This is a genomic window from Nitratireductor sp. CH_MIT9313-5, from assembly GCF_037029545.1.
Taxonomy (GTDB): Bacteria; Pseudomonadota; Alphaproteobacteria; order Rhizobiales; family Rhizobiaceae; genus Chelativorans.
The window spans coordinates 365881-422095 of sequence record NZ_JAYMER010000010.1; the positions used below are offsets into that span (position 1 = coordinate 365881).

Annotated in this window: 53 protein-coding genes, 1 other RNA gene and 1 riboswitch (1 of these 55 cut by a window edge); of the genes, 29 read left to right on the plus strand and 25 right to left on the minus strand. The window is 60.5% G+C overall.

Features of this window, described 5'->3' with window-relative positions:
* The first annotated feature begins 249 nt into the window (after positions 1-249).
* The 5 genes from WA367_RS03010 to WA367_RS03030 all read left to right on the plus strand — a co-directional run bounded on the left by WA367_RS03010 (position 250) and on the right by WA367_RS03030 (position 6141).
* The gene (locus WA367_RS03010; protein WP_336055308.1) at positions 250-3213 is read left to right on the plus strand and encodes a helicase-related protein; all 2964 of its coding nucleotides are present in this window, start codon (positions 250-252) and stop codon (positions 3211-3213) included.
* Between the two features lie 8 nt (positions 3214-3221).
* Positions 3222-3605: an RNA-binding S4 domain-containing protein gene (locus WA367_RS03015; protein WP_442935521.1), complete on the plus strand. Its 384-nt coding sequence runs from the start codon at positions 3222-3224 to the stop codon at positions 3603-3605.
* Positions 3606-3801: 196 nt separating this feature from the next.
* Positions 3802-4140, plus strand: a complete 339-nt coding sequence (fdxA, locus tag WA367_RS03020; protein ID WP_336055310.1) for a ferredoxin FdxA — start codon at positions 3802-3804, stop codon at positions 4138-4140.
* Positions 4141-4509: 369 nt separating this feature from the next.
* On the plus strand, positions 4510-5082 hold the full coding sequence (locus WA367_RS03025; RefSeq protein WP_336055311.1) for a CarD family transcriptional regulator: 573 nt from the start codon (positions 4510-4512) through the stop codon (positions 5080-5082).
* Positions 5083-5277: 195 nt separating this feature from the next.
* Positions 5278-6141, plus strand: a complete 864-nt coding sequence (locus WA367_RS03030; RefSeq protein WP_336055312.1) for an RNA polymerase factor sigma-32 — start codon at positions 5278-5280, stop codon at positions 6139-6141.
* Between the two features lie 11 nt (positions 6142-6152).
* Here WA367_RS03030 and WA367_RS03035 read toward each other — a convergent pair whose 3' ends face one another.
* The 4 genes from WA367_RS03035 to thiB all read right to left on the minus strand — a co-directional run bounded on the left by WA367_RS03035 (position 6153) and on the right by thiB (position 11138).
* Positions 6153-7616: a M48 family metalloprotease gene (locus WA367_RS03035; RefSeq protein ID WP_442935522.1), complete on the minus strand. Its 1464-nt coding sequence runs from the start codon at positions 7614-7616 to the stop codon at positions 6153-6155.
* Positions 7617-7801: 185 nt separating this feature from the next.
* Positions 7802-8527: a thiamine ABC transporter ATP-binding protein gene (gene thiQ / locus WA367_RS03040; protein WP_336055314.1), complete on the minus strand. Its 726-nt coding sequence runs from the start codon at positions 8525-8527 to the stop codon at positions 7802-7804.
* Positions 8524-10161, minus strand: coding sequence for a thiamine/thiamine pyrophosphate ABC transporter permease (thiP, locus tag WA367_RS03045; RefSeq protein WP_336055315.1), 1638 nt, complete (start codon positions 10159-10161; stop codon positions 8524-8526). Before thiP ends, thiQ begins: the two co-directional genes overlap by 4 nt.
* Entirely contained in the window at positions 10137-11138 is a 1002-nt protein-coding gene (gene thiB, locus WA367_RS03050; RefSeq protein ID WP_336055316.1) for a thiamine ABC transporter substrate binding subunit, read from the minus strand. The genes thiP and thiB overlap by 25 nt, the downstream gene beginning before the upstream one ends.
* A 30-nt stretch (positions 11139-11168) precedes the next feature.
* Positions 11169-11277: riboswitch (TPP riboswitch) on the minus strand.
* Positions 11278-11389: 112 nt separating this feature from the next.
* Between thiB and WA367_RS03055 the strand changes: the two genes are divergently transcribed.
* The 5 genes from WA367_RS03055 to WA367_RS03075 all read left to right on the plus strand — a co-directional run bounded on the left by WA367_RS03055 (position 11390) and on the right by WA367_RS03075 (position 16435).
* Positions 11390-12037 carry a thiamine diphosphokinase gene (locus WA367_RS03055; protein ID WP_336055317.1) on the plus strand — a complete coding sequence of 216 codons (648 nt, stop codon included), beginning with the start codon at positions 11390-11392 and terminating at the stop codon, positions 12035-12037.
* Entirely contained in the window at positions 12037-13854 is a 1818-nt protein-coding gene (locus WA367_RS03060; protein ID WP_336055318.1) for an ABC-F family ATP-binding cassette domain-containing protein, read from the plus strand. The genes WA367_RS03055 and WA367_RS03060 overlap by 1 nt, the downstream gene beginning before the upstream one ends.
* A 55-nt stretch (positions 13855-13909) precedes the next feature.
* Positions 13910-14851 (plus strand): tyrosine recombinase XerC, encoded by a 942-nt coding sequence (locus tag WA367_RS03065; protein ID WP_336055319.1) that lies wholly within the window; start codon positions 13910-13912, stop codon positions 14849-14851.
* 16 nt (positions 14852-14867) lie between these two features.
* On the plus strand, positions 14868-15926 hold the full coding sequence (locus tag WA367_RS03070) for a TraB/GumN family protein (RefSeq protein WP_336055320.1): 1059 nt from the start codon (positions 14868-14870) through the stop codon (positions 15924-15926).
* A gap of 77 nt (positions 15927-16003) precedes the next feature.
* Positions 16004-16435, plus strand: a complete 432-nt coding sequence (locus WA367_RS03075) for a hypothetical protein (RefSeq protein WP_336055321.1) — start codon at positions 16004-16006, stop codon at positions 16433-16435.
* A gap of 75 nt (positions 16436-16510) precedes the next feature.
* Here the strand turns inward: WA367_RS03075 and lpdA are convergent, their stop codons facing one another.
* The 9 genes from lpdA to WA367_RS03120 form a co-directional block, all read right to left on the minus strand.
* Positions 16511-17917: a dihydrolipoyl dehydrogenase gene (lpdA, locus tag WA367_RS03080; RefSeq protein ID WP_336055322.1), complete on the minus strand. Its 1407-nt coding sequence runs from the start codon at positions 17915-17917 to the stop codon at positions 16511-16513.
* A gap of 34 nt (positions 17918-17951) precedes the next feature.
* The gene (locus WA367_RS03085; protein WP_336055323.1) at positions 17952-18401 is read right to left on the minus strand and encodes a hypothetical protein; all 450 of its coding nucleotides are present in this window, start codon (positions 18399-18401) and stop codon (positions 17952-17954) included.
* 19 nt (positions 18402-18420) lie between these two features.
* Positions 18421-19944, minus strand: coding sequence for a 2-oxoglutarate dehydrogenase complex dihydrolipoyllysine-residue succinyltransferase (gene odhB / locus WA367_RS03090; protein WP_336055324.1), 1524 nt, complete (start codon positions 19942-19944; stop codon positions 18421-18423).
* A 29-nt stretch (positions 19945-19973) separates the two neighbouring features.
* A complete protein-coding gene (locus WA367_RS03095) occupies positions 19974-22964 on the minus strand; it encodes a 2-oxoglutarate dehydrogenase E1 component (RefSeq protein ID WP_336055325.1) in 2991 nt (996 codons plus the stop codon).
* 134 nt (positions 22965-23098) lie between these two features.
* Positions 23099-24010, minus strand: a complete 912-nt coding sequence (gene sucD, locus WA367_RS03100) for a succinate--CoA ligase subunit alpha (RefSeq protein ID WP_336055326.1) — start codon at positions 24008-24010, stop codon at positions 23099-23101.
* 6 nt (positions 24011-24016) lie between these two features.
* Positions 24017-25213, minus strand: coding sequence for an ADP-forming succinate--CoA ligase subunit beta (gene sucC, locus WA367_RS03105; protein WP_336055327.1), 1197 nt, complete (start codon positions 25211-25213; stop codon positions 24017-24019).
* A gap of 14 nt (positions 25214-25227) precedes the next feature.
* Positions 25228-26193, minus strand: a complete 966-nt coding sequence (gene mdh, locus WA367_RS03110; RefSeq protein WP_336055328.1) for a malate dehydrogenase — start codon at positions 26191-26193, stop codon at positions 25228-25230.
* Positions 26194-26386: 193 nt separating this feature from the next.
* A complete protein-coding gene (gene zapE / locus WA367_RS03115) occupies positions 26387-27559 on the minus strand; it encodes a cell division protein ZapE (protein ID WP_336055329.1) in 1173 nt (390 codons plus the stop codon).
* A gap of 76 nt (positions 27560-27635) precedes the next feature.
* Positions 27636-28202, minus strand: a complete 567-nt coding sequence (locus WA367_RS03120; protein WP_336055330.1) for a protease inhibitor Inh/omp19 family protein — start codon at positions 28200-28202, stop codon at positions 27636-27638.
* A 210-nt stretch (positions 28203-28412) separates the two neighbouring features.
* Between WA367_RS03120 and WA367_RS03125 the strand changes: the two genes are divergently transcribed.
* The 5 genes from WA367_RS03125 to WA367_RS03145 all read left to right on the plus strand — a co-directional run bounded on the left by WA367_RS03125 (position 28413) and on the right by WA367_RS03145 (position 33097).
* On the plus strand, positions 28413-28574 hold the full coding sequence (locus tag WA367_RS03125) for a DUF1328 family protein (protein WP_036485924.1): 162 nt from the start codon (positions 28413-28415) through the stop codon (positions 28572-28574).
* A gap of 69 nt (positions 28575-28643) precedes the next feature.
* Entirely contained in the window at positions 28644-29525 is an 882-nt protein-coding gene (gene dapF / locus WA367_RS03130) for a diaminopimelate epimerase (RefSeq protein WP_336055331.1), read from the plus strand.
* Positions 29525-30805 (plus strand): tRNA (N(6)-L-threonylcarbamoyladenosine(37)-C(2))-methylthiotransferase MtaB, encoded by a 1281-nt coding sequence (gene mtaB, locus WA367_RS03135; RefSeq protein ID WP_336055332.1) that lies wholly within the window; start codon positions 29525-29527, stop codon positions 30803-30805. Before dapF ends, mtaB begins: the two co-directional genes overlap by 1 nt.
* Before the next feature lie 6 nt (positions 30806-30811).
* Positions 30812-32254 (plus strand): signal recognition particle-docking protein FtsY, encoded by a 1443-nt coding sequence (ftsY, locus tag WA367_RS03140; RefSeq protein WP_336055333.1) that lies wholly within the window; start codon positions 30812-30814, stop codon positions 32252-32254.
* A gap of 198 nt (positions 32255-32452) precedes the next feature.
* On the plus strand, positions 32453-33097 hold the full coding sequence (locus tag WA367_RS03145; RefSeq protein WP_336055334.1) for a septation protein A: 645 nt from the start codon (positions 32453-32455) through the stop codon (positions 33095-33097).
* A 33-nt stretch (positions 33098-33130) separates the two neighbouring features.
* On the opposite strand, the gene WA367_RS03150 is transcribed toward WA367_RS03145, so the two are convergent.
* From WA367_RS03150 to tsaD, 6 genes are read right to left on the minus strand one after another with little or no spacing between them, the layout of a single operon-like run.
* Positions 33131-33538: a DUF1761 domain-containing protein gene (locus WA367_RS03150; protein WP_336055335.1), complete on the minus strand. Its 408-nt coding sequence runs from the start codon at positions 33536-33538 to the stop codon at positions 33131-33133.
* A gap of 54 nt (positions 33539-33592) precedes the next feature.
* Entirely contained in the window at positions 33593-34249 is a 657-nt protein-coding gene (locus WA367_RS03155; RefSeq protein WP_336055336.1) for a class I SAM-dependent methyltransferase, read from the minus strand.
* 4 nt (positions 34250-34253) lie between these two features.
* Positions 34254-34676: an EVE domain-containing protein gene (locus WA367_RS03160; RefSeq protein ID WP_336055337.1), complete on the minus strand. Its 423-nt coding sequence runs from the start codon at positions 34674-34676 to the stop codon at positions 34254-34256.
* On the minus strand, positions 34677-34973 hold the full coding sequence (locus WA367_RS03165; protein ID WP_336055338.1) for a YciI-like protein: 297 nt from the start codon (positions 34971-34973) through the stop codon (positions 34677-34679).
* 18 nt (positions 34974-34991) lie between these two features.
* A complete protein-coding gene (locus WA367_RS03170; RefSeq protein WP_336055339.1) occupies positions 34992-35966 on the minus strand; it encodes an NAD(P)H-dependent glycerol-3-phosphate dehydrogenase in 975 nt (324 codons plus the stop codon).
* Positions 35963-37051, minus strand: a complete 1089-nt coding sequence (tsaD, locus tag WA367_RS03175; RefSeq protein WP_336055514.1) for a tRNA (adenosine(37)-N6)-threonylcarbamoyltransferase complex transferase subunit TsaD — start codon at positions 37049-37051, stop codon at positions 35963-35965. The genes WA367_RS03170 and tsaD overlap by 4 nt, the downstream gene beginning before the upstream one ends.
* A gap of 98 nt (positions 37052-37149) precedes the next feature.
* Between tsaD and hemC the strand changes: the two genes are divergently transcribed.
* The 6 genes from hemC to WA367_RS03205 all read left to right on the plus strand — a co-directional run bounded on the left by hemC (position 37150) and on the right by WA367_RS03205 (position 43583).
* The gene (hemC, locus tag WA367_RS03180) at positions 37150-38079 is read left to right on the plus strand and encodes a hydroxymethylbilane synthase (protein WP_336055340.1); all 930 of its coding nucleotides are present in this window, start codon (positions 37150-37152) and stop codon (positions 38077-38079) included.
* A 2-nt stretch (positions 38080-38081) separates the two neighbouring features.
* Positions 38082-38780, plus strand: coding sequence for a uroporphyrinogen-III synthase (locus WA367_RS03185; RefSeq protein WP_336055341.1), 699 nt, complete (start codon positions 38082-38084; stop codon positions 38778-38780).
* 99 nt (positions 38781-38879) lie between these two features.
* Positions 38880-40475, plus strand: a complete 1596-nt coding sequence (locus tag WA367_RS03190; RefSeq protein WP_336055342.1) for a COG4223 family protein — start codon at positions 38880-38882, stop codon at positions 40473-40475.
* Positions 40476-40485: 10 nt separating this feature from the next.
* Positions 40486-42240, plus strand: a complete 1755-nt coding sequence (locus tag WA367_RS03195) for a heme biosynthesis protein HemY (RefSeq protein WP_336055343.1) — start codon at positions 40486-40488, stop codon at positions 42238-42240.
* 85 nt (positions 42241-42325) lie between these two features.
* Positions 42326-42790 (plus strand): tellurite resistance TerB family protein, encoded by a 465-nt coding sequence (locus tag WA367_RS03200; RefSeq protein WP_336055344.1) that lies wholly within the window; start codon positions 42326-42328, stop codon positions 42788-42790.
* 25 nt (positions 42791-42815) lie between these two features.
* The gene (locus WA367_RS03205; protein ID WP_336055345.1) at positions 42816-43583 is read left to right on the plus strand and encodes a glutamine amidotransferase; all 768 of its coding nucleotides are present in this window, start codon (positions 42816-42818) and stop codon (positions 43581-43583) included.
* A gap of 9 nt (positions 43584-43592) precedes the next feature.
* Here WA367_RS03205 and WA367_RS03210 read toward each other — a convergent pair whose 3' ends face one another.
* From WA367_RS03210 to WA367_RS03220, 3 genes are all read right to left on the minus strand, one after another.
* Positions 43593-44783: a vWA domain-containing protein gene (locus WA367_RS03210; protein ID WP_336055346.1), complete on the minus strand. Its 1191-nt coding sequence runs from the start codon at positions 44781-44783 to the stop codon at positions 43593-43595.
* A gap of 9 nt (positions 44784-44792) precedes the next feature.
* Complete coding sequence (locus WA367_RS03215; protein WP_336055347.1) at positions 44793-45239, minus strand: GNAT family N-acetyltransferase; 447 nt, start codon at positions 45237-45239, stop codon at positions 44793-44795.
* Positions 45240-45323: 84 nt separating this feature from the next.
* Positions 45324-46163, minus strand: a complete 840-nt coding sequence (locus tag WA367_RS03220) for an AAA family ATPase (RefSeq protein WP_336055348.1) — start codon at positions 46161-46163, stop codon at positions 45324-45326.
* A 113-nt stretch (positions 46164-46276) separates the two neighbouring features.
* Here WA367_RS03220 and ssrS point away from each other — a divergent pair.
* From ssrS to WA367_RS03240, 4 genes are all read left to right on the plus strand, one after another.
* A non-coding RNA gene (ssrS, locus tag WA367_RS03225) (6S RNA) lies at positions 46277-46432 on the plus strand.
* A 55-nt stretch (positions 46433-46487) separates the two neighbouring features.
* Positions 46488-47078 carry a 5-formyltetrahydrofolate cyclo-ligase gene (locus tag WA367_RS03230; protein WP_336055349.1) on the plus strand — a complete coding sequence of 197 codons (591 nt, stop codon included), beginning with the start codon at positions 46488-46490 and terminating at the stop codon, positions 47076-47078.
* A 9-nt stretch (positions 47079-47087) separates the two neighbouring features.
* Complete coding sequence (locus WA367_RS03235; protein ID WP_336055350.1) at positions 47088-47912, plus strand: TIGR00282 family metallophosphoesterase; 825 nt, start codon at positions 47088-47090, stop codon at positions 47910-47912.
* 66 nt (positions 47913-47978) lie between these two features.
* Positions 47979-48743: a TerC family protein gene (locus WA367_RS03240; RefSeq protein ID WP_336055351.1), complete on the plus strand. Its 765-nt coding sequence runs from the start codon at positions 47979-47981 to the stop codon at positions 48741-48743.
* A gap of 8 nt (positions 48744-48751) precedes the next feature.
* Here the strand turns inward: WA367_RS03240 and WA367_RS03245 are convergent, their stop codons facing one another.
* Positions 48752-49555 (minus strand): MBL fold metallo-hydrolase, encoded by an 804-nt coding sequence (locus WA367_RS03245; protein ID WP_336055352.1) that lies wholly within the window; start codon positions 49553-49555, stop codon positions 48752-48754.
* Positions 49556-49740: 185 nt separating this feature from the next.
* Here WA367_RS03245 and WA367_RS03250 point away from each other — a divergent pair, with 185 nt between their 5' ends.
* The 3 genes from WA367_RS03250 (at position 49741) to WA367_RS03260 (ending at position 52412) form a co-directional block, all read left to right on the plus strand.
* A complete protein-coding gene (locus WA367_RS03250; RefSeq protein WP_336055353.1) occupies positions 49741-50490 on the plus strand; it encodes a YebC/PmpR family DNA-binding transcriptional regulator in 750 nt (249 codons plus the stop codon).
* Between the two features lie 17 nt (positions 50491-50507).
* Entirely contained in the window at positions 50508-50837 is a 330-nt protein-coding gene (locus WA367_RS03255) for a SelT/SelW/SelH family protein (RefSeq protein WP_336055354.1), read from the plus strand.
* Between the two features lie 150 nt (positions 50838-50987).
* Complete coding sequence (locus WA367_RS03260) at positions 50988-52412, plus strand: alanine/glycine:cation symporter family protein (RefSeq protein ID WP_336055355.1); 1425 nt, start codon at positions 50988-50990, stop codon at positions 52410-52412.
* Positions 52413-52515: 103 nt separating this feature from the next.
* Here the strand turns inward: WA367_RS03260 and rpmE are convergent, their stop codons facing one another.
* A complete protein-coding gene (gene rpmE, locus WA367_RS03265; protein ID WP_336055356.1) occupies positions 52516-52737 on the minus strand; it encodes a 50S ribosomal protein L31 in 222 nt (73 codons plus the stop codon).
* Positions 52738-52936: 199 nt separating this feature from the next.
* Here rpmE and WA367_RS03270 point away from each other — a divergent pair, with 199 nt between their 5' ends.
* Positions 52937-54742 carry an ABC transporter transmembrane domain-containing protein gene (locus WA367_RS03270; protein ID WP_336055357.1) on the plus strand — a complete coding sequence of 602 codons (1806 nt, stop codon included), beginning with the start codon at positions 52937-52939 and terminating at the stop codon, positions 54740-54742.
* A gap of 28 nt (positions 54743-54770) precedes the next feature.
* Here WA367_RS03270 and WA367_RS03275 read toward each other — a convergent pair whose 3' ends face one another.
* A protein-coding gene (locus tag WA367_RS03275; protein ID WP_336055358.1) for a carboxypeptidase M32 crosses the window boundary here: on the minus strand, positions 54771-56215 show its 3' portion. It continues 40 nt past the right edge of the window; the window shows 1445 of its 1485 coding nt (coding positions 41-1485); its start codon lies beyond the right edge, outside the window; the stop codon is at positions 54771-54773.

The following is a 56215-nucleotide window of genomic DNA, read 5'->3' on the forward strand; positions in this document are numbered from 1 at the left end:
TATTAACGATTGGGCGGTGTTCGGGGTGCTCTGCCAGGGCGGCAGAATCAGCATCTGCCCTCAATCTCGCACGACCGACTAGATCTAGCGGTGAACAAAAGGGGAAAGCCGGTCAGAAGCCGATTCGTCGCTGATTCGTTCCAGACTCGTTCCAATTGTTAACGCTGCGGTTTTTTGCCTTTTGCTCTTGTGCTGCCATCCTATATGTCTAGCGCGGGCGCAGCCCATGCTGCAGTGAAAAGGCTTTGGATGAATTTTCAGCCACAACAGACATCTCCGACCGCGCTGACCGGACGCGGCGTCACGGCGGTTTTGGGTCCGACCAACACCGGCAAGACGCATATGGCGATCGAGCGCATGGTGGCGCACAGCACTGGCGTCATCGGCCTGCCGCTGCGGCTGCTCGCCCGCGAGGTCTATCAGCGCGTGGTGCAGCGTGTTGGGCCTGAACATGTCGCGCTGATCACGGGTGAAGAAAAGATCGTTCCGCCCAAGGCGCGCTATTCCGTCTGCACGGTCGAAGCGATGCCGCGCGAGACGACTGCGGCTTTCGTCGCAATCGACGAGGTTCAACTCGCAGCAGATCTCGAACGTGGGCACATCTTCACCGATCGGCTGCTACATCTGCGCGGGCGCGATGAGACGCTGCTTCTGGGTGCGGGTACCATGCGCGGGCTCCTGGAAAGGCTGTTGCCCGGGATTTCGGTCATCACCCGGCCGCGGATGTCGGTGCTTACCTATGCGGGCTCGAAAAAGATCACACGCTTGCCGCGTCGTTCCGCAATCGTCGCCTTCTCCTCGAACGAGGTTTACGCGATCGGCGAACTGATCCGCCGTCAGCGTGGCGGTGCGGCAATTGTTCTGGGTGCGCTCAGCCCGCGCACACGCAATGCGCAGGTTGCGCTCTACCAGTCCGGTGATGTCGATTATCTTGTGGCCACCGATGCGATCGGCATGGGCCTCAATCTCGATGTTGACCATGTTGCCTTCGCGCAGAACCGCAAATTCGACGGCTTTCAGTTCCGCGATCTTTCCGCCGCCGAGCTTGGCCAGATCGCTGGACGGGCCGGACGTCATGTGCGCGACGGCACTTTCGGCGTGACGGGGCATGTCGATCCGTTCGATGACGCGCTGGTCGAGCGCATCGAGACGCATCAGTTCGAGCCGGCAAAGGTCTTGCAGTGGCGCACAGCGGCTTTCGATTTCTCCAGCCTAAGGGCTTTGCGGAACTCGTTGGAGACGCCGCCCAACCGTGAAGGCCTTACCAAGGCGCTTCCCGCTGCCGATCAGCGCGTGCTTGAGCATCTGGCCAATGATGAGGATGTGACAAGCCTCGCCGACAGGCGGGAGCGCGTTGCGCTGCTGTGGGAAGCCTGTGCCTTGCCCGATTACCGCAAGATTGCACCTGCACAACACGCTGAAATTGTGGCTGCCGTCTATCAAGACCTTGCCCGGCAGGGGCATGTTGATGAAGATTACATGGCCGATCAGGTGCGGCGTGCGTCATCCACCGAGGGTGAGATCGACACGCTTTCGCACAGGATTGCGCAAATTCGCACCTGGACCTTTGTTTCCCACCGGCCAGGGTGGTTGTCGGATCCGACACACTGGCAGGAAAAAACGCGGGAGATCGAGGACAGCCTGTCCGATGCGCTGCATGAGCGATTGACGAAACGCTTCGTGGACCGCAGGACTTCCGTGCTCATGAAGCGCCTGAGAGAGAACAGAATGCCGGAAGCTGAAGTTAGTAACGCTGGTGAAGTCCTTGTGGAGGGACACCACGTGGGTGAAATGCAGGGGTTCCGTTTTACCGCGGACAAGACTGCCGAGGGTGAGGACGCGCGCGCGGTGAAGACTGCTGCGCAAAAGGCGCTTGCCGCAGAGTTCGATACCCGCGCAGAGCGTTTCGCGGCTGCGGCCAATGGCGACCTGGCCCTTTCGTCGGAAGGTGTCGTGCGCTGGCTTGGAGCGCCCGTGGCCACTCTCGTTGCCGGTGATGACCCGCTGCGTCCGCGCGCGGTGCTTCTTGCAGACGAGCAGCTTACCGGTCCCGCGCGTGACAAGGTTGCCGCGCGCGTTGATCGCTATGTCAATTTCCAGATCGAAAGCCAGCTCAAGCCGCTGGTTGATCTGAAGCAGGCGGACAACCTGACCGGCATTGCCCGCGGCCTCGCCTTCCAGCTTGTCGAGAATTTCGGCCTTCTGAACCGCCGCGATGTGGCGGAAGAGGTGCGTTCGCTCGACCAGGATGCCCGCGCGGCCCTGCGTCGTCTTGGTGTGCGTTTCGGTGCTTATCACATCTTTGTTCCGGCACTGATCAAGCCTGGTCCTGCAGGACTTTCCACGCTTCTCTGGGCGCTTTCGAACGACGGGAAGGACAAGCCTGGCTATGGAGACGTGGTGGCCGCCCTTGCTTCGGGCCGGACCTCGCTCGTCACCGAGCCGGAATTCGAACGCGCCTTTTATCGTCTCGCAGGCTTCCGCAATCTTGGTCGCCGTGCGGTGCGTGTCGACATACTCGAGCGCCTTGCCGATCTCATCCGTCCCGCACTTTCATGGAAGATCGGTCAGGCGGAGCGTCCTGAAGGTGCATATGACGGCTCGGCGTTTCTTGTCACACCGGCGATGATGTCCATTCTCGGTGCGACGCCTGATGACATGGAAGCCATTCTCAAAGGCCTTGGATATCGCGCGGAAGCGAAGACTGCCGAAGAGGTTGAGAAGCGTCTGGTAGAGCTTGCTCCGAAGGCTGATGCTGATGCTGCCGCGACAGCTTCCGAAACGGCTGCAGCTTCAGGAGAAGGCGAGGTTGCGCCCGCTTCGAGCGAAGCGCCCGTTGCCGAAGGTGCTGCGACGGCAGTTGCCGAGGCGCCAGCCGAGACCGACTCTGAAGCCAAGGCTGAAAGCGATGCGCCTGAAAAGGCGGAAGGTGAGGGTGAGGCAGAAGAGCCGAAGCCGGTTCTGCTCTGGCGTCCGGCACGTTTCGAGCGACGTCGCCCGCAGCGTGGCAGTGAGCGCCAGGGCGAGGGCAAGGGCAAGGGTGCGAAGGGACGCGGCCCGCGCCAGCGCCATGAGGGCGGTCCACGCAAGGGCGGAAAGGCCGGCGAGGGTCGCGCAGGACCGCGTCAGCCGCGGCCCGAGCGGCCAGCGCGCATTGATCCGGACTCACCCTTCGCCAAGCTTGCAGCATTGAAGGACCAACTCAAGAAGTAGGATGCAACTTGGTGGCCAGTGACCGGCAGCGCGTTGACAAGTGGCTGTTCTTCGCACGAGTGGTGAAGTCGCGGTCACTCGCTGCCAAGCTGGCGCAGGCGGGCAAGGTGCGGGTAAACGGCAACCGGATCGAGCAGGCGGCCTATCAGCTCAAGATCGGCGATGTGCTCACCATAACGCTGGAGCGACGCATTCTTGTCTACCGGCTGCTTGATCCAGGCACACGTCGCGGTCCGGCGGAGGAGGCGCGTCAGCTTTACGAGGATCTGACGCCTCCCGAACCCCGACGCGAGGCTGCACCGGCGGATGTGGCGGTTCGTGACCGCGGGGCAGGGCGTCCCACCAAGAAAGACCGCCGTCAGCTGCAGCGCATCTTCGGTGAAGACAGCTAGAACGAAAGCTTTTGGAAAGCTGTTTCCCAACACGATGATCTGGCGCAACAGCCAACTCTTGCCAGCGTGCGACAAAGCGGCTACCTCACCGCCACGATCTTCGCAGCCCTCAGTTCCAAGCGGCCTTGCGGGTAATCACTAGCAGACGATGTCGGCGGAAGCGGCTTTGCCGTTCGCCTTCGCCCGGGAGTTCCTGATGACCTATCTCGTGACCGACAATTGCATCAAATGCAAATATATGGACTGCGTAGAGGTATGCCCGGTCGACTGTTTCTATGAAGGCGAGAACATGCTCGTCATTCATCCCGACGAGTGCATCGACTGCGGCGTCTGCGAACCGGAATGCCCGGCTGAAGCCATCAAGCCGGACACCGAGCCGGGTCTGGACAAGTGGCTTCAGGTGAATACCGAGTATGCCGAGAAATGGCCGAACATCACCATCAAGCGCGAGCCGCCCGAGGACGCCCAGAAATTCGATGGTGAGGAAGGCAAGTTCGAGAAATATTTCTCGTCGGAGCCCGGCCAGGGCGACTAAGTCCCGGCATTTCAGTGCGCGCCATACATCGTCTGCGACGCTTTGTCGCGAAATGTGTTCGAGAGAATCGGGTGGCGACGCCTGAGAGCCTCAACTATGGCAAATAGTTGATTTCCTCAGCTTTTTGTGGTAGGGTCCAAGGACATGCCGATTACAACACGTCTGCAGATGGCGCAGAAAACCTAATCATTCGAAAGGTGCGTTACATTCCAAGGCCAAGACTTAACGGGGCCTTGAGGATCGGCATGACTGCCGATGCCCTTGCGGCATGTAGCCCACATGTTCACGCCATTTCAGCCCGTATCGGCATTGCGGCCGGGCAGGGAAGCGAATCTCCTCTGACCCCATAAAAACAGGAGTGTTAGGCGTATGGCAACCCAGCAGAAAAAATCGTCGCAGCGGAATGGTTTCAAGACCGGCGAGTTCATCGTCTATCCGGCCCACGGCGTAGGCCAGATCGTCGAGATCGAGGACCAGGAAGTTGCGGGCCACAAGCTGGAGCTGTTCGTTATCGATTTTCAGAAGGACAAGATGCGCCTGAAGGTTCCGGTCGCCAAGGCCGCTTCCATCGGCATGCGCAAGCTTTCCGAGACCGACTATGTCGACCGCGCCCTGAAGGTAGTGCAGGGCCGTGCGCGCGTGAAGCGCACCATGTGGTCGCGCCGTGCGCAGGAATACGATGCAAAGATCAATTCCGGCGACCTGATCTCCATCTCTGAAGTTGTCCGCGATCTCTATCGTGCGGAAAACCAGCCGGAGCAGTCTTATTCGGAGCGTCAGCTTTACGAAGCTGCACTCGATCGCATGGCGCGCGAGATCGCAGCAGTCAACCGCATGTCGGAAACGGAAGCAGTGCGTCTCATCGAGACCAATCTGAACAAAGGTCCACGTCGCGGCGCCAAGGCTGAAGACGAAGAGGCTGCGAAGGAAGAAGCAGCCTGATCGGCTTGTTTCTGCTCTCACAGACGACAGTTCCAGAGGAGCCCGGTGGTTGATAAAGCCACTGGGCTCTTTCTTTGGCGCTTGAGCCTCGTGCAGGTGGTAGAGCAGCGGAACCTTTCTGCTACCCGGTTGTTACCTTTCGTGATCGGCAGAATTGACTGATGTCCATTCTGCTCCTGCCGAAGGGAGCCATAGATGCAGGATAGCACGAGACAGGATATGGTCCGAGCCGCCATGAAGGCTCCTTATCTTGAGCGGGACGAAGAGCAGGAACTGGCCCGCCGCTGGAAAGAGGCACAGGACCAGGAAGCGCTTCACCGCATCACATTGGCCCATATGCGTCTCGTGATCGCCATGGCTTCCAAGTTCCGCTCATTCGGTCTTCCTGCAGGCGACCTCATTCAGGAAGGCTATGTCGGCCTGCTGGAAGCCGCTGCACGATTTGATCCTGCCCGGGAAGTCCGTTTCTCGACCTATGCCACATGGTGGATTCGCGCTTCCATGCAGGACTATGTGCTGCGCAATTGGTCAATAGTTCGCGGTGGAACCAGCTCAGCCCAAAAGGCGCTGTTCTTCAATCTGCGCCGGCTACGCGCAAAGATGCAGCGTGCGGGAGGAGAGGCCATGCCAGTTGGCGATCTCTATCGCGAGGTGGCACAGGCATTGAAAGTGCCCGAAAAGGACGTCGCTCTAATGGATGCGCGCCTATCGGGTTCGGATACGTCTTTGAATGCCCCGCTCAAGAGCGATGGCGAGCAGTCCTCCGAACGTATGGATATGTTGGTCAGTGAAGATCCTCTGCCTGATGATGTTGCAGGGGAATCCATTGACGGCGAGAGACGTACAGCCTGGCTTGAGCAGGCGCTCGAGACCCTTAATGTCCGTGAACTGAAGATCCTGCGTGAGCGCCGATTGTCTGAGGAAGGTGCGACGCTTGAGGCGCTCGGCGAGAGCCTTGGCATTTCCAAGGAGCGCGTTCGCCAGATCGAAAGTCGAGCGCTTGAAAAGCTGCAGGAATGTCTGACGCGCAAACATCCCGAACTGCGTGCTCCTGCCTGAACGGCTTGTGGTTACCTGTCGGTGATGATTTTGACCTTCTCGCCGACACTCAGGCTGGAGCCGGGTCCAAGAGCGTTTATCAGCCGGAACAGTTCCAGCTTGCGCTCCACACCTACCATTTGTGACGCAAGTGTTGCCACCGTGTCGCCGGGTCCCACGCTCACCACGCGGACACGCAACGGTCGCAGGCTGGCCACTTCCGACTGGCTCATCATGCGGAAGCTGCCGGTAATCTCACGGGCGACGGCATCAAGCTGGTTGCTGCTTCTGGGCGCGCCGGTCAGCAGCCGGTAGACCTGTTCACCCACCCGCACCACTGTCACGTCAAATTGCCAGTCCGCTGAATAGGCACGTCCACGTGCAGCGGGAAGGCCGTTGATGGTCGTCGTCTGCACCGAGGACGGGTCGAGCCCGTCGAGCCAGCCGCCGCTCAGGTAATCCGTCAGCTGCGTGCCCTGATCGACCGTCGTGCCGTCGAAACGGAAAGCCAGATTGCCAGGACCAGCCGCAACCACTTCACCGGTGGAGTTGTCCAGTACGAAGCCGGTGGGAACCGTGAATGCCACGCCGAGACCCGGATGCAGGAAGGAGCGTTCCCGCACATAGCCCTGGGATGGTTTGTCGCCAAACAGAATACCATCAATGCCCGCCAAATATTGCTCGCGCTCCTTCAATCCGCTTCCTGGCGGACCGAAGCTGCGGGCGTGGCGTTGCGCCAGCTCGATACGGCGCGGCGCATTGGGATGGCTTGCCAGGAAGTCGAGGCTGGCATCGGAGCTGCCGCTGACATTATGGAAAGACTGGTACTGATCCATGGATCGCAGGAAGCGGGCGGCTGCATAGGGGTCGTAGCCCGCGCGTCCGATGGACCGAATGCCCACTGCATCCGCTTCCAGTTCCTGATTGCGCGAGAATTGCGCCAGGCGGAGCTTGCCGCGTACGGCTGCTGCGCGTGCGGTGCCGTTGCTGCCAAGTACCTCGTCGACCACACGGGTTGCGAGATTGGCTTCGGCTTCGCGACGTTGGCGTTCCAGACCGTGATTGGCGGTCACATGCGCCATCTCGTGCGCCAGCACTGCGGCGATTTCGGCCGAATCGTTGGCGAGTGCCAGAAGTCCGCGGGTGACATAGAGATATCCACCCGGCAGGGCGAATGCATTGATATTCGGCGAATCAAGGATCGTGATGCGATAGGTCTGATCCGGATTGTCAGGATCAAGCGTCAGTTTGCCCACAACTCGCGCCAACATGCGCTCAAGCTTCGGATCGGAGTATTCCCCGCCATAGGTCTTGAGGATCTTCGGGTGCTGGCGCTTTGCCAAACCGGCAAGCCGATCACCCCGCATCACCGTGTCCACCGTCACCGGGTTGGACGACGGAACAAAATTGGTCTCGTTGAGATCAAGTGACTGGCAGCCGGCAAGAATGGTCGTGAGAAGAAACACAGCACCTTTTTTCAGGCTGCCGTGCCTCACCGCACGCGGTGCACTCGGAGATCGGATAATCTGCTGCGACAGGGCGCTTATCCTTCTGATATTCTTCGAGACCAGTCACGCGGTGGAACTAGCCACAGCTGCGACCACAAGACAAGAAGCAGGCTTGGCCTTTCATGTCGGCTTTGAGTGAACATAGTGGTGAAATCAGGGCTTTCCAACGTCGCTCAGGAGCGATTTTTTCCCAGATAGTCGCGGAAGGCTTCAGAACCACGGCCGCCAAGATAATCCTGGGTTGAGCCCACACCGGCTATGCGTCCGTCCGACACATGAACAAGCCTGTCCGTGAGAGCGGCTGCGTCTTCGGGTGCGTGAGTTGCCATCATGATCGTCATCATGCGCTCTTCGTGCAGTGTGTTGATGAGAGCCAGCATCTCTTCTCGCAGTGCCGGGCCAAGGGACGCCAGAGGCTCATCGAGAAGAAGCACGGGTCTGTTGCGAACAAGAACCCGCGCCAGCGCGACACGCTGACGCTCCCCGCCTGAAAGGGCTGCGGGCAGTCGCTTGCCCTTGTCGCCCAGGCCGGTTCGTTCCAGTGCCGAGGTTATCTCGTGCTCGTCCTCAGCGCTCAACCGGAGGGATGGCGAACGGCCCAGCCCGACATTCTGAGCGACAGTAAGGTGGGAAAAAAGGTTGTTTTCCTGAAACACCATCGAGACAGGGCGCTGGTCGGGCGGCAGCGCGGTGACGTCTCGCCCGTCTATCGCAATACGTCCCCCATGCGGCTCTTCGAACCCGGCCACGAGATTGAGCAATGTCGATTTTCCTGATCCGCTGGGGCCCATGACAGCTACCTTCTCGCCCGGGTTTATCGCCAGGTCGAATCGCATTTCGGTGCCGCCGGGATAGCTAAAGCGCAGCTCGTCGAGCTTTATGGATGCGGGTTTTGTCATGAACGGGCTTCCCTGGACAACCGACCGGCGACGAGCATGAGCAGAAGACAAAGCAGACCAAGAAACAGGGCCAGGCCTGCTGCATCATCCGTTCGATAGCTGCCCATGCGCTGGAGAAGGAGATATGGCAGCGTTTGCACCGATTCGCTTCCAAACAGCGCGATGACACCAAGGTCTCCCAGAGAGAGCGCCATAGCAAAGGCGAAGGCGACGGCCATGGGGCGGCGCAAAACGGGCCAATCGACAAGGCGCAGCCGGGCGACGCCCCTGATGCCGAGACTTCGGCAAAGCTTTTCGTGGCGCGCGCTCGCCGCGTCATGGGCAGGACGAAGGGCGCGAATTGCAAAGGGCATCGCCATAGCTGCATTCACCGTCACCACCATGATCGGGGCGAAGGTGAACACATTGCCGAAATGGCGCAGGAGGATGAACCAGCCAGCGCCAATGACGACCGGGGGGATGATGAGAACAAAGCTTGCGCCAGCATCGCTCATGATCTCAAGCAGGCCAGGGGTTTGCGCTCTTCTTGAAAGCTCCAGTTGACGTCTGGCAACTACGAGCGAGAGAGACAGGGCAACGGACAGCAGGGCGGAAAGCGTTGCCAGTAAGAGGCTGGTAAGCGTGGCGTTCCTTACGGACGGATCTGCGGCCAGACGCGCCAGGTCCGCTTCCATGCCGGCAAGGAGCGTCGCGACCATGGGGCCAGCAACGAACAGCAGCGCGAGCAGGATCATGAGCGTGTTGATTGCCGTCTCGGCCCTGGAGGCGAAGATGGCCCTGCGTGGGGCCGTGGGCAGATTGGTGTCGGCAGATATGGAGGCGCCGAGCCGGGCGAGGATGAAGACGACCAGCAATGTCAGCCCGATTTGAGCGATGGTCAGCGCCAGGGCGCGGGCGAGGTCAAAGTCAAATCGCAGCGCCTGATAAATTGCCACCTCGAGTGTCGTGGCGCGCGGTCCTCCGCCCAAGGTCAGAACAATGGTGAAAGATGTGACGCAAAGCATGAACACCAGCGCTGCCACCTGAGGTAAGGCAGTGCGCAGCACGGGCCATTCGATGAAGCGGAAGGATGCCACCGGCCCCATGTCGAGCTGTGCGCCCAGCCGCCAGTAATTGGTGGGCACGGATTCCAGCGCTGCCAGAAGCAGCCGGGTGGCCAGAGGCATGTTGAAGAAGACATGCGCGACAAGGATGCCGGTGAGCCCGTAGATGCCTTCCCAGTGCCGGTTGCCGACAAGAGACAGGAATGGCGCCAGAAAGCCTGCCCTGCCATACAGGGCAAGGACACCGAGTGCAGCGACAATTGCCGGCAGTGCCAGGGGCACGGCAAACAGGCTGAGGATCAGACCACGGCCCATAAAACGGGGATGACGCGCGAGCGCGCGCGCGACGAACAGCGCCGGGATCAGCGACAACAAGGTGGACAGGGATGCCTGCAGCAGCGTGAAACGCATTACGCGCAGGAGATAGAAGTCGAAGGCGTCGACAGCCGCCCGCCAGGAGCCTGTTGCCTCGGCAAGAAGGCCTGCAAATGCGCCGCCGATGAGCAGGGCGAGGAAACTCAGGGCTGCAATGCCTGCCCAGATGCGTCCCCGCCCGATCTTCCGTGTCACTTGCTCATGACCGACAGCCACTCATCCACCCATGCCTTGCGGTTCTCGGCAACTTCGGCGGGCGAGAAAAGCAGCGTTTCGGACGGTTCGACAAGTTCGTCAAATGCCGGGTGAAGCGGTTCCGACGTCTTGCCTGCGGGGAACATCCAGTTGCCCTGGGGAATGGCATCCTGGAAGCCCGGTCCGGTCATGAAGCTCATGAACTGGTCTGCCAGCGGATTGTCTGCACCCTTCACGGTTTTGCCCGCGACTTCAATCTGCATGTAGTGGCCTTCAGCGAAAGGTGCCGCCTGATAGCGATCGGTGTCCTCGGCAATCATGTGATAGGCCGGTGAGGTCGTGTAGGATAGGACCATGGCCACTTCACCGCTGGAGAACAATCCGTAGGCCTCGCTCCAGCCGGGGGTGACAGTCAGGATCTTGTCCTGCAACTTCTCCCAGGCCTGCGGCGCCTCGTCACCATAGATAGCCTTCACCCAAAGGAGGAGACCAAGTCCAGGCGTGGAAGTGCGCGGGTCCTGAATGGCGATCTTCACCATGTCGGCAGGCGCATCGACCAGCGCCTTCATGCTCTTCGGCAGGGTGGACACGGCTTGGCTGTCATAAACGAAGGCGAAATAGCCGTAGTCGAAGGGCACGAAGATGTCGTCGGAGAAATCACCCGGGATGTCGAGATTGGCCAGATTGGTCTCGTGCGGTACGAAGAGACCGGTTTTGCGCGCTTCCTCGGTCAGGTTTGTATCAAGGCCCAGAACAATGTCAGCTTCCGTTCCTTCGCCCTCAAGCTTCAGGCGGTTGAGCAGTGCGACACCATCGGCAACGGATACGAAGTCCAGTTCGCAATTGCATTCGGCTTCGAAATTCTTCTCGATCTGCGGGCCCGGACCCCATTCGGCCGTGAAGCTTTCGTAGGTGTAGACGGTGAGCTTTTCCTGCGCGCCAGCCGTGGTGGCCAGAAGGGTCGCAGCAAGCGTGATGGCATAAGGGGCAATGCGCATGAGCACCTCTTGTCAGATGTTCGAAGGGTGCTGCGTGAACAGTCTAATCCCTCCGCCGGTATGACCCGGATCAGGTTCGGCGGGTTGGCGTGATGCCTCTCAGCTCAGGCCGTTTCGCCTGGCACCCCGTTAGATCGGCGCGAAGATAGGGCCGTCGGACATGCTGCGCAAGTCCAGTCATTACCGCGCACGCGGCAGGGCATCACGAAGGCCGTTTCGTCTTGTGCGCCAATGCTGTAAGTCCTCTGCCCATGAGCCGTTTTGTCATTCTTCTGGGCGGTGAGCTCCACCCCACGCGCCGCCTCTCAGCCATGCTTGAAGGCAGCCGCATCATCGCTGCCGATTCAGGCATGCGCCATGCATCCGCGCTTGGCGTGACGCCGGAGCTTTGGGTGGGGGATTTCGATAGCGTAGACGCTGCAATGCGGGATGCATTCGCGCATGTGCCGACCCGCGAGTTCCCACCGGAGAAGGACAAGACTGACGGCGAGCTTGCCATAGATCATGCGCTTGAAGAGGGCGCGACCGAGCTCGTCCTTGCCGGAGCATTCGGCGGCGAGCGCGCGGATCATGCCCATCTGCATCTCACCCAGGTCGTGCGGCTTTGCGAAATGGGCGTGCCGACAATGGTTACGAGCGGCAATCAGGAAGGAAGGCATCTGGCGACCGGCGTCCAGCATGAATTCGATTATCGATCCGGCACGATCTTCAGCATTTTGCTGTTTGAGCCTTTGTCCGGACTGACGGTCGAGGGCGCGCGCTGGCCGCTTGATCATGTGGAGGTCGAATTCGGGTCTTCACTCACGCTTTCGAATTATGTGGCTGACAGGCTCGCGATCAGGCTGGAAAAAGGCCGCGCCATGCTGGTCGCCCATCTCAACGACGAGGAAATTGCCTGATGGCACCACCGCTTCTAAAGCTCGAAGACATCAAGCTGACCTTTGGCGGAACCCCTCTTCTGGACGGGGCCAGTCTGATGGTTGGACCGGGTGAGCGCATCGCGCTTGTCGGGCGCAACGGATCGGGCAAGTCCACGCTTCTGAAGATCGCGGCAGGCTTGGCCGAGGCGCAGGACGGCGAGATCTTTCGCCAACCCACCGCAACCATCCGCTATCTCGCACAAGCTCCGGACTGGCAGGGGCACAAGACGGTTCGCGCCTATGTCGAGGCTGGGCTAGGGCCTGCCGATGACATCAACCGTGTGACCTTGATGCTCGACAGTCTGGGGCTGACGGGCGAAGAGGAGCCGCATACACTTTCGGGCGGCGAGGCACGGCGTGCGGCACTTGCCCAGGCGCTTGTACCGCAGCCTGATCTGCTTCTTCTCGACGAGCCCACCAACCATCTCGACCTGACGACGATCGAATGGCTGGAGGATGAAATCGCACGGATGAGCTCTGCGCTCGTCACCATCTCGCATGACCGTCGCTTTCTGGAACGCGTCACCCGCTCCACGGTGTGGCTGGACCGGGGCATCACCCGCAGGCTCGACAAGGGCTTTGCCCATTTCGAGGAGTGGCGCGACACCGTGCTGGAGGAAGAGGAGCGCGAACAGCACAAGCTTGGCCGGCAGATCGCGCGCGAAGAGCACTGGCTGCGCTACGGCGTGACCGCGCGGCGCAAACGCAATGTGCGCCGCCTTGGTGAGCTGCAAAGCCTGCGCGAGAAGCACCGAAATTTCCAGAAGGCCGAAGGGCTGGCGGTGATGAAGGCCGCCGATGCGGCCGAGTCAGGCAAGCTGGTCGTTGAGGCCAAGAACATCTCCAAATCCTATGGAGAGCTGGGAGTTGTTCGAGATTTCTCGCTTCGCATCAATCGCGGCGAGCGCATCGGGTTTGTAGGACCCAATGGTGCCGGCAAGACGACGCTTCTGAAAATGCTGATCGGCGCGTTGGAGCCGGATGAGGGAACGATCCGCTTCGGCCACAATCTGGAAGTGGCAGTGCTTGACCAGAAGCGCGACGCGCCAAAGCCGGATGAAACGCTGGCGCATTTCCTCACCGATGGCCGCGGCGACAGTGTGGTCGTCAGTGGCGAGGAGCGGCATGTCGTCTCCTATATGAAAGACTTCCTGTTCAAGCCGGAACAGGCGCGCACGCCGGTGCGCGAATTATCCGGCGGCGAGCGGGCACGTTTGATCCTCGCACGTCTCCTGACGCGGCCAGCCAATCTGCTCGTGCTCGATGAGCCGACCAACGATCTCGACATGGAAACGCTGGACCTGCTTCAGGAGTTGGTGGAAGGCTTCCCCGGCACGGTTCTGCTTGTCAGCCACGACCGCGATTTTCTTGACCGTACAGTCACTGCTACCATCGCACCGGATGGCAAAGGCCGCTGGATCATCTATGCCGGCGGTTATTCGGACATGATGGCGCAGCGCAAGGGCGAGGAGCTGGAGCGGCGCAAGGCGCGCACTGCGGAAAAGGCAGCTTCATCGCCGAAGGGTTCGGGCGGAGAAAAGCCGCGCGGCAACAGCGCCAAGCTCTCCTACAAGCAGAAATATGCGCTTGAGACATTGCCGGGGCGCATCGAGACCCTCACGGATGAAATGGAGAAGCTCGAGAAAAAGCTTGCCGATCCCGATCTCTACGCGAAAGACGCTGCAGCCTTTGCCCGCTTCACGCAAGAACTTGAGAAGAAGGGGCAGGAGCGTGAAAAGCTCGAGGAAGAATGGCTTGAGCTGGAAATGCTGCGCGAAGAGATTGAGGGAGCCTGATACCTTCACGCTTGGCTAACCTCCATGAGCGAGATTGTATTCATGGAGGCACGGCATGAGCGAAGCATTTCTGATCAGCGCCAGACCCGATCTGCAGCAGGCGCGCGTGGAATGGCTGAAGCGGCTGGAAGGTGAGCGTCGGCTTTCCGCACTTACCGTTACCGCCTATGAGCGCGACACGCGGCAGTTTCTGCAGTTTTTGACCGGGCATCTGGGCGATGCGCCCGGGATCAAGGATATTGCCGATCTGCGGCCATCCGACTTTCGGGCCTTTTTGGCAATGCGCAGGCGCGACGGTGCTGGCGCACGCAGTTTGGGGCGTGGCCTGGCAGGCATTCGTTCACTCCTGAAATTTCTTGAGCGGCAGGGCTTGGTCAATGCTGCAGGCGTCAGCGCCGTACGCTCACCCAAGGCATCCAAAGGCTTGCCGAAACCGTTGACCGCAGCCGATGCGCGGAAGGTTGTCTCTGGCGAAGGGCAGCTTGCCGAGGAACCTTGGATTGCCGCGCGCAATGCTGCGGTACTTGCGCTTCTCTATGGCTCCGGCCTGCGCATTTCCGAAGCTCTGGGGCTGAGGGCAGGCGAGTTAAGCGGGAAGAGTGCAGGTGCGCTGCGCATCAAGGGCAAGGGCGGAAAGACGCGGCTTGTGCCTGTTCTTCCCGTTGTTGCGGAGGCTGTCGGTGAATATCGGAAGCTTTGCCCCTGGCACCTTCCACCGGAAGAGCCGCTGTTTCGCGGGGCAAAAGGCGGGCCGCTTCAGCCGGCCATCATCCAGCGGGAGATGCGCAAGATGCGCGCGGCGTTGAACCTGCCGGATACGGCCACTCCGCATGCGCTACGCCATTCATTCGCGACCCATCTTCTGGGGCGGGGAGGGGATCTGCGTGCAATCCAGGAGCTTCTGGGACACGCAAGTCTGTCGACCACGCAGGTCTACACCGCCGTCGACACCAGCCGTCTTCTTGAAATCTATGACGCAGCGCATCCGCGCGCGTGAGGACTGGATATAGCCCATGTTCCGAGACCTTTCCGAAAAGCTGAGCACTGCCTTGCTGCGGATTTTGGGCGTGTTGAACATGCTCGCATTCACCAGCTTCATCCTGGCGCTGCTGGGCGCAACGCAGGTGCGGGCCGAGGATCATTGCCGTGGTCGCAATCTGTTGAGCGACTTCGCGGCAAACCAGCCGGAACGCCTTGCGGCAATCGAGAAAGAGGCAGCTCAGGTCGCCAACGGCAGCGGGTTGCTCTGGAAGGTAGAAGCCAAAGGCGTTGCGCCGTCCTGGCTGTTTGGCACAATGCATGTGACCGATCCACGGGTTGTGGATCTGCCGAAGGCCGCGAAAGTGGCCTTCGAGGAAGCCAGAACTGTCGTGATCGAGACGACGGATGTGCTGGACCGCAAGGCGATGATGGCGGCAATGGCCCAGCATCCCGAACTGATGATGTTCACGGGTGCGGAAAAGCTCACCGATCACCTGGACGAGCGACAGCAGGCGGAACTCAAGGCAGCGCTTGAGGAGCGGGGAATCCCGCTTCAGACGGTAATCAAGATGAAACCCTGGATGCTCGTCTCGCTGGCCTCTCTGCCCGAGTGCGAAACGCAGAGGCAGGAGCAGGGCGCGCTGGTGCTTGATGCATTGCTGGCGGCGGATGCGGCGAGCCAAGGTAAGGCTGTGGCCGGACTTGAGACCATGGTGGAACAGTTCCAGGCCATGGCGTCTCTGCCGATGGACTTTCACATCGAGGGTCTGCTCGGCACGCTGGCGCTTGGCGACCGGATCGATGACGTCATCGAGACCATGATCGTGCTCTATACCGCAGGTGAAACCGGCATGTTCCAGCCTATGATGGGTGCGGTCATGCCGGGTGAGGATACAGAAGCCGGATATGCCGCCTTTGAGGAAGTCATGGTCACCCGGCGCAACCACAGCATGGCCAAGGCGGCTGCGGACTTCATCGACGAGGGCGGTGCCTTCATCGCCGTGGGGGCGCTTCACCTTCCCGGAGAAGAGGGGCTGGTGGCGCTCCTTCAGGAGCGCGGCTACACCGTTTCGCCTGTTGAGATGCGCTGAGACGCTGCTTCAACCGGAACTCTCATCTTGATCAGGCGTTCTACCGTCAATCAAGGCCTCAGATGGGAGACATTCCGATGGCAAATTACAACAGGCCGCGTGATCCGAACGATCCAGTCGATCCGCGCACTGATCCAGCAGCAGATCCGGCAGTGCCGCCGTCCAACCACACTGTCGTGCAGTCATCTTCGGGTGGCGGCAGCACGATGATCGTCGTTGCCGTTCTCGCTGCTATCCTGATCGTCCTGTTCCTTGCATTTGGCGGTGCAGGCATCTGGGGCGGCGCTGATGATGCTGATGTGACAATTCAGGAAGAAACGACAATCGCGCCAGAAGGTGGCGAGGCAACCGCGCCTGCGGCTCCGGAGGCTGCACCTGAGGCTGAAGCCCCGGCAGCAAACACCGATGCTCCGGAAGCTCCGGCGACGGAGGCTCCTGCAACCGATGCGCCGGCTCCAGAAGAGCCCACCGCTCCCGCTCCGAACACGGATGCACCGGCTGCACAGTAAAAGTACGATTTGCAAAGCAAAGAAAAAGGCCGCTGCGAGAGCGGCCTTTTTTTGTTTGAGTGATTGCTCAAATGATCAGGAATGGATCGCCTTGGCAAATGCTCCAAGCGCTGCCTCCCGCACGGCTTCCGACATGGTCGGGTGAGCGTGGCATGTGCGTGCGAGGTCTTCGGACGAACCGGAGAATTCCATAAGCACCGCAACTTCGTGGATCATCTCGCCTGCCCCGAAGCCGACGATATGCGCGCCGAGCACGCGGTCGGTCTTCTTGTCGGCCAGGATCTTCACGAATCCATCCGTATGCAGCATGGCGCGTGCGCGGCCATTGGCCGAGAAGGCGAACTTGCCGACATTGTATTCGACGCCAGCTTCCTTCAGCTCTTCCTCGGTCTTGCCGACAGAGGCGACTTCCGGGCTCGTATAGACGACGCTCGGGATTACGTCGTAGTTCACGTGACCGGCCTGGCCGGCGAGAATTTCGGCAACAGCCATGCCTTCATCCTCAGCTTTGTGTGCAAGCATCGGTCCGGCGATCACGTCGCCGATGGCATAGACGCCTTCCACATTGGTGCGGAAGTGCTTGTCCGTCTTCACGCGGCCGCGGTCATCGAGTTCGACGCCAACGCTGTCGAGGCCAAGGCCTTCGGTGAAGGGCTTGCGGCCGGTCGAAACGAGAACGACATCGGCCTCGATCGTTTCCGCATCGCCGCCCTTGGCAGGCTCGAAGGTGACTTTCGCACCCTTGCCGGCCTTGGAGACGTCGGTGACCTTCTGGCCGAGCTTGAAGGTGAGGCCCTGTTTGGCCAGCATGCGCTGGAACTGCTTGGAGACCTCGGCGTCCATCGGTCCGAGGATCTTGTCGAGATATTCGACAACGGTGACTTCGGCACCAAGACGTGCCCAGACGGAGCCGAGCTCAAGCCCGATCACGCCGCCGCCGACCACGATCATCTTGCCCGGCACCTTCTCGAATTCGAGAGCACCGGTGGAGGAGACGATGACCTTCTCATCGAACTTCACGTCAACACCGGGGATGCCCGCAACGGTGGAGCCGGTGGCGATGACGATGTTCTTGGTCTCGACCGTCTGTTCCTTGCCGTCGTCGCCCTTGACGGTGACCTTGCCCTTGGCCGCGATGGAGCCGACGCCGCGAAGAACATCGATCTTGTTCTTCTTCATCAGGAAGTCGAGACCCTTGGTGTTCTGTTCCACCGTCTTGGTCTTGTGCGCCAGCATCTGCTTCAGGTTCAACTTCGGCTTGGAAATCTCGATGCCGAGATCGGCAAAGGAATGACCGGCTTCAGCGAACATTTCGGTGGCATGCAGCAGCGCCTTGGAGGGAATGCAGCCGACATTGACGCAGGTGCCGCCATGGGTGGGCAGCTTTTCGACAACGGCAGTCTTCAGCCCAAGCTGTGCCGCCTTGATGGCGCAGACATAGCCGCCGGGGCCGGTTCCGATGACGACGAGATCGTAGGACATTTCTCTTCCTTCCGCTTTGCGGTGGATTTGGCCGTCACTCCTGACAGCCCGTGAGGTGGTAAAGGTCGAAAACAGGCAGCACCGGCGTGCCGTCTGCGAATTTGTGGCGGTTCAAGGTGTAGGACAGGTCGCTCAGGATGATGCTTTGGGCGGCCTTGCTGCCGCGCTTCTTGAGCGGTGTAACGCTGCCATCGCTCTGGACCGCATAGATCGCGCCGGACCACATGCCATCGATCCTGCCAAGGCTGCGTGTGCCGCTTTCCTGCAGTTCGACAGTGCCGGAATACGGCTTGGCGCCACGCAGAAGCAGCCGGAAATGCTGGTGGATGTCCGGCTTGCGCGTGTCGGCAACAAATTCCAGAGCCGACCGACCGTCATAGGCTTCCGTATAGACTGCCAGTTCCTGCGGGCAGGCCGCCAGGCTAGCGCCTGTGCTGCCTGCCAGAAGAATGGCGATTGTCAAAGCCTTGAGGCCGGCCATCATGGCTCAGTCCCATCCTGCCTTAGAGATCGAGAACGAGGCGCTCTGGATCTTCCAGCACTTCCTTGACGCGAACGAGGAAGGTCACGGCTTCCTTGCCGTCAACGATGCGGTGATCGTAGGACAGCGCGAGATACATCATCGGGCGGATGACGATCTCGCCGCCGACAACCATCGGACGCTCCTGGATCTTGTGCATGCCGAGGATGCCGGACTGCGGAGCATTGAGGATTGGGGTCGACATCAGCGAACCGTAAACACCGCCGTTGGAGATGGTGAAGGTGCCGCCCTGCATGTCTGCCATGCCAAGCTTGCCGTCGCGAGCTGCCTTGCCGAGGCGGCCGATTTCCTTCTCGACCTCTGCAATCGTCATCTGGTCGGCATCGCGAACGACGGGGACCACGAGGCCCTTGTCGGTGCCGACGGCCACGCCGATATGGCAGAAGTTCTTGTAGATGATGTCGGTGCCGTCGATCTCGGCGTTAACCGCCGGGATTTCCTTCAAGGCATGCGTCACTGCCTTGGTGAAGAAGCCCATGAAGCCCAGCTTCACGCCGTGCTTCTTCTCGAACAGCTCCTTGTACTTGGAACGCATGTCCATGACCGGCTTCATGTCCACCTCGTTGAAGGTGGTGAGCATGGCTGCCGTGTCCTGGGCTTCCTTCAGACGGCGGGCGATGGTCTGGCGCAGACGCGTCATCTTCACGCGCTCTTCGCGAGCCTCATCCTCGGCGCCGGACGGTGCGCGTGGTGCCTTCGGCTTCTCGGCCGGCTGGCTTGGCGCACCCTTGCCTTCGGCTGCGAGAACGTCGCCTTTCAGAACCTGGCCCTGCTTGCCGGAGCCCTGAACGTCGGAAGCCTTCATGCCGCGCTCTTCAAGAAGCTTGGCTGCAGCAGGTGCTGGCGGACGGCCGGAGGATGCTTCACCGGAAGCGGGAGCCGAAGCCTTTTCCTGCGATGCGCTGGCTGCCTGCGTCGAACCGGCAGATGCGCCTTCCTCGATGCGCAGTAGAAGCGCACCGACCTGAACCTCGTCACCGCTGGAGACAACGATCTCGCGGATGACGCCTGCTACCGGTGCCATGACTTCCTGAGCGGCCTTGTCGGTCTCGAGCTCAAGAATGGGCTCGTCGACAGCAACGCTGTCGCCGACCTTCTTGTAGATCTCGCCGACCTGCGCTTCCGTCACGGATTCGCCGGCGGAGGGGACGTTCACATCGACCAGCTTGCCGCCGGAGGCTTTCTCTTCGGTCTTGGCGCTTTCTGCCTTGGCGGCAGGCTTTTCTTCCTTCTTGGCCGGGGCGCCTTCGCCTTCGCCGATCATGCCGAGAAGCGCGTTTACTTCTACGGTCGTGCCTTCCTCGGCTGCAATTTCCTGCAGCGTGCCGGATGCGGGGGCGGGGACCTCAACCGTAACCTTGTCGGTTTCCAGCTCTACGATGGGCTCGTCAGCCGTGATGGCATCGCCCTTCTTCTTGAACCAGCGGCCAATGGTAGCCTCGGTGACGGATTCGCCGAGAGTGGGAACGCGGATTTCAGTAGCCATGGGATCAGTTTCCGTTGGTTCTGTTCAGGTCAGTTGCCGCCGAGAGCGTCTTCAAGGAAGGCGGCCAGCTGTTCGAGATGCTTGGACATGAGGCCCGTTGCAGGCGAGGCGGCCGCCGGACGGCCAGTGTAACGAACCCGCTTGTGCTTGGCATCAATGTGCTGGAGCACCCATTCGAGATACGGGTCGATAAAGGACCAGGCACCCATGTTCTTGGGCTCTTCCTGGCACCAGACCATCTCCGCATTCTTGAAGCGCGACAGTTCGTTGATGAGCGCCTTGGCCGGGAACGGATAGAGCTGTTCCACGCGCAGCAGGTAGATGTCGTCGATCCCGCGCTTCTCGCGTTCCTCGTAAAGGTCGTAATAGACCTTGCCGGAACACATGATGACGCGGCGGATCTTGGAGTCCTTCACCAGCTTGATCGGCTGGTCGGGCAGCATCTGCGCATCATCCCAGAGCAGGCGGTGGAAGGTGCTCTCGCCGGCCATTTCCGAAAGCTGCGAGACGGCGCGCTTGTGGCGCAGCAGCGATTTCGGCGTCATCAGGATCAGCGGCTTGCGGAAGTCGCGTTTCAGCTGACGGCGCAGAATGTGGAAGTAGTTGGCAGGCGTGGTGACATTGGCCACCTGCATGTTGTCCTCTGCGCAAAGCTGCAGGAAGCGTTCCAGACGTGCAGAGGAGTGTTCCGGACCCTGACCTTCATAGCCATGCGGGAGAAGGCAGACGAGACCGGACATGCGAAGCCATTTGCGCTCGCCAGACGAGATGAACTGGTCGAAGACGACCTGCGCACCATTGGCGAAGTCACCGAACTGGGCTTCCCAAAGCGTCAGCGCACGGGGCTCTGCCAGCGAGAAGCCATATTCGAAGCCGAGCACGGCTTCTTCGGAGAGCATCGAGTTGATGACCTCGTAATAGGCCTGCTGTGGTCCGAGATTGTTCAGCGGGATGTAGCGGTTCTCGTCTCGCTGGTCGTAGAGAACCGAGTGACGCTGCGAGAAGGTGCCGCGCTCGGAATCCTGACCTGAGAGGCGCACGGGGTGGCCTTCCATGAGGATGGAACCGAAGGCAAGCGCTTCCGCCGTCGCCCAATCGATACCTTCGCCGGTGTCGATCATCTTGCGACGATTTTCCATGAAGCGCTTGATCGTGCGGTGGACCTCGAAGTCCTCCGGCACTTCGGTCAGCTTCTTGCCGAGTTCCTTGAGGGTCTTCAGTGAAACGGCAGTCTTGCCGCGGCGCTGTTCGTCCTCATGGTCGGCCCGCTTCAGGCCTGTCCAGACGCCGTCCAGCCAGTCGGCCTTGTTTGGCTTGTACGCCTGGCCGGCCTCGAATTCGGTCTCCAGATGCTGGCGCCATTCGGCCTTCATCTGGTCGATCTCGTCCTGCGTGATCAGGCCTTCCTCGATCAGCTTTTTCGCATAGATCTCGCCCGTGGTCTTATGCTCACGGATCTTGCGGTACATGATCGGCTGCGTGAACGCAGGCTCGTCGCCTTCATTGTGGCCGTAACGGCGATAGCAGAACATGTCGATGACGACCGGCTTCTGGAACGTCATGCGATATTCCATTGCCACCTTGGCCGCATAGACCACAGCTTCCGGATCGTCGCCATTCACGTGGAAGATCGGCGCCTCGATCATCTTCGCCACGTCTGACGGATAGGGCGAAGAACGCGAGAAGCGCGGATTGGTGGTGAAGCCAATCTGGTTGTTGATGATGAAGTGGAGCGTGCCGGCCACGCGGTGACCGCGCAGTCCCGACAGACCGAGACACTCGGCCACGACACCCTGACCGGCAAAGGCAGCATCGCCATGCAGGAGCAGCGGCAGAACCTTGGCGCGCTCGGCAGGCGGCACGATCTCTTCGCGCTTGCGGCCGAAGACCTGATCCTGCTTGGCGCGCGCCTTGCCCATTACCACCGGATCAACGATCTCGAGGTGGGAGGGGTTTGCGGTCAGCGAAAGGTGGACATTGTTGCCGTCGAAGGCGCGGTCGGAAGAGGCGCCCAGATGGTACTTTACGTCGCCGGAGCCTTCCACATCGTCAGGGGCGAAAGAGCCACCCTTGAATTCGTGGAAGATGGCGCGGTGCGGCTTTTCCATGACCTGGGAGAGCACGTTCAGGCGGCCGCGGTGGGCCATGCCGAGAACGATTTCCTTCAGGCCCATCTGGCCGCCGCGCTTGATGATCTGCTCAAGCGCCGGGATCAGCGCTTCGCCGCCATCAAGGCCGAAGCGCTTGGTGCCCTTGTATTTGACATCGATGAACTGCTCGAAGCCCTCGGCCTCGATCAGCTTCTGCAGGATGGCCTTCTTGCCATTGGCGGTGAAGGTCACACCCTTGTCCGGCCCCTCGATGCGCTCCTGTATCCAGGCTTTCTCTGCGGGGTTGGAGATGTGCATGAACTCCACGCCGAGGGTGGAGCAATAGGTGCGCTTGAGGATGTCGAGCATCTGGCGAACCGTCGCCGTCTCGAGACCCAGCACATTGTCGATGAAGATCGGACGATCGAGGTCGGCTTCGGTGAAGCCATAGGCTTCCGGCGACAGCTCGTTGTAGTCTTCCAGAGGGTTCGCGATGCCCAGCGGATCGAGATTGGCGTGCAGGTGGCCGCGCATGCGATAGGCGCGGATCATCATGATCGCGCGGACGGAATCGCGGGTGGCGCGCTGCAGCTCGGCTTCGTTCAGCGCTACGCCGCCTTTCGATGCCTTTTCCTTGATCTTCTTGTCGAGATGCTTCTCGACCTCGCCCCAATTGCCGTCGAGCGCAGAGACAAGCTCACCATTGGCCTCGATGGGCCAGTTCTTTTTCTTCCAGGAAGCGCCATCGGCGTTTTTCTTCACGTCAGCCGCATCGTCTTTCAGCTGCGCGAAGTAGTCGCGCCAGTCCTCAGAGACCGAAGAAGGGTCCTGCTGATAGGCAGCGTAAAGCTCTTCCATATAGGCGGCGTTTCCGCCGTAGAGGAAAGAGGTGAGGGAGAATTCGTCGTTGGCTTGGTTCTGCCGTGCCATTTTCGCGCTCCGGATCACGATCCGGCTCCTTGCAATGCGGCCTGCTCGCCGGCCGGCGCGGACGGTTTAACCGTCATGTGCTCAAGCGGTATGAAACGCCAACCCGCCGGAGCGGGCTGGCGTTCCTGATTTTCTTACGGACGGAAGTCCTTGATGGCTTCCACCAGCGTGGTGCCAAGGCGTGCGGGCGATGGGGAGACCTTGATGCCAGCCTCTTCCATGGCTGCGATCTTGTCTTCCGCGCCGCCCTTGCCGCCGGAGATCACGGCGCCAGCGTGGCCCATGGTCCGTCCAGGAGGTGCCGTGCGGCCCGCGATGAAGCCGGCCATTGGCTTCTTGCGGCCCTTCTTGGCTTCGTCCTTCAGGAACTGGGCAGCTTCTTCCTCAGCCGAACCACCGATCTCGCCGATCATGATGATGGACTCGGTTTCGTCGTCTGCGAGGAACATTTCCAGCATGTCGATGAACTCGGTGCCCTTGACCGGGTCGCCGCCGATGCCGACAGCCGTCGACTGGCCTAGACCTTCATTGGTGGTCTGGAACACGGCTTCATAGGTGAGCGTGCCGGAACGCGAAACGACGCCGACGGAGCCCTTCTTGAAGATGTTGCCCGGCATGATGCCGATCTTGCACTCGTTGGGGGTGAGAACGCCGGGGCAGTTCGGTCCCAGGAGGCGGGAGTTCGACTTTTCCAGACGTGCCTTCACCTTCACCATGTCCATCACCGGAATGCCTTCCGTGATGCAGACGATGAGCGGGATCTCGGCCTCGATCGCCTCGATGATGGCGGCACCTGCACCTGCCGGCGGAACATAAACGACGGACGCATTGGCGCCGGTGCGTTCCTTGCCTTCGGCAACGGAAGCAAAGATCGGAAGTTCTTCACCGCCCTGACCGGTCCAGGTGGTGCCGCCCTTTTTCGGGTGGATACCGCCGACCATCTGCGTGCCGTGATAGGCAAGCGCCTGCTCGGTGTGGAACGTGCCGGTCTTGCCGGTAAGGCCCTGAACCAGGACCTTCGTGTCTTTATTGACGAGAATGGACATCTTGGCTCAGCTTCCCTTCACGGCATTCACGATTTTCTTGGCCGCATCGTCGAGATCGTCGGCGGCGATGACATCGAGGCCGGACTCGTTGATGATCTTCTTGCCAAGATCGACATTGGTGCCTTCCAGGCGCACGACCAGCGGCACCTTGAGGCCAACTTCCTTGACGGCTGCGACAACGCCTTCGGCGATGACGTCGCACTTCATGATGCCGCCGAAGATGTTGATGAGGATGCCCTTCACGGCCGGATCGGCGGTGATGATCTTGAAGGCTGCCGTCACCTTCTCCTTGGATGCGCCGCCGCCGACATCGAGGAAGTTGGCGGGTTCTGCACCGTAGAGCTTGATAATGTCCATGGTCGCCATGGCGAGGCCGGCACCATTGACCATGCAGCCGATATTGCCGTCGAGGGCAACATAGGCGAGGTCGTATTTGGATGCTTCGATTTCCTTCTCGTCTTCTTCGGACGTGTCGCGCAGGGCGACAACATCGTCGTGACGGAAAAGAGCATTGCCGTCGAAGGAGACCTTGGCGTCGAGAACGCGCAGACGGCCATTTTCCATGACGATCAGCGGGTTGACCTCAAGAAGGCTCATATCCTTCTCAGTGAAGGCCTTGTAGAGGATCGGGAACAGCTTCTCGCCGTCCGAAGCCGCTTCGCCGTCCAGCTTCAGCGCCTCGTTGAGCTTCTTCACGTCATCTGCCGTGACACCCGTTTCAGGGTTGATTGGCAGGGTCAGGATCTTCTCAGGCGTTTCTTCCGCAACTGCCTCGATGTCCATGCCACCTTCCGTGGAGACAACGAATGCCGGGCGGCCAACGGTGCGGTCGATCAGGATCGAGAGGTAAAGCTCGCGATCGATATCCGCACCGTCTTCGATGTAAAGGCGGTTGACCTGCTTGCCTTCCGGGCCGGTCTGCTTGGTGACCAGCGTGTTGCCGAGCATCTCGTCCACATTGGTGACGACCTCCTCGACGCTCTTGGCAAGGCGAACACCGCCCTTGGCGTCAGGCCCGAGCTCCTTGAACTTGCCCTTGCCGCGTCCGCCGGCATGGATCTGGCTCTTCACGACATAGAGCGGTCCGGGCAGCTTCTTTGCTGCAGCTTCCGCCTCGTCCTTGTTGAAGACAGGCACGCCGTCGGCTACGGGCGCACCGTAGCCTTTCAGCAGCTGCTTGGCCTGGTATTCGTGGATGTTCATCGGGCCTCAGGCTCCTATTGCTTCAGATTGGGCGCGATTTCCGCGCAGGCCTTGCACAGGCCCTCGACGGACTCGATCGACTTGTCGAGCAGCTTCTGCTCGGACTTGTTGAGGTCGATTTCGATGATGCGCTCGACGCCGCCGGCACCGATTACGGTGGGAACGCCGACATACATGTCCTTCACACCATACTGGCCGGTCAGATGTGCGGCACAGGGCAGAACGCGCTTCTTGTCCTTTAAGAAGCTCTCGGCCATCGTGATGGCGGAAGCAGCGGGCGCGTAATAGGCCGAACCGGTCTTGAGCAGGCCGACGATCTCTGCGCCACCGTCGCGGGTGCGCTGTACGATCTGGTCGATCTTGTCCTGTGTGGTCCAGCCCATCTTCACCAGATCCGGGATCGGGATGCCGGCAACGGTGGAGTAGCGGGTGAGCGGCACCATGGTGTCGCCGTGGCCACCGAGAACGAAGGCCGTCACGTCTTCAACGGACACCTTGAACTCCTCCGCGAGGAAGTAGCGGAAGCGTGCGGAGTCCAATACGCCGGCCATGCCGACGACGTGGCTCTTGGGCAGACCGGAGAACTTCTGCAGCGCCCAGACCATCGCGTCGAGCGGGTTGGTGATGCAGATGACAAAGGCGTTGGGGGCGTATTTCTTGATGCCCGCGCCAACCTGCTCCATGACCTTGAGATTGATGCCGAGGAGGTCGTCGCGGCTCATGCCCGGCTTGCGGGCAACGCCTGCAGTGACGATGCAGACATCTGCACCCTCGATGGCTGCGTAATCATTCGCGCCAACGAGATTGGAGTCGAAGCCGTCTACGGGGGAGGACTCGGCGATGTCGAGGGCCTTGCCCTGAGGCATGCCTTCGGCGATGTCGAAGAGGACGATGTCCCCCAGTTCCTTCAGGCCGGCGAGATGGGCGAGCGTGCCGCCGATCATGCCCGAGCCGATAAGGGCAATCTTGTTGCGTGCCATGTGGTGAAAGTCCCCCTTTGTTGACGCGCCGCGGTCACCATCGAGGGACCCGGCCAGGATCGATTTTGCGCTGTTGAGGACCAGCCGCAAAACAGCGTTGGCATAGTCTGATAGGTCGAAAAATTCAACCGGTTATTTATGCATGAGCCTTTTCAATCGTTTAGACTGTTTTTGTCTTACGTAAAGGTAAGAATTATTGAGCTGCTACAGGCAATTTCTGTTCGTGCTGCTGCTGCCAGTCGCGACTCTGCATCTCGATCAGCCGGGAGGCGGTACGCTCGAATTCAAACTGCTCCGTACCGCGATCGGCGGTATATAGCGCGGTCGGCTCGGCTTCAGCTGAGATGAACACGCGTATGTGGCAATCATAAAGCGTGTCGATCAGAAGGATGAAACGCTTGGCCTCGTTGCGTTGCGCAAGTCCCAACACCGGGACATGGTCGATGAAGATGGTGGAATACTGGTTGGCAATGGCCAAATAATCACGCGCACCAAGCGGGCGTCGGCACAGATCGTCGAAGTGGAAGCGCGCCGCATCACCGGCAGACAGCGGCACCTCGACCTTGCGCCCTTTCACCTCAATCTGTGCCGGGGCAGCAACGCGGCCTTCGGCAATCGTTTCCCATGCCTGATCCATGGTGGCCTGAGCACGCTCATCATCCGGAGAGAGATAGACAGGGAGCTTGTTCAGCTTTTCAAGCCGGTAGTCGGTCTCAGAGCGGACTTCCAGCACCTTTACATGTTCTGCAAGCAGATCGATGAAAGGCAGGAACAGGCCGCGATTGAGCCCGTCCTTGTAAAGATTGGCCGGTGCGACGTTGGAGGTGGCCACCAGGACGACGCCTTCTGCGAACAATGCCGAGAACAGGCGCGAGAGGATCATTGCATCGGCGATATCCGTGACGTTGAATTCGTCAAAACACAGGATCCACGCCTCGGATGCAAGTTCACGGGCCACAGGCGGAATGGGATCGCTCTCCTTTGTCTCGCCATTCTTCAGCGCAGCGCGATGTCGGCCGATACGGTCATGCACGTCGGCCATGAAGTCGTTGAAGTGGGCGCGACGCTTCTTTCGCACCGGCAAGAGCTCGTAGAACACATCCATGAGCATGGTCTTGCCGCGGCCGACGCCGCCATGAATGTAGAGACCGGTGACCGTTTCCTTCTCGCGCTTGCGTGCAAAGAGCCAGCCAAGAGCGCTGGACTTGCGTGAGAGGCGGTGTTTCTCGATCCGTTCGGCAAGGGCGTCGAGCTCTTTTATGAGCCTGACCTGCTCCTCGTCTCGCCTGACATCGCCCGAATCCACCAGGTGGTCATAGCGTTGCATGACCGTCGGGTGCGATGTGAGGCCGTCGCGCAGGGACATTCAGTTCCGCCGTCGGGTCGGTTCTGGAAAGGGTGGAGGCTGGAGCCGGGGGCTGGGCCGCCGGCTCCTTGATCGATCAGCGCGACAGCGAGACGGCGGTACCGCCGCTGGTCTGACCGTCCAGCCGCTCTGCGCCGCTGGAATAAAGGCGGCCAATCGTGTTGCCACTGTCGTCATAAAGAACGAGCTGCTTGCCCGCGACATCCCAGCCGCGCATGTTCTGCAGGTCGCCGGAGCAACCGCGTGTGCCGCCGCGCGAAGCGTTGCCGTATTTCGTCAGCGTCAGGAACATCTGGCAGCTTGCGCCGCCGGATGCCACGCTCCACGAGCCGACGAGGCTGTTCTTGGAGATGTCTGCCGCAGTGGCGGAGGCATCCGCGCCGGGCGTCAGGTCAGCACCGTCGGTCGGATCGACTGCGGCCATCTGCGTCTGATCGTCAGCTCCGGGCGCCTGAGGGAACTGGCTGGGATTGGCCGGCGGTGGCAGTCGGTTCTGCGTGACCTGGCCGGCAGGTGCAGCCGTCAGAGGTTGCGGGGCGGCGGGCGCCGAGCTCTGAATCGGATTGAGCCTACCCGACTGACAGCCAGCAAGCGCAAGCGCCATCAAGGATACGGCAATCAAGCCGGTTTTTGAGTTTCGCATTCCCTTCTCCGTCGATGCCATGATCATTCCCTGGAGCGTGCCGGTACCATGGCACAAGTGTAGGATTAACACATATGTTGGTGGTTAAGAACCGGTTTCCGGACGCTCGAATTATGGCAGAATTTTGCTGCGGCAAGTGAAGGCGATGGAACCCGGCGCGTCGCGAACGCATTCAGAGTGCAGGTTCAACACCTGCAGAGGGGTCTTTTCATGATCAAGTGGATTCTCATTCTTCTCATAATCGCTGCCGTTGCCGGTCTTCTGGGCATGAACAGTGTCGCCGGTGCGGCCATGACGGGCGTGAAGATACTTATCGGTATCGTTCTGGTGCTTTTCCTGCTTGCCGTGCTTGGCATAGTCGCGATCGCCTGACGCCAGACCATCTGGTAATTGCCGCCATCATCCGCCATATAGGGCCGATAATTTATCGGAACGGAACTTATGGCGGATCTGGCGCAGTTTGCGAAGATGAACGGGCTTGGCAATGACATCATCGTTGCCGATATGCGCGGTCGTGCAGATCGCGTATCGCCTGATGCCGCTCGCGCATTGAATGCAGACGCCTCTACTCGCTTCGACCAGATCATGGCGATCCATGATCCCAGGACCCAGGGCACGCATAACTATATCGAGATCCTGAATTCCGACGGCAGCATGGCGCAGGCCTGCGGCAACGGTACCCGCTGTGTCGTGCAGGCGCTGGCTGCCGAGACCGGACAGAAGATTTTTACTTTCGAGACGGTCGCGGGCATTCTCAATGCAGAGGAGCATGAGGACGGCCGCATTTCCGTTGATATGGGCAAGCCCCGCTTCGGCTGGAAAGATATACCGCTGGCTGAAGAGTTCCGGGATACCCGCATGATCGAGCTGCAGGTCGGGCCGATCGATGCGCCTGTGCTGCACTCCCCATCCGTCGCATCCATGGGCAATCCGCACGCGATATTTTGGGTCGAACGCGATGTATGGGACTATGACCTGGAGCGTTTCGGGCCGTTGCTCGAAAACCATCCGATTTTTCCGGAGAAGGCGAATATCTCGATCGCGCGCGTGCTTTCCGACAGCGAACTCGATTTGCGTACCTGGGAGCGTGGTGCTGGTTTGACGCGTGCCTGTGGATCGGCTGCATGTGCTGGTGCAGTGAGTGCAGCGCGCACCGGGCGCACAGGGCGATCGGTTACTGTCAATGTTCCCGGTGGCCCGCTGCATATTCTCTGGCGCGAAGACGATCACGTCATCATGACCGGTCCTGCCGAATGGGAATTCTCGGGTCGCTTCGATCCCCAAACCGGTGTCTGGGAACGCGACGAGGAGAGTGTGGCCTGATGGGTGTCGACGTCCTGACATTCGGCTGTCGGCTCAATGCCTATGAGTCCGAGGTCATCAAGCGTGAAGCCGGTGCGGCGGGGCTTGGTGAGCTCCATGGTGGAGCTGTCGTCGTCAACACCTGCGCGGTGACTGCCGAAGCCGTGCGTCAGGCACGTCAGGCCATCCGCAAGGCGCGGCGCGAGAACCCGGAAGCACGCATCATCGTCACCGGCTGTGCCGCGCAGACCGAGCCCGGGACCTTCGGCGAGATGGACGAGGTCGATCTCGTTCTTGGCAATGAAGAGAAGCTGAAACGCTCCAGCTATCGCGCGCTGCCGGAATTCGGCGTGAACCAGTTCGAGAAGGTGCGCGTCAACGACATCATGGAGGTGCAGGAGACTGCTTCTCACATGGTCGATGCCATCGAGGGCCGTGCCCGCGCATTCGTGCAGGTGCAGAACGGTTGCGACCATCGCTGCACCTTCTGCATCATCCCCTATGGGCGCGGAAATTCGCGCTCCGTGCCGATGGGTGCTGTGGTGGATCAGGTGCGCAGGTTGGTCGATAACGGTTATGCCGAGGTGGTTCTGACGGGTGTCGATCTCACGAGCTTCGGCGCTGATCTTCCCGGCGCGCCGCGTCTTGGCAAGCTTGTGCGCACTATCCTTTCACAGGTTCCGGAGTTGAAGCGGCTGCGTCTTTCTTCCATCGATTCCATCGAGGCTGACGAGCATCTGATGCGTGCGCTTGCCGAGGAAGAGCGGCTGATGCCGCACCTGCATCTTTCGCTGCAGCATGGCGACGACATGATCCTGAAGCGCATGAAGCGTCGCCATTTGCGCGCCGACACAATCGCCTTTTGCGAGGAGGTGCGGCGGTTGCGGCCGGACGCGGTTTTCGGCGCGGATATCATCGCGGGCTTCCCGACAGAGACGGAAGCGATGTTCGAGAACTCGGTCAAGATCATCGACGAGTGCGGGCTGTCGCATCTGCACATCTTTCCCTTCTCGCCGCGCGAAGGCACGCCTGCAGCGCGCATGCCGCAGCTTCAGCGCAGTCTAGTGAAGGATCGCGCAGCCCGGCTGAGGGCGGTCGGCGACGCCGCCTATCGCGCGCATCTTGCGTCGCTGGATGGCACGCGTCAGCGTATTCTTGTCGAAAAGCCGGGGCTGGGGCGCACGGAAGGCTTTACGCTTGCGGCAATCGACACAGGCAATCCCGGCGAGATCGTCGAGGCAACCATAACCGGCCATGACGGCGACAAGCTGATCGCACGTCCCCTGGCCGAGGCAGCATAGGCACGCATGGCATTCGGATTCATCAAGAAGGTCTTCACTTTCGGCAAGGACAAGCCGGAAGAGGAAGAAAAGCCTGAAACGCAGGAGCAGGACGCTGCTTCTGAAGCCGACGCTTCCGTCGAGGAGGGGCAGGACGAGCCTCAGCAAGCCGAACCTGAAGATGCGCCAGCGCCGGTGGCTGATGAAGAGCCGGTAGCGGAAAAACCTGCCGAGGCACCTGAGGTTGCCGAAGAAGCACCCGCCGTGCCTGCGCCCAAAGCAGCGCCGGTTGAGGAAAGCGCGCCCGCCGATGAAGTGGAGCCGGAGGTTGAACCGGAGCCGGAAGCGGATGCTTTCATCGAAGCCGAGGCGCTTGAGGAGATCGAACAGGCGGCGGAAACAGCCGCTTCGATCCCTACTGCCGAAGACGATGCATCGACGGAAGACCAGGACCAGAGTGATGACGTCAGTGCTGATGGCGCGGGCGTGATCGTTGGCGCTGCGGTTGAACGTCGTGCAGCGCTAGAGGTCGTCGAGCCGGAACCGGAAGTGCGCAAGCCCTGGTTCCAGCGCCTGCGCGAAGGCCTGTCGCGCTCCTCGCGGGAGCTGCGCGAAAGCATCTCGGGCATCTTCACCAAGCGCAAGCTGGATGAAGACACGCTGCAGGACCTTGAGGACGTGCTTCTGAAGGCCGATCTCGGGCTTGAGACAGCCATGCGTGTAACCGACGCGCTGTCATCCGGCCGCTATGGCAAGAATGTTTCGGGTGAGGAAGTTCAGGCCATCATGGCCGAGGAGATCGAGAAGGTGCTGGCACCAATCGCCAGGCCGCTCGAACTTGATCTGTCGCACAAGCCGCATGTGATCCTCGTGGTCGGTGTGAACGGCACCGGCAAGACCACCACCATTGGCAAGCTGGCCGCCAAGCTGACTGCTGGCGGGTTGAAAGTGACGCTGGCAGCCGGTGACACATTCCGTGCAGCGGCCATCGAGCAGTTGAAGATTTGGGGCGAGCGGACCAATTCACCCGTGGTGGCAAGCAAGCTTGGCGCGGATGCAGCAGGCCTTGCCTATGACGCTTTCGACGAGGCAAAGCGGAATGGGTCCGATGTGCTCATCATCGACACGGCCGGGCGCCTGCAGAACAAGACCGAGCTCATGGCCGAGCTTGAAAAGGTCGTGCGCGTCCTTGGCAAGCATGACCCGGAAGCGCCGCACACGGTGCTGCAGACCGTCGATGCCACCACCGGTCAAAACGCGCTTAATCAGGTGGAGATCTTCCGCAATGTAGCGGGCGTGAACGGGCTCGTCATGACCAAGCTCGACGGCACCGCACGCGGCGGGATTCTCGTTTCCATCGCCGCCAAGCACAAACTGCCCGTCTATTTCATCGGCGTGGGCGAAGGTGTTGAGGATCTAGAGCCGTTTTCGGCAGAGGATTTTGCCAAGGCAATTGCGGGGATTGGGTGATTTGGTGATGTTGCGTTTCAATACCCCCCTCCGCCTTGCCAGGCATCTCCCCCTCAAGGGGGGAGATCGGCTCTCATCGGCGTTTTTCATGCCCGACCATGGAAGCACGGCAAGGCCGCGACTGATCTCCTCCCTTGAGGGGATGGCCGGCAGGCCAGAGGGGGGTGCAGCGCCTACTTCTAACAAGGAGCACACCCATTGACCCGCATCATCGAACGCGATCCGTCCGACCCGAAGCGCAAGGAGATCAATCCGCTCCTGAAGCTTGTGCTTGAGCTTGGGCCGCTGGTTGTTTTCTTCTTTGCCAATTCGCGCGGTGAATGGCTGGCCGAGCGCTTTCCTGCGTTAGGCGCGCTTGGCGGTCCGATCTTCATCGCGACCGGCCTTTTCATGGCGGCCACCGCAATTGCGCTTACCGCCTCATGGCTACTGACGCGGACGCTGCCGATGATGCCCCTGATCTCCGGCATTGTCGTCTTCGTGTTCGGTGCGCTGACCCTGTTTTTGCAGAACGACACCTTCATCAAGATGAAGCCGACCATCGTGAACACGCTCTTTGGCGTGATCCTTCTGGGCGGGCTTTATTTCGGCAAGTCGCTGCTTGGCTATGTCTTCGATTCAGCCTTCAAGCTGGATGCGGAAGGGTGGCGCAAGCTGACCATGCGCTGGGGGCTGTTCTTCCTGTTCCTGGCGGTGGTCAACGAGATCGTCTGGCGCAGCTTCTCCACCGACACATGGGTGGCGTTCAAGGTGTGGGGCATCATGCCGATCACGGTGATCTTCACCATGAGCCAGATGCCGCTCATCATGCGTCATTCGCTGGAAGAGCAGAAGGAAAGTTGACGGGCGAGGCGGCTTTGCGCCGCCTCTCAACCACTACACGCCAAACCAGCCGATGATCGCGCCCATTATCACGGCTACGCCCAGCCAATGAATGCCATCGATAATGGTCAGGTCCCACCCATAGCCTTGATAGCGTTGGTTGATGGCCGTCGTTGTCATCATGAAACCGGCCCAAACGAAAAGGCCGGAAATGATGCCGTTCATGATGGTCACCTGCCCGGTGCCCAGATGGCCGATCAGGCCTGCAAGCACCCATGCCATTATCAGCTCCCCGAGGATCGAGGTGATGAAGTGGACGGCTGTCATCTTGGCTTCACTCGGGTTGATGCGTGAAGCTTTCAGCCAGCGTTTCGAAACTGCGCCGTAATAGGCGCCACCGAAGAGAAAGGCTGCCGCTGTAGCGACAATGATGGCGATGTAATTCATTCCGCCGAAATCCATGGATAAAATCTCCCGTGCTCAAATAGAAGCTCAAGGATACCGCAAGCGCGGATTTCAGGCAAAGCGCCAGACGGTCGTGCGTTTGACTTCGGCATCTTCGAGAGCGCGTGTGACCGGCACCTGATACTCGGCAATGCGCTCAAGCCTGTCTGTGGGCAAATAGCTGCGGCCGGGGTCGCCCACGAGAACGGTCTTGCCCGTTTCCGCGAGTATCGAGAACCAGTTGCTCACGGCTGCCGACATTTCGCGATCGTAGAACACGTCGCCGGCCAAAATGACTTCCGCATCCGGCGTGGTCTTGATCAAATCTTCCGTCGTGGTCGTGAACGACACGCCATTGGCCGCGGCATTGAGCCGACAGGCGCAGAGCGTGAAGGGATCGGTGTCTGCGGCGTGAACGCTTGCTGCACCCGCCTTGCAGGCAGCGATTGCGACGAGACCGGAGCCGGTTGCGAAATCCAGGACCCTTCTGCCGCGCACAATCGCGGGATGGTCGAGAACATGGCGCGCCAGCCCCTGACCACCTGCCCAGGCAAAGGCCCAGAAGGGCGGGGGCAGACCTATTTCCTCAAGCTCTTCTTCAGTGCGCTGCCACAGATCATGGGCTTCATCGGCCAGGTGAAGGCAGATTTCGGGGACGTGCGGCGGCGCCAGAAGAGCCGTGTTTTCACGGATGAAATGTTCGGCTTCTTCCGGCGTCAGCCGCCGCATCTTGTCAATCCTGCTTCAGGCCGCCCATGTGGCAAATCTCGAACCATTCTTCCTCGCGCACCGGCTGGACCGAGAGACGGGAATTGTTGACGAGGATCATATCGGCGAGGATGGGGTTTTCCTTGATCTGCGCCAGCGTGACGGGTTCAGGCATATCCTGCACGGCCTTGATGTCCACGCATTCCCAGCGCGGATCATCCGTGGTGGAATCGGGGTGGACTTCCTTGCAGACCTCCACGATGCCGACTATGCGGGTTTCCTTCACCGAATGGTAGAAGAAGCCCAGATCGCCGAGCTTCATCTCCCGCATATTGTTGCGCGCCTGATAATTGCGCACGCCGTTCCATTCCTCGCCGGCCTCACCCTTGCGCTTCTGGTCCTCCCAGCCCCAGGTGTTGGGTTCGGACTTGAAAAGCCAATAGGCCATTTACGCCTGCTCCGGATTGTTGAAGACCCAATTCCACGGACGGATCTCCACACGCTCGAAGAGACCGGCCTTTGCATAAGGGTCACTGTCGGCGATGGCCTTCGCCTCTGCCTTGTCTGCAGCCACGATGGCTACCAGGCTGCCGCAGGGCTTGCTGTCCTCGTCGAGGAAAGGGCCTGCGAATTTCAGGGTGCCCTTGTCGTTGAGATCGTTGAGAAAGGCGACATGCTCGGGCCGCGTGTCCATGCGGGTTTGCAGATGCCCGGGCTTGTCCTTGCAAAGAATTGCGAAAATCATCGATGTTCGTCCCTTCGTTCAACCGGCTTCATTCTTCAATGGTCGCGACAGCAGCGCCTTCATCGCATTTTCCACGGTCACACGTCCCTCAATAAGATCGCTGACGCTCTGGATGATGGGGGCATCAAAGCCCTTTCTCTCGACAATACTTGCCGCGATACCAGCGCTGTGAACGCCTTCGGCGAGCGGTCGGCCGTCCAGATTTTCCCCACGCCCGAGCGCAAGCCCATAGGCAAAATTGCGTGACTGGGCGGATGAGCAGGTGAGGATCAGGTCTCCGAGCCCGGAGAGCCCCATCAGTGTTTCCTCGCGCGCGCCGAAGCTGCGGGCAATGCGGCGCAGTTCGACGAAGCCGCGCGTGATGATGGCGGCCACTGCACTTGCACCCAGCCCGGCACCTTGTGTTGCACCCGCTGCAATCGCCAGCACATTCTTCAAAGCGCCACCGAGCTCGACACCGGTCAGGTCATCCGTGGCGTAGCAGCGCAGATGCGGACCGGAAAGTTTTTGAGCCAGGTCCCGCGCAAGCGCCTCGTCCACGGCGGCGACAGTGACGGCGGTCGGCAGACCCTTGGCGACATCTGTCGCAAAGCTTGGTCCGGACAAGGCGCCTATCGGGTTATATGGCAGAACCTCTCTTGCAAGCTGCGACATGAGCTTGCCGCTTTCGCGCTCGATGCCCTTGGCGCACAGCACGATTGGAATGTCGAGGCTCAAATGCGGTTTGGCGTTGGACAAAACGCTGCGCAGGGTCTGCGCAGGCGTGACGGCGAGAACGAGCTCTGCCTGCTCCAGAGTCGCTTCCATTTCTGCAGAAGCCGTCAAACCATCATCCAAGGCGATATCAGGCAGATAGCGGCTGTTGGAGCCGCTCATGATCTGTTCGGCAAGGCCCGGGTCTCTGGCCCATAGATGGGGCTTGTGGCCGGCTCGCAGGGCGTTCAGAGCAAGGGCCGTGCCCCATGCACCAGCTCCCAGAACAGCAATCTTCATGCCTTGGCTCCGCGTTTGCCCGCGCCGAAGACGGGTGTGGAAGTTTCATCCAGCGGCCAACGGGGACGCGGCCGAAAACTCATCGGTGCTTCTTCTGCCAGACCCGCTTCCAATCGTTCAAGCCCGGCCCAGGCGATCATGGCGGCATTGTCGCCGCACAGCTGCAATGGCGGGGCAACGAGTTCGAAGCCTGCTTCATGTGCCGAGTTTTCGAGTGCCGCGCGGATTGTGAGATTCGCAGCCACACCCCCCGCAACCACCAGCGTGGGAGCAGGCAAGTCAGGATGTTCCTCGCGAAAACGCGTCAGGCTACGGGCGACGCGATCGATAAGGCTCTCCGTTACGGCAGCCTGGAAGGATGCGCAGATGTCACTCACATCCTGCCGCGACAATGGAGCCAGTTCCGTCGCTGTGCGCCGTACCGCTGTCTTGAGGCCGGAGAAGGAAAAGTCAGGCCGGGCTTCGCCCTTCAGCGGGCGTGGGAATGAGAAACGTTTGGGATCGCCGGTCTTGGCCGCCTTCTCCACATTCGGACCGCCGGGATAGGGCAGGCTCAACAGCTTGGCGGTCTTGTCAAATGCTTCGCCGAGCGCATCGTCGATTGTCGTCGCCCAACGCCGATAGTCACCGACGCCACGCACTTCAACGATCTGGCTGTGGCCGCCGGAGACGAGCAGCAGGAGATAGGGAAAGGCGACTTGATCGGTCAGACGCGGTGTCAGCGCATGACCTTCCAGGTGGTTGATCGGAATCAGGGGCTTTCCAAGGGCTGCGGCAAATGCCTTGGCCGTGGTGAGGCCGACGATCAGTCCTCCGATCAATCCCGGTCCGGCCGTTGCTGCAATGGCATCCACATCAGCGGGCTTCATGCTGGCTTCCTCGAGAGCGGCCTTGATGACCCCATCGAGCGCCGTCACATGGGCGCGGGCAGCAATCTCGGGCACGACCCCGCCGAATGCGACATGCTCCTCGATCTGGCTCAGCACGATATTGGAGATGATCTGAGGCTTGCCGGACGCGTCGCGGGTGACGACGCTTGCCGCCGTTTCGTCACAACTCGTCTCGATGCCCAGCACCCGCGTCATGTCGTCCCTGTTCACCTTTGTTGCCCAATGCGCCTTTGACCTTTAGGGAAGGGGCGTTGGCTTGATTGAGAAGAGCCGGTTAGCACGGACGTGACGGCATGCAAACTGATGTGGTGAGAATCGGAACGCGCGGCAGCCAGTTGGCGCTGGCGCAGGCGGCAGAAACGCGCGCCAGGCTGATGGCTGCGCATGACATGCCTGAAGAGGCATTCGAGATTGTCGTCATCCGCACCTCCGGCGACCGCATTCAGGACCGCCCCTTGTCGGAAGCAGGCGGAAAGGGCCTTTTCACCAAGGAAATCGAGGAAGCCCTGTTCGATGGGCGCATCGATCTGGCGGTTCATTCTTCCAAGGATATGCCGACGGTTTTGCCGGACGGGCTGGAGATTTCCGCCTTTCTCGAACGCGAGGATGTGCGGGATGTCTTTATCGGCCGCAGCGTGAAGCGAATACAGGACCTGCCGCAAGGGGCGAAATTGGGTACTTCCTCGCTGCGCCGGCAGGCGCTGGTATTGCGCATGCGCCCCGATCTGGAAGTGGGCATGTTTCGCGGCAACGTGCAGACGCGGCTTCGCAAGCTGGAAGACGGTGTCGCCGAAGGCACGCTTCTCGCTCTTTCCGGGCTGAAGCGGCTGAAGATGGAGCATGTCGCGACCCAGATCATGGACGCGCAGGCATTCCCCCCCGCACTCGGTCAGGGTGCAATCTGCATCGAGAGCCGAATCGGTGACGAGCGGATCAAGGCGCTGCTTGCGCCTATTCATCACGAACCGACTGGTACAAAGCTCGCCTGCGAGCGCGCATTTCTCGCCACACTTGATGGCTCCTGCCGCACGCCGATTGCCGGCGAGGCGAAGCTTGAGGACGGCAGATTGAGCTTCTACGGAATGATCCTGACACCGGATGGCCGCGAAGTGCATGAGGTCACGGGTGAAGGTGCGGCTGAAGATGCGATTGAGATCGGCCGTGATGCCGGAGCGCGGATACGTGACATGGCAGGGCCAAGCTTCTTTAGTGACTGGGTGTGAAGTTGAGGGTTCTCATCACGCGTCCGCAACCGGGTGCCGATGAGACGGCGGCGCGTGTTCGTGCCCTGGGGCTGACGCCAGTGGTAGTGCCGCTGACGCAGACCGTGCCAGTCGATCCGCGTAAACCTTCAGAACTCGACGCAGTCTCGCTGGTGGCGATCACCAGCCCGAATGCGGTGCGGCATGCACCGGGCGACTTGTTGCAGGCGCTGCACACGCGGCCCGCATTTGCCGTGGGATCGAAGAGCGGCGAGGTTGCGCAAGCTGCCGGTTTGCGGGTCAGCGCGTCGGATGCGGGTGATGCCGAACATCTTGCGGAACAGTTGATTGATGCAAGCAGGCCCGGAGATTTGATCGCCATTCTGTGCGGGCGGGTGCGGCGAGCATTGATAGAGCAGCGCCTGCAGACTGCGGGTCGTTCAGTCGTGGTGCTGGAGACTTATGACACACGCGCGCTGGCGGTCGATGCGGCAGCCGTATCACGCGTTGATGTCGTGTTGCTCTATTCCGCTTTTGCCGCCGATGTCTACATGCGTGCGGCAGGGAACCGCGGGCCTGAAGCTCCGTTGAATGAAACAAGGTTTGTCTGCATCTCGCCACGGGTGGCTAAAAGGCTGGACGATGTGCTGGCGGCGAACATCTGCATTGCCACCCAGCCGGATGAGGAAGGCATGATGGGGCAGTTAGCTTTGTTGCGCTAAATCGTCTGTCAGGCCCTTCCTTCATCCCGGTGGTGTGATAGTTACCTTGTATTGCGCTGCACAAGCGCTCCAGTTCGTATATTCCAGCGGAGCTGCCCTATGGTCAAAACCCCCAGGACCCGCCACTCGAAGACCAGCCGCGAGCCGGTGACCATCGATCTTGAGGCAGACAAGGTGAAGTCCGCTGACAACCCTGCCGCCAATCCGAAGGGTGCAGCGTCGTCCGAAGCGGCCAAGCCGACCGCACCCGCCAAGGGCGACGAGCCGGTGAAGCCGCAAGCTTCTTCCGGGGCTACAGGAGCAAAGACCTCTGAAAATCTGAGCGGTGAAAAGAAGCCGACCGACAAGCCCGGTACTTCCGGTGAGAAAAAGGCCAGCGACACAAAGCCCGCTGCCTCATCCACTGACAGAAAAGATGAGCCCGCCAAGAGTGCTGCCGCTTCGGGTGTGGCTGCGGGGGCTGCGGCATCCGGTTCCTCGACCGGGGCAACGTCAAAAAGTGCTCCAGCCGCGGCCGCCAAGACGGGTGGCACGGGGCGCAGCCTGCTGGCAGGTGTCGCAGGCGGCGTGATAGCACTGGCATTGGGTGCCGGTGCTCAAGTTTCGGGCTATTTGCCTGTACTTTCCACACAGGATGCGGCGCAGGAGCAGACCTCCGATCCCGCCGAGATCGAGGGACTGCGCGAGCAATTGTCGGCGCTTTCTTCTGAAGTCGAACAGCTTCGCACGCAGACTGCCGAGGCCGCAGAGGCTTCCTCGGGCGCGAGTAGCGGCGTTGAGGCGGAAGAGGTGGAAGCCCTGAAGAGCCGTATCGAGGCTGTGGAGCAGGCGGTTGCCAATCTCCAGGAGGCGGTGTCTTCCGGTGAAGCGGGCGAGAACGCGGGGCTGGAAGCGCTGCAGGCACGGGTTCAGGAGCTTGAGACCGCGGCATCGTCTCCGGCCGGAAGCGGTGCGGGAGAGGCCGATCCGGCCATCCAGGAGGCACTGAGTGCCCTAGAGGAGCGTGTTTCCGCATTGCCTGAAAATGCTGTTTCCGCCGATCAGGTCGAAGCACTTCAGCAGGAATTGGCTGCATTGCGTGAGGCTGCAAATGCCGCACAGCAGGCTGCTTCAGGCAACAGCGAGCAGCTGCAGAGTGTCGCAGGGCGGCTGGACGAACTGGCCCAGCAGGTGGAAGCAGAGGATGAAGGTCCGAAGCTTGCGCTGGTCGTTGCTGCCTCAGCGCTGAAGTCGGCGGTGGAGCGTGGCACTCCCTTCGCCAGCGAGCTTGAGACATTCACGGCCATCGCCCCGGACGCGCCGGGCCTGGAGCCGCTTCAACCTTATGCCGAGCAGGGTATACCCACCCGCGAAGAACTGGCCGAGGCAGCTCCGCTGGTTGCTACCCGGCTTGCCGCCCTTGAAAATGCAGCACCACCCGATGCGGGTATCGTGGACCGGCTGATGTCGTCGGCGAAGTCGGTTGTCAGTGTCCGCCCCGTCGGCGAGGTCGAGGGCGAAAGCATTTCCGCGATTGCAGCACGCATGGAGGCTGCCGTGCTGGCCGGCAATTACGAGAAGGCGCTGGCCGAGTATGAAAGCCTGCCGCCGGAAGGCAAGGAAAGGGCATCCGCCTTCGCCGAAAAGCTTCGGGCGCGCCAGGCGGCTGATGAAATTCTCGAAGATGCGCTCTCAAGCGCGCTGAAGCCGGCTTGAGGGGCTGCTGATGTTCAGAATCCTGTTCTATTTTCTGCTGATCTTTGCGCTTGGTCTGGGCTTTGCCTGGCTGGCGGAACGCCCGGGTGATCTGGTGGTCACCTTCGGGGGCTATCGCTACGAAGTCACGCTGATGGTGGCAGCAGTCCTGCTTGTGGGCGTGGTTGCTGCCGTGATGATCACCTGGTGGCTGCTGAAAAGCATCTGGTACAGCCCGAAGACCGTGGCGCGCCATTTTCGGGTGCGGCGCCGGGATCGGGGATATCAGGCGCTTTCGACGGGGCTGATTGCAGCAGGAGCCGGTGACGGTGGCGTCGCGCGTCGCATGGGGGCGCAGGCATCGAAGCTGATTTCGTCGGATCAGGAGCCTCTCATCCATCTTCTGGATGCGCAGGCGGCGATGCTGGAAGGTGATCACGAGACGGCGCGCAAGAAGTTTGCCGCAATGGCAGAAGATCCCGAGACACGGCTTCTTGGCCTGCGCGGCCTGTATCTGGAAGCCGAACGGCTGGGCGAGCGTGAAGCTGCGGAGCACTATGCTGGCGAGGCTGCCAAGCAGGCACCGCAGCTTGGCTGGGCTTCCAACGCAGCACTGGCTATCCGAGCCCGCGAAGGAGAGTGGGACAGCGCGCTTTCACTTGTGGATGCGCAGAAGAGCGCCAAGCATCAGGACAAGGACGCGATCAAACGCCGTCGCGCGGTTCTCCTGACCGCGAAAGCCATGGAAGTGCTGGACAGCGATCCCACAACTGCGCGCAGTGCCGCGCTTGAGGCACACAAGCTGCAGCCGGAATTCGTGCCGGCAGCCGTGACGGCCGCGAAGGCGCTGTTCCGCAATAACGAGCTGCGCAAGGCCGCGAAGGTTCTGGAATCGACCTGGAAGAAGGAGCCGCATCCGGAGTTGGCTGATGCCTATCTTCATGCACGCCCCGGCGATTCCACCCATGACCGTCTGGATCGTGCACGGAAATTGCGCGGCTTGAAGCCGAACAATGTGGAATCCGAGCTGGCCGTGGCGCGAGCAGCGCTTGAGGCGGGAGAGTATTCCGAAGCGCGCAAGGCAGCGGAAGCTGCGATACGCATTGCACCGCGCGAAAGCGCCTTCCTGATCCTTGCTGATATAGAAGAGGCTGAGACCGGCGAGCAGGGACGTGTGCGCCATTGGCTCCAGAAGGCGCTGCGTGCGCCGCGCGATCCGGCATGGATCGCCGATGGTCAGGTTTCGGAGCGCTGGGCGCCCGTCTCACCGTCGGGTCGGTTCGATGCCTATGAATGGCGCGTTCCTGTGGAGCGGCTGGCGCCGGTTCTCGATGCCAATGATGCGCTGGAGCCACTGCCTGCCATAAGTGCACCCCCCGCGGGAGCCTCTTCTGCAGGCAAATCCGATGAGCCTGAGATCGTTGTCGAGGAAGGCCTGACCGAGGTGAAGCCGCCAGTTGCCGACAAGACCAAGCAGGATGAAGCGGCTACCACGTCGGTCAAGGGCGACATGGTCCAGGCAGATGAGGTTCAGGAGAAGCCAAAGGCCCAGCCGAAAGCGGAAGCTGCCGCGGCTGCGCCCGTGACTGACGTTAAGCCCGAACCGGTTGCCGATACGGCGGCGGAAAAGCCAAAACCAGTGGCGGACACGACAGTACCGGCAACTGCCCATCGCAAGCGGCTTGCCGAAGAAGACAAGGTGAAGCGGCCGCCCATTCCCGATGATCCGGGTGTCGATCCCGACGACGACGATACAAAAACCCAGCAGGGCTTCAGACTCTTCTGAGACTGTTGCCTGGGAACTACATAATGCTGCGTCCATTTCGCTTATTGATGGCGGGACGGACGCAGCAAATTTTTTCCGAGGCTTCATGTTCGAGCGCATTTTACAGTTTCTGAAAGAACTGCCCGGCCATGAGGCCAGCGGAAGCCACCTGGATGCGGAAGATCCGCGTGTGGCAGCAGCAGCAATCCTGATCCACGTGATGGAAGCGGATGGGGTCAACACGCCGCAGGAACAGGCGCGTCTGAGAGAAACGCTTGCGCGCACCTACGGGCTGCATGGCGATGAACTCGCCGAGTTGATCAAGGCGGCGGATGAGGCGGAGAAGGATTCGGTCGATCTCTATGGCTTTACCAGCGTGCTCAAGCGGCATCTGGGTGAAGAGGCACGCTCGCAGTTCATCAGGTTGATGTGGGAAATCGTCCTTGCCGATGGTGAAGTGCACGAGCTTGAGGATAATCTCGTGTGGCGGGTGGCCGAGCTGATCGGCGTCGATTCTCGCACGAGGGTGGTCATGCGACAGAAGGTGCAGGAAAGCGCCTCGAAGAACTAGAACCGCGAAGAATGGGCGTTGGGGAATGAGCAACAAGATCCTGGTCGTGCTGCATCAGGAGCTATCAAGTGCGGGTCGGGTTGGGCAGCTTCTCGAAGCATCGGGCTTCACGCTGGATATCCGTCGGCCTCCGCTTGGCGACGCCCTGCCTGAATCGCTCGAAGAACATGCAGGGGCCGTCGTGTTCGGCGGTCCCATGAGTGCCAATGACCGCGACGAATTCGTCAAGCGTGAAACCGACTGGCTGGAAGTCCCGCTGAAGGAGAACAAGCCGTTTTTGGGTATCTGCCTTGGTGCGCAGATGCTTGTGAAACATCTTGGCGGTCAGGTGAAGAGCCATGATGACGGACTTGTGGAGATCGGCTGGTATCCGCTGCGAGCCACCGAGGCCGGCCGCAAGCTCATGCATTGGCCGGAAATGGTCTACCAGTTTCACCGCGAGGGCTTTTCGTTGCCCAAGGATGCAACGCTACTGGCGACCGCCGACCATTATCCCAATCAGGCCTTCCGCTATGGCGAGAATGCCTGGGGCGTGCAGTTTCATGCGGAGCTGACGCGGGTGATGATGCAGCGTTGGGTGGTGCGCGGTGCGCATCGCTTCGTGTTGCCCGGCGCGCAGCCTGGGCGCGATCATCTGGGCGGGCGGATGATCTGGGACACCCATCTCAAGCAGTGGCTGGTTGAATTCCTGCAGATCATTTTTGGTGGCACGGGTGTCATGGCTCCCGATGGGCGGGACCCTGCCATGAAGCCGTTGCATCACGCGAAGGTCGGGCGTCGCGGCATAGCCTGAATTTGGTGATCAGTGCGTGCGGGAGAGTTCGCGCGTGGCCTGTTCAAGCCCCTGAAGCGTGAGTGGATACATCCGGTCGGAGAAGATCTCCCGGATCATCTGGATGGAATGCGTATAGCTCCAGTGCTGTTCGCGCACCGGGTTCAGCCAAACCGCATTGGGCCAATGCTCGAGAGCCCGCTGCAGCCACACGGCGCCAGCTTCCGCGTTCCAGTGCTCAACAGCACCGCCGGGATAAGCGATTTCGTAGGGCGACATTGAAGCATCGCCGACGAAGATCACCTTGTAGTCCGAACCATATTTGTGCAGCACGTCGAAGGTCGGGATCACGTCTGCATGACGTCGCGCATTATCCTTCCACACACCTTCATAGAGGCAGTTGTGGAAGTAGAAATATTCCATATGGCGGAACTCGCTGCGCACCGCTGAAAACAGTTCCTCGACTATGCGGATGTGATCATCCATCGATCCACCGACATCAAAGAACATCAGAAGCTTGACCGCATTGCGCCGCTCCGGCCTTGTCTTGACGTCCAGATAGCCGTGCTCGGCAGTTGAGCGGATGGTTTCGGGAAGATCGAATTCTTCCTGCACCCCTTCGCGCACCCAGCGACGCAGGCGCTTGAGAGCCACCTTGATGTTGCGCGTGCCGATCTCGATGGAGTCGTCGAAATTGCGAAACTCGCGCTTGTCCCACACCTTCACCGCGCGCCGATGGCGCGACTCGTGCTGCCCGATGCGTACACCTTCGGGATTGTAGCCATAGGCACCGAAGGGCGAGGTGCCGCCGGTGCCGATCCACTTGTTGCCACCCTGGTGCCGGCCCTGTTGTTCTTCCAGACGCTTTTTCAGCGTTTCCATCAGCTTGTCGAAACCGCCGAGGCTTTCGACAAGCTTCTTTTCCTCTTCGCTCAGATGCTTTTCGGCAAGGCGGCGCAGCCATTCCTCGGGCAGGTCGCGCGCATCCACCGCAGCCTCGCCGGACACCGCCTCCACGCCGCGGAAGCAGTGGGCGAAGACCTGGTCGAAGCGGTCGATGTGCCGCTCATCCTTCACCAGCGTGGTGCGTGCCAGATAGTAGAAGGCCTCGACATCATAGGTGGCAATATCCGCGTCCATCCCTTCAAGCAGCGTGAGATATTCCCTAAGCGAAACGGGAACACGCGCGGCTTTCAGCTGAAGGAAGAAGGGGATGAACATGGATGCGTGTCAGCCTCGCTGATACTTGATGAATGGCGTCAGTTTCGCGATGCGATCATAAAGCTTGCGGGCGGTTTCGTTGAAGTCCTGTGTCATCCAATAGACAGCAGCCGCGCCAACTTCGTCCGCCTTGGCGTAGACGGCTTCGATCAGTGCGCGGCCCACGCCCTTGCCGCGAGCTTCCGGGTCGGCATAGAGGTCCTGCAGATAGCAGTTGTTGGCGACGGCCCAGCAAGTGCGGTGATAGATATAGTGGGTGAGACCAACCGGATTGCCATCCATCTCCGCGATCAGGCAGTTCGGCTCGAACTCGCCATCGCAGAACAGGCGCTCGAAGGTGCTTGCATAGACTTCCTCGGGCACGCTCGTCTTGTAGAATTCCAGATATTTCGTCCACATGCGGCGCCACTCAGCCTCGTCACCGCGGGTGATCGGGCGGATGGTGATGTTGGTCATGTCGTTCCCCCTGTTTTGGAACGAAGGATCGTGGCAGCAGCCATGGACCAGTGGAATGGGCCAGCGTGCAGGTATCCCTTGCTTCTATCCCTGCCGGCGCGCCATGAAGGCGAGGCGTTCGAAGAGGTGGACGTCCTGTTCGTTCTTCAGGAGCGCGCCGTGCAGCTTTGGCAGCGCGTTCTTCGCGTCGCCACGCAGGTCCTCGGGGGCAACATCATCGGCGACCAGCAGGCGGATCCAGTCGAGCGCTTCGGACGTGGACGGCTTTTTCTTGAGGCCCGGCACTTCGCGGATCTCGTAGAACTGCTTCAGCGCTTCGGAAACGAGGCGCTGCTTGATCCCGGGATAATGCACTTCAACGATGCGTGCGAGGGTGTCGGGCTCGGGGAAGCGGATATAGTGGAAGAAACAGCGGCGCAGAAAGGCGTCGGGCAGTTCCTTCTCGTTGTTGGAGGTGATGATGACGATGGGGCGCTGTCTTGCCTTCACCGTCTCGCCGGTCTCGTAGACATGGAACTCCATCTTGTCGAGTTCCTGCAGCAGGTCGTTGGGGAATTCGATATCCGCCTTGTCGATCTCATCGATCAGGAGAACAGTCTTCTTCTGGGCGGCAAAAGCCTCCCACAGCTTGCCGCGGCGGATATAGTTGTTGATGTCGTTGAAGCGGTCGTCGCCGAGCTGGCTGTCGCGCAGGCGCGAGACGGCATCATATTCGTAAAGACCCTGCTGCGCGCGGGTGGTTGATTTGACGTGCCACTGGATGAGATCAAGGCCCAGTGCGTCGGCAACCTGGATCGCCAGTTCCGTTTTGCCGGTGCCCGGCTCGCCCTTGACCAGAAGCGGACGTTCCAGCGCAATGGCCGCATTGACCGCGACCATGAGGTCCTTGTCAGCGATGTAGGAACCGGTGCCTTCGAACCGCATGGGGCAAGCCTCCTGAAGGATTGTTACGTGCGGCGGAAACTATTGACCGGAAATCCTTCATGCAAGGCTTCAAGCCACTGGCGAAAGGGGTGTGCGCAGACTATATCTGGCATTGCGATCTGCGCTTCCCGACAGGATATCATTTCCCCGGGGCCTTAATGATCCTGAAGGGAGCTGTCCCTGACCTTGCCCGTGGGCTTGGTTACACGGCGCCCACCTACTTTGTAGGTTCCCGGGATCGACAATCCATCGGTCGCCGTGGATCGCATCCTTGCCTCTCTTCTTCGCTTTCATCATGAGGCTGCGCTGGTTTAGTGTCCACGCATGACGACACTGACCAAATCCGACATGAAAAAGAAGCTGCGGCTGGACGCGCTGGCGCGCCGCGATGCTTTGTCTGCCGACTACCGGCTCGAAGCTGCTCTATCTCTGGCGGATCGTGTCGAGGAGATAAGTTCCGCAAAGTATGGCGTGGCAGCGGGTTTCTGGCCCATTCGCTCGGAAATGGACGTGCGCCCCCTTATGGGAGCCCTGCGTGACAGGGGTGCCCGCCTGGCGATTCCGGCGATACTGGATGCGCGAACAATCGTCTTTCGCGAGCTTGTTCGGGGTGCTGAACTCGTGAATATGGGGTTCGGGACGATGGGGCCGAATGCAGAGGCGCAGGTGCTCCTACCTGACCTCATCCTGGTGCCGCTTGCCGCTTTCGATGCGCGGGGTCACCGCATTGGCTATGGTGGTGGTTTCTACGACCGCGTGCTTGCGCGCATGGCTGCACATGGTCACACGCCGAAGCTTGTGGGTATTGCCTTTGACTGCCAGGAGGTGGACGAGGTGCCCCACGAGCCGCATGACGTGGTCATTCCGGAAATCATGACGGAAAGCGGCTTGCGCCGCTTCGCGCCTGACCTGTAGAAGCCTTTCATGCGATTTCTATTTCTTGGCGATATGGTCGGCCGTGCCGGCCGCAATGCGGTCTTCGAGAGGCTTCCGGGCCTCATCTCGGACTTCAATCTCGATTTCGTGGTGGTGAATGGCGAAAACGCGGCTGGCGGTTTCGGCATCACCGAGGAAATCTTCAATAACACGCTCAATGCCGGCGCTGACGTGGTGACTACGGGCAACCACGTCTGGGACCAGCGCGAAGCACTGACATTCGCGCCGCGCGAGGAACGCTTTCTGCGGCCCGCCAATTTTCCCAAGGGAACGCCGGGGCACGGGTCCGGCGTGTTCATGGCCAAAAACGGCGCGCGCGTTTTGGTGGCCAACATCATGGGTCGCGTCTTCATGCATCCAGAGCTTGATGATCCGTTCTCCAGTGCGGAAGAAATCCTCTCGGCCTGTCCGCTGGGTGATCAGGTGGATGCGGCAATCATCGATTTCCACGCCGAGGCCACCTCGGAGAAAATGTGCATGGGGCATTTTCTTGATGGTCGCGCCAGCGTCGTTGTGGGCACGCATACGCATCAACCCACGGCAGACCATCAGATCCTGAACAATGGCACCGCCTATCTGACCGATGCCGGCATGTGTGGCGATTACGACTCGTCCCTTGGCATGGAGAAGGAGGAGCCATTGCACCGGTTCCTCTTCAAGGTGCCCAAGGGGCGGTTCGAGGCTGCGACGGGTCCGGCAACGATCTGCGGACTTGCCGTGGAGATTTCCGACCGCACGGGATTGGCCGAGAAAGTCGCGCCGCTGCGGCTTGGCGCGCGGCTTGAGGAAACAATACCCGCCTTCTGGCGTTGACCGCCAGCTACTGCCACCACATAACTATCGCCATAGTTGAGCGGATTTTGAGAGGGATCACTGATCATGGAATGGCTTGCCGGGCATTTTGAGTTCGTTTCCAATCCAGAGGCCTGGGTGGCGCTCTTCACGCTCGTCGTGCTTGAGATCGTGCTCGGCATCGACAATCTGATCTTCATCTCGATCCTCACGAACAAGCTGCCGAAAGAGCAACAGAAGAATGCCCGTCGGCTTGGCATCGGCGCCGCGCTTATTCTTCGGCTTGCGCTTCTGGGCACGATCTCCATCATCGTCCAGCTTACCGATCCGCTTTTCGAGGCTTTCGGTCACGGCTTCTCCTGGCGCGATCTCATCCTGATTGCCGGTGGTCTCTTCCTTGTCTGGAAGGCGACAAAGGAAATCCATCACTCGGTGGATCCCGTCGATCACAAGGATACGATGATGGGCAAGGTGAACATGACGCTGGGTGCGGCGATCTTCCAGATCCTGCTGCTCGACCTCGTCTTCTCCATCGATTCCATCATCACTGCCGTTGGCATGACGGACGAGATCGCGATTATGTTCATCGCCGTCATTTCGGCAGTCACTGTCATGCTGCTGGCCGCTGAACCCCTGTCACGCTTCATCGACAAGAACCCGACCGTGGTCATGCTGGCTCTCGGCTTCCTTCTCATGATCGGCATGACGCTGATTGCCGATGGCTTCGGCTTCCATGTGCCGAAGGGCTACATCTATGCAGCCATGGGCTTCTCGGCTCTTGTCGAAAGCCTCAACATGCTGGCGCGGCGCAAGCGCGAGAAGGATGCGGCCAACAAGTCCACGCTGCACTAGCGCCTCGCTCACACCCCGGCGAGGATGATAATCGTCGGTCGCCGGGGCAGGTTTGAGAGCGACACTTCAAGGCTATTGCCGTCGCGGAACTCTATATCGAAGCCTTCGCCCATCCTGCTGGTAAAGGCGGACATGGGTGTGCGATGGCGATGCATGGGCAGGATGATCGAAGATGAAAGCCTGCGCGTGATCTCGCTCATTCCGTCCAAGGCCAGGGTCATGCCGCCGTCGACTGGCACCATCACGATGTCCAGACGACCGATTTCGGCATAATGCGTATCCGTCAGGCGGTGGTGCAGATGGCCCAGATGGCCGATGCACAGGCCAGCGACCTCGAAAATGAAGATCGAATTCGCATCGGCCTCGAACACGCCATAGCGCGAGATGTCTGTGGTCACGTTACGCACATAGACGTCGTCCACGAGCAGTGAATGCGAAATCCCTCCGCCGTTATCGTCCCACCCCGGCAGGATGTGGTCGATACCTGGCGGTGGGGAGAGGGTGAAGTGCGTGGTATGCGCCTTGTTCATCGTGACCACGTTCGGGATCGGCGAGGCCCCATAGGCACCGGAGAAGTCGGTGGCGATGCGAATGCCAGCGGGAGTATCGATCAGATAGGTGGAGTGGCCCGCATAGGTTAATCTCACCGTGTCGTCGGTCGCGGCTTCATGCAGGGGCGCTGCAACATAGGTGGCCTGTGGCAAGGAGTGAGCCACGGCCATGCAGGTGCTCGGGCGTTGGGTCTGGGCATCGGCGGCGGAAGCCAGTGCGACCACAAAGGCCGCGCATGCGAACAGTCTGGTGACGAACATTGGGCGTCCTCCTGTTGCGTTATGTCATCCTAGGCCGAAGCAACCCTGATGCGAAGCTGGTAGATAGCGATGTTGCGCAATTGTGAAGAGGGCGCAGAAATGGCCGTTCTGCTGGACGTTGGCTGTCAATTTCACTATAAGGCCCGGCAATCTGAACATGCAGAAAAGCCCGGAGAAGGAGCCCCATGGCCGGCCATTCCCAATTTAAGAACATCATGCACCGCAAGGGTCGCCAGGATGCGGTCCGTTCCAAGATGTTCTCCAAGCTTGCTCGTGAAATCACTGTTGCAGCCAAGGCCGGCTTGCCAGACCCTGCAATGAATCCACGCCTGCGTCTGGCCATCCAGAACGCCAAGGCGCAGTCGATGCCCAAGGACAATATCGAGCGCGCGATCAAGAAGGCCTCCGGCACGGATTCGGAAAATTACGAAGAGGTGCGCTATGAGGGTTATGGCCCGGGTGGTGTCGCCGTCATCGTCGAGGCGCTGACCGACAACCGCAACCGCTCTGCATCCAATATCCGCGCTGCCTTCACCAAGTCCGGCGGGTCGCTGGGCGAGACGGGTTCGGTTTCCTTCATGTTCGACCGTGTGGGCGAGATCATTTATCCCGCTTCTGCCGGAGACGCTGAAAAGGTGATGGAAGCTGCCATCGAAGCCGGTGCGCAGGACGTGCAGTCGGATGAAAACGGCCATGTCATCACTTGCACCTTCGAGGATATCGGTGACGTGACCACCGCGCTCGAGGCAAGCCTCGGTGAAGCTGAATCCGTGAAGGCCATCTGGAAGCCTCAGACGGGCACTCCGGTTGACGAAGAGCGCGCTCAGTCAATCCTCAAGCTCATCGCGACCCTTGAAGATGATGACGACGTGCAGAACGTCTATGCCAATTTCGAGGTGGACGACGAAACCATGGCCAAGCTCAGCGCGGCCTGATTTCGGGAGCGCCGGTGATGAGTGCAGACCTGTCTTCGCCGGCGCACCGCATCACGATCACCTATTGCACCCAGTGCCAGTGGCTGCTTCGCGCGGCCTGGATGGCGCAGGAGTTGCTCTCCACGTTTTCGACAGAGCTTTCCGCCAGCGAGGTCTGCCTGCGCCCACGCAGCGGCGGCATATTCCAGGTCGAGGTCGATGGCGAACTGGTTTGGGATCGCAAACGTGATGGCGGTTTTCCCGATATCAAGACGCTGAAGCAGAAGGTGCGGGATCGTGTGAACCCCGAGCGGGATTTGGGGCACATCGACGCTGCTTCTACTCGTCACGATGATCCAGCGCCCTAATTTCCCTGACAATTCCACTTGTTCGGGTGGACAGTCCAGTTCCACTCGGCAATAAGTTGAAGTAACTGCACGTTTAACGTGTATATTCGTGAGGGCAGGCTTTCGCAATGGGAGCCTGATCATTCCCTATTGCAGCGGGAAGGGACTAGAATGTCAGTCATAATCGATTTCCTGAACAACATACTCTGGGGTTACATCCTGGTCTACGGGCTGCTCGGTGTAGGCTTGTATTTCACGTTTCGGCTGAAGCTGATCCAGATCCTGCATTTCGGCGAGATGTTCCGGGTCATCCGCTCCTCGCGGAGCGAAGACAAGGCAGGCATTTCGCCCTTTCAGGCATTGACGGTCAGCCTTGCCTCTCGCGTTGGTACCGGCAATCTGACCGGTGTCGCGGTGGCGCTCAGCCTAGGTGGGCCGGGCGCGATCTTCTGGATGTGGATGGTGGCGCTGGTTGGCATGGCCACGGCCTATTCGGAAAGCACGCTGGCGCAGCTCTACAAGGTCAAGAACCAGAACGGGCGCTACCGCGGCGGCCCTGCCTTCTATATCGCGCGCGGACTCCGTGCGCCTTGGGCGGGCGCGCTGTTCTCTGTCTTCCTGATCCTGGCCTTCGGACTCATCTTCAATGCCGTGCAGGCCAATTCGATCGCGGATGCGATGCAGGGCGCGTTCGGTGCCCCCAAGGTCGGTACGGGCGTTGTGATCGCGGTTTTGGCAGGCATCGTCATCTTCGGTGGCATTCGCCAGATCGCGCGCGTGGCCGAGGTGCTCGTTCCGTTCATGGCGATCCTTTACCTGCTTCTGGCCGTATACATCCTGATCACCAATATCGGGCAGGTGCCGGGGGTGCTGGCAGACATCATCGGCAGCGCCTTTGGTCTGCGCGAAGCGGCAGGCGGTGCGACAGGTGGCGTGATGGCTGCGCTCCTCAATGGCGTGAAGCGCGGCCTGTTCTCCAATGAGGCGGGTATGGGTTCGGCTCCCAATATCGCGGCGGTTGCCACGCCCGAGCCGCATCATCCCTCGTCTCAGGGCTTTGTTCAGGCGCTGGGCGTGTTCATTGACACCATCCTTGTGTGTACCGCGACTGCAGTCATGATCCTTCTGTCGGGCGCGCTCGTGCCGGGCAACGGCGTTGAAGGCGTGCAGCTCACCCAGGATGCTCTTGCCACGCATATCGGCGGGGCGGGCGCCTATTTTATTGCCATCGCGATCTTCTTCTTCGCCTTCACCTCGATCATCGGCAACTACTCTTACGCAGAGAATGCGATGACATTTCTCGGCATGGGCAGCGGACTGCCGATCGTGCTGATGCGCGGTGCGGTTCTCCTGATGGTGCTGTGGGGCGCGTATGAGAGCGTCGCAACTGTCTTCAATGCGGCCGATGCATCCATGGGTCTCATGGCGACGATCAACCTGATCGCCATCGTCATGCTATCCGGCACGGTGGTGAAGTTGACCCAGGATTATCTCAAGCAGCGCAAGGCGGGTGAACTGCCCGTCTTCCACGCCGCCGACTATCCTGAACTTGCCGGCAAGATTGATCACTCAATCTGGCACGAGAAGAATGGATAAAAAGCCATCCGCCAGCCCCCTCGGGGGGGCTGGCTCCTCACGCACCAAAGAAAAAGCCCGGCGCGATGGCCGGGCTTCTTCGTACTTAACGTCCAGAAGGGGCTTAGATGCCGAGGCCTTCGTAGCGCTTCTTGAAGCGCGAGACGCGGCCGCCGCGGTCGACCAGGGTCTGGTTGCCGCCGGTCCATGCCGGATGCGTGGAGGAATCGATGTCGAGCTGAAGGGTGTCGCCTTCCTTGCCCCAGGTGGAGCGGGTCTCGTACTCGGTGCCGTCCGTCATGACGACCTTGATGGTGTGATAGTCGGGATGGATATCGGCTTTCATCGCTCGGTCCTAAATTCCTGTTGGTCACTTCGCGCTGGCTGCCGATGCGGCAAAGTCGCCCACGCTCAAAAACTTGAAGCCGCGGCCAATGAGGTCTACGGCTTGCCTGAGGTTGGCGTGCCTATACATCACGCGCCGTTGGGACACAAGGGGGCTTGGCTGGTTGGTGCCGATCAAGCTTCCGGTTGGGCAGGGTAGAATGCAGGACGAAGTGAAAAAAGAGGACCGGTCGCGACGCTCACTGGGGCCGCTGCGTCGTCTCGTGCCATATGTGACACGCTATCCCGGATTGCTTGCGGGTTCGTGTGTATTTCTGCTGCTAGCCGCTAGCGCCACGCTCACGCTGCCTTTGGCCGTGCGTCGTATGATCGACCATGGCTTCACCGAATCCGACAGCGCCTTCATCGCCAACTACTTCTCCATGCTGATCGTGGTGGCCGCGGTTCTCGCTGTTGCCTCTGCGGGGAGATATCTTTTCGTGATCACGCTTGGCGAGCGGGTCGTGGCTGACCTGCGCGAGGACGTGTTCGCGCATGTGATGAAGCTGTCGCCAAGCTTCTTCGACCGTGAGCAGTCGGGTGAGATCGTCTCTCGTCTGACGGCTGATGCCACGCAGATCAAGTCAGCCGTGGGCGCATCGGCATCGGTTGCATTGCGCAACACGCTGATGGGGGCAGGTTCTGTCGCAATGATGGTGCTGACCAGTCCCAAGCTCTCTCTGCTGGTGGTGGTGGCCATACCCTTCATCGTGCTTCCGCTCATGGCTTTCGGGCGTTCGGTGCGACGCCGTTCCCGGGCCGCGCAGGATACGCTGGCCGAGGCAACGGCCTATGCAGGGGAGCAGATTGGTGCGGTGCGCGTGGTGCAGGCATTTACGGGCGAAAAGCGTGCTGCGGGGCGTTTTTCCTCTGCAGTGGAGGCCGCCTATCAGGCCGCGCGCAAATCCATACTTGCGCGATCCGTACTGACCTTCTTTGCCATCTTCACCACCTTTACCTCCGTCGTGGCAGTACTTTGGGTGGGCTCTCATGCGGTTCTTTCGGGCGAGATGAGCGGCGGCACTTTGGGGCAGTTTCTGCTTTATGCCGTGCTTGCCGCCGGTGCGCTTGGTGCTTTGTCGGAAGTCTGGGGCGAGCTTTCGCAGGCCGCCGGTGCGGCCGAGCGCATGGGCGAGTTGCTTGATGAAAAACCGGCGGTGGCTGCACCGAAAGATCCGGTGCCTATGCCATCCCCCACGCGCGGCGAGATACGCTTCGACGATGTCGGTTTTGCCTATCCCTCGCGCAAGGGAACTTCCGCACTCAACGGCTTGAGCCTATCGGTGAAGCCGGGAGAGACGGTCGCCATTGTCGGGCCCTCCGGGGCTGGCAAAAGCACGATCTTCGGCCTGCTCCTGCGGTACTATGACGTCTCCTCCGGTCGGATCACGGTGGACGGGGTCGATATTCGCGAGGTGGACCCGGAAGCGCTGCGTTCTTCAATGGCGATTGTTCCACAAGACGTGACGGTGTTCTCGGGCAGTGCCGCCGAAAACATTGCCTTTGGCAAACCAGACGCCGGCCCTGCGGAGATAGAAGCTGCGGCGAAGGCGGCATTGGCGGACGAGTTCATCCAGGCCCTTGACCGGGGTTATGATACGCCGGTCGGCGAACGGGGTGTCACGCTTTCAGGCGGGCAGAGGCAGCGGCTGGCGATTGCGCGCGCGCTGTTGCGCGATGCGCCGATCCTGCTTCTGGACGAAGCCACCTCGGCGCTTGATGCTCATAGCGAGGCGTTGGTCCAGAAGGCGCTGGAGCGGCTCATGGAAGGACGCACCACGCTGGTGATTGCGCACAGGCTGGCGACGATCCTCAAGGCTGACCGCATCCTCGTGATGGAGGAGGGGCGTGTGGTGGAAGAAGGCACGCATGAGGAGCTTGTCGCGCGCGGTGGCGCATATGCGCGTCTTGCCAGGCTGCAATTCGATGCGGGCGCGAACGTGTTCAAGAGCGCGGCGGCGGAGTAGCGGCAGCAGCAGGAGGCGGATGCAAGCCTCAGCTTCCGTAGCGCTCTTCCAAATGCTCGCGGAAGTGTTTTGCGTTGAGAGGTTCGCCGGTGGCGCGCTCTATCAATTCGGGCGTGGACCAGCGTGAGGCCTGGCTCCAGATATGCGTGCGGCGCCAGTCATTGACGGCCTCGAATTCGCCGCACGAAAGCTGTTCGTCCAGATCGGGCATCTCACGCTTGATCGCGCTCCACTGCTGGGCGGCCATCATTGCGCCGAGCGTGTAGGACGGAAAATAGCCGAATGCGGATGATGGCCAATGCACATCCTGCATCGGCCCGTCTTTCGGGGAATCGATCGTGGAGAGACCGAGATAGCGCTTCATGCGCTCATCCCACGCTTCCGGCAAATCCTTTACCTCAAGACTGCCGCCGATCAGTTCCTGCTCGATTTCGAAGCGCAGGATGACATGGAGCGGATAGGTGACCTCGTCGGCGTCCACGCGGATCAGCCCGCGCTCCACATGATGCACATGGTCGAGAATTTCGTCCTGCGACCAGCTCTCGCCGAGATGCTGTTCAACCAGAGGTAGCGCCCATTGCCAGAAGGCCGGGTTGCGGCCGATCTGCTTTTCGACAAACAGGCTCTGACTTTCGTGCATGGACATGCCGCGCGCTTCGCCCAGAGGCCAATGCGCCCATTCCTTGGGCAGATTTTGTTCGTAGAGGGCGTGGCCTGTTTCGTGCAGCGTGCCCATCAGGGACGACAGGAATTCATCCGTACGGTAGCGCGTGGTGATGCGCACGTCTGTAGGCACGCCCCCGCAGAAGGGATGGTGGGAGACCGAGAGGCTGCCATGCGTCAGGTCGAAGCCCACGGCGGCCATCATCGCCAAGCCAAGTTCGCGCTGCTTTTCGATCGGATAATTGCCCGAAAGCGGGCGGGTGGGCGACTTTTCGCGACGCTTTTCCTGCACTTCGAGCGCGCGTGGCACGAAGTCGACCAGAAAGTTTTTCAGTTCCTCGAATACAGGCGCGACCTGTTCGACGCGGCTGCCGGGATCATACATTTCGATCAGCGCATCATAGGGGGAGAGGCCGAGCACTTCGCCGCGACGGGCCGCTCGTTCGCGCTCCAGCTCAACCACTTCCTGCAAGACCGGTGCGAAACCGGCCCAGTCATTGCGGGCGCGCAGATCACGCCAAAGCTGTTCGCAGCGCATGGAAGCGCGCGTTTGCCGCTCCACGAATTCCGGGGGCAGGCAGGTGAGGCCGATATAGCGGCGGCGCCATTCCCGCACGGCTGCCTGTTGGTCGCCGTTCAGGTCTTCCTGTTCGGCTGCATCAAGCCAGTCGGCGATTTCCGGTGCAACGGATTCGCGGTGATACATGCCCGAAAGAACTGACATCGCTTCGGCGCGCGCTTCACCGCCACCAGGGGCCATATGCGTCGCTTCATCTGCACCGAGAATGGCGAGCGCGTGCGAAAGGGCGT

Coding starts and splice junctions, on each gene's coding strand:
- WA367_RS03170 (WP_336055339.1), bottom strand. CDS start 35,966: ATGAAGATTGCTGTTCTGGGAGCTGGTGCATGGGGCACGGCCCTTGCT.
- lpdA (WP_336055322.1), bottom strand. CDS start 17,917: ATGTCCTACGATCTCGTCGTCATCGGAACCGGCCCCGGCGGCTATGTC.
- WA367_RS03160 (WP_336055337.1), bottom strand. CDS start 34,676: ATGGCCTATTGGCTTTTCAAGTCCGAACCCAACACCTGGGGCTGGGAG.
- WA367_RS03205 (WP_336055345.1), top strand. CDS start 42,816: ATGAGCAACAAGATCCTGGTCGTGCTGCATCAGGAGCTATCAAGTGCG.
- WA367_RS03010 (WP_336055308.1), top strand. CDS start 250: ATGAATTTTCAGCCACAACAGACATCTCCGACCGCGCTGACCGGACGC.
- WA367_RS03230 (WP_336055349.1), top strand. CDS start 46,488: ATGACGACACTGACCAAATCCGACATGAAAAAGAAGCTGCGGCTGGAC.
- WA367_RS03240 (WP_336055351.1), top strand. CDS start 47,979: ATGGAATGGCTTGCCGGGCATTTTGAGTTCGTTTCCAATCCAGAGGCC.
- mtaB (WP_336055332.1), top strand. CDS start 29,525: ATGGGTGTCGACGTCCTGACATTCGGCTGTCGGCTCAATGCCTATGAG.
- WA367_RS03250 (WP_336055353.1), top strand. CDS start 49,741: ATGGCCGGCCATTCCCAATTTAAGAACATCATGCACCGCAAGGGTCGC.
- zapE (WP_336055329.1), bottom strand. CDS start 27,559: ATGTCCCTGCGCGACGGCCTCACATCGCACCCGACGGTCATGCAACGC.
- WA367_RS03245 (WP_336055352.1), bottom strand. CDS start 49,555: ATGTTCGTCACCAGACTGTTCGCATGCGCGGCCTTTGTGGTCGCACTG.
- thiQ (WP_336055314.1), bottom strand. CDS start 8,527: ATGACAAAACCCGCATCCATAAAGCTCGACGAGCTGCGCTTTAGCTAT.
- WA367_RS03255 (WP_336055354.1), top strand. CDS start 50,508: ATGAGTGCAGACCTGTCTTCGCCGGCGCACCGCATCACGATCACCTAT.
- WA367_RS03095 (WP_336055325.1), bottom strand. CDS start 22,964: ATGGCACGGCAGAACCAAGCCAACGACGAATTCTCCCTCACCTCTTTC.
- WA367_RS03260 (WP_336055355.1), top strand. CDS start 50,988: ATGTCAGTCATAATCGATTTCCTGAACAACATACTCTGGGGTTACATC.
- WA367_RS03210 (WP_336055346.1), bottom strand. CDS start 44,783: ATGTTCATCCCCTTCTTCCTTCAGCTGAAAGCCGCGCGTGTTCCCGTT.
- WA367_RS03055 (WP_336055317.1), top strand. CDS start 11,390: ATGAGCCGTTTTGTCATTCTTCTGGGCGGTGAGCTCCACCCCACGCGC.
- WA367_RS03165 (WP_336055338.1), bottom strand. CDS start 34,973: ATGATTTTCGCAATTCTTTGCAAGGACAAGCCCGGGCATCTGCAAACC.
- sucD (WP_336055326.1), bottom strand. CDS start 24,010: ATGTCCATTCTCGTCAATAAAGACACGAAGGTCCTGGTTCAGGGCCTT.
- WA367_RS03150 (WP_336055335.1), bottom strand. CDS start 33,538: ATGGATTTCGGCGGAATGAATTACATCGCCATCATTGTCGCTACAGCG.
- WA367_RS03190 (WP_336055342.1), top strand. CDS start 38,880: ATGGTCAAAACCCCCAGGACCCGCCACTCGAAGACCAGCCGCGAGCCG.
- odhB (WP_336055324.1), bottom strand. CDS start 19,944: ATGGCTACTGAAATCCGCGTTCCCACTCTCGGCGAATCCGTCACCGAG.
- WA367_RS03120 (WP_336055330.1), bottom strand. CDS start 28,202: ATGCGAAACTCAAAAACCGGCTTGATTGCCGTATCCTTGATGGCGCTT.
- ftsY (WP_336055333.1), top strand. CDS start 30,812: ATGGCATTCGGATTCATCAAGAAGGTCTTCACTTTCGGCAAGGACAAG.
- WA367_RS03075 (WP_336055321.1), top strand. CDS start 16,004: ATGGCAAATTACAACAGGCCGCGTGATCCGAACGATCCAGTCGATCCG.
- WA367_RS03195 (WP_336055343.1), top strand. CDS start 40,486: ATGTTCAGAATCCTGTTCTATTTTCTGCTGATCTTTGCGCTTGGTCTG.
- mdh (WP_336055328.1), bottom strand. CDS start 26,193: ATGGCACGCAACAAGATTGCCCTTATCGGCTCGGGCATGATCGGCGGC.
- WA367_RS03235 (WP_336055350.1), top strand. CDS start 47,088: ATGCGATTTCTATTTCTTGGCGATATGGTCGGCCGTGCCGGCCGCAAT.
- WA367_RS03030 (WP_336055312.1), top strand. CDS start 5,278: ATGCAGGATAGCACGAGACAGGATATGGTCCGAGCCGCCATGAAGGCT.
- WA367_RS03270 (WP_336055357.1), top strand. CDS start 52,937: ATGCAGGACGAAGTGAAAAAAGAGGACCGGTCGCGACGCTCACTGGGG.
- thiB (WP_336055316.1), bottom strand. CDS start 11,138: ATGCGCATTGCCCCTTATGCCATCACGCTTGCTGCGACCCTTCTGGCC.
- WA367_RS03155 (WP_336055336.1), bottom strand. CDS start 34,249: ATGCGGCGGCTGACGCCGGAAGAAGCCGAACATTTCATCCGTGAAAAC.
- tsaD (WP_336055514.1), bottom strand. CDS start 37,051: ATGACGCGGGTGCTGGGCATCGAGACGAGTTGTGACGAAACGGCGGCA.
- WA367_RS03220 (WP_336055348.1), bottom strand. CDS start 46,163: ATGCGGTTCGAAGGCACCGGTTCCTACATCGCTGACAAGGACCTCATG.
- hemC (WP_336055340.1), top strand. CDS start 37,150: ATGCAAACTGATGTGGTGAGAATCGGAACGCGCGGCAGCCAGTTGGCG.
- dapF (WP_336055331.1), top strand. CDS start 28,644: ATGGCGGATCTGGCGCAGTTTGCGAAGATGAACGGGCTTGGCAATGAC.
- WA367_RS03060 (WP_336055318.1), top strand. CDS start 12,037: ATGGCACCACCGCTTCTAAAGCTCGAAGACATCAAGCTGACCTTTGGC.
- sucC (WP_336055327.1), bottom strand. CDS start 25,213: ATGAACATCCACGAATACCAGGCCAAGCAGCTGCTGAAAGGCTACGGT.
- fdxA (WP_336055310.1), top strand. CDS start 3,802: ATGACCTATCTCGTGACCGACAATTGCATCAAATGCAAATATATGGAC.
- WA367_RS03025 (WP_336055311.1), top strand. CDS start 4,510: ATGGCAACCCAGCAGAAAAAATCGTCGCAGCGGAATGGTTTCAAGACC.
- WA367_RS03070 (WP_336055320.1), top strand. CDS start 14,868: ATGTTCCGAGACCTTTCCGAAAAGCTGAGCACTGCCTTGCTGCGGATT.
- WA367_RS03215 (WP_336055347.1), bottom strand. CDS start 45,239: ATGACCAACATCACCATCCGCCCGATCACCCGCGGTGACGAGGCTGAG.
- WA367_RS03125 (WP_036485924.1), top strand. CDS start 28,413: ATGATCAAGTGGATTCTCATTCTTCTCATAATCGCTGCCGTTGCCGGT.
- WA367_RS03065 (WP_336055319.1), top strand. CDS start 13,910: ATGAGCGAAGCATTTCTGATCAGCGCCAGACCCGATCTGCAGCAGGCG.
- rpmE (WP_336055356.1), bottom strand. CDS start 52,737: ATGAAAGCCGATATCCATCCCGACTATCACACCATCAAGGTCGTCATG.
- WA367_RS03200 (WP_336055344.1), top strand. CDS start 42,326: ATGTTCGAGCGCATTTTACAGTTTCTGAAAGAACTGCCCGGCCATGAG.
- WA367_RS03085 (WP_336055323.1), bottom strand. CDS start 18,401: ATGATGGCCGGCCTCAAGGCTTTGACAATCGCCATTCTTCTGGCAGGC.